General features: G+C 66.2%; 52 protein-coding genes and 2 pseudogenes (1 of these 54 only partly in view). 33 read left to right on the plus strand and 21 right to left on the minus strand.

Annotation, left to right across the window (positions count from 1 at the left end; all coding sequences use genetic code 11):
- The 7 genes from ABLE91_RS20280 to ABLE91_RS20310 form a co-directional block, all read left to right on the plus strand.
- Nucleotides 1–473 (plus strand): TetR/AcrR family transcriptional regulator (locus tag ABLE91_RS20280; RefSeq protein WP_348933763.1); only part of this gene is annotated, 473 nt, incomplete at its 5' end.
- A 189-nt stretch (nt 474–662) separates the two neighbouring features.
- The gene (locus ABLE91_RS20285; RefSeq protein WP_348933765.1) at nt 663–983 is read left to right on the plus strand and encodes an ArsR/SmtB family transcription factor; all 321 of its coding nucleotides are present in this window, start codon (nt 663–665) and stop codon (nt 981–983) included.
- 7 nt (nt 984–990) lie between these two features.
- Nucleotides 991–2,229 carry an MFS transporter gene (locus ABLE91_RS20290; RefSeq protein WP_348933767.1) on the plus strand — a complete coding sequence of 413 codons (1,239 nt, stop codon included), beginning with the start codon at nt 991–993 and terminating at the stop codon, nt 2,227–2,229.
- Between the two features lie 17 nt (nt 2,230–2,246).
- Complete coding sequence (gene arsH, locus ABLE91_RS20295; RefSeq protein ID WP_348933769.1) at nt 2,247–2,993, plus strand: arsenical resistance protein ArsH; 747 nt, start codon at nt 2,247–2,249, stop codon at nt 2,991–2,993.
- A 185-nt stretch (nt 2,994–3,178) separates the two neighbouring features.
- The gene (locus tag ABLE91_RS20300) at nt 3,179–4,057 is read left to right on the plus strand and encodes a substrate-binding domain-containing protein (RefSeq protein ID WP_348933771.1); all 879 of its coding nucleotides are present in this window, start codon (nt 3,179–3,181) and stop codon (nt 4,055–4,057) included.
- Between the two features lie 5 nt (nt 4,058–4,062).
- Entirely contained in the window at nt 4,063–5,511 is a 1,449-nt protein-coding gene (locus ABLE91_RS20305; protein WP_348933773.1) for an ATP-binding protein, read from the plus strand.
- Entirely contained in the window at nt 5,501–6,820 is a 1,320-nt protein-coding gene (locus ABLE91_RS20310) for a sigma-54-dependent transcriptional regulator (protein ID WP_348933774.1), read from the plus strand. Before ABLE91_RS20305 ends, ABLE91_RS20310 begins: the two co-directional genes overlap by 11 nt.
- Nucleotides 6,821–6,828: 8 nt before the next feature.
- Here the strand turns inward: ABLE91_RS20310 and dapE are convergent, their stop codons facing one another.
- Entirely contained in the window at nt 6,829–8,007 is a 1,179-nt protein-coding gene (gene dapE, locus ABLE91_RS20315) for a succinyl-diaminopimelate desuccinylase (RefSeq protein ID WP_348933775.1), read from the minus strand.
- A gap of 268 nt (nt 8,008–8,275) precedes the next feature.
- Here dapE and ABLE91_RS20320 point away from each other — a divergent pair, with 268 nt between their 5' ends.
- The 9 genes from ABLE91_RS20320 (at nt 8,276) to arsC (ending at nt 17,942) form a co-directional block, all read left to right on the plus strand.
- Nucleotides 8,276–8,797, plus strand: coding sequence for an arsenate reductase (azurin) small subunit (locus ABLE91_RS20320; RefSeq protein WP_348933777.1), 522 nt, complete (start codon nt 8,276–8,278; stop codon nt 8,795–8,797).
- A gap of 11 nt (nt 8,798–8,808) precedes the next feature.
- The gene (locus tag ABLE91_RS20325) at nt 8,809–11,397 is read left to right on the plus strand and encodes an arsenate reductase (azurin) large subunit (RefSeq protein WP_348933779.1); all 2,589 of its coding nucleotides are present in this window, start codon (nt 8,809–8,811) and stop codon (nt 11,395–11,397) included.
- Between the two features lie 84 nt (nt 11,398–11,481).
- A complete protein-coding gene (locus tag ABLE91_RS20330; protein ID WP_348933780.1) occupies nt 11,482–11,868 on the plus strand; it encodes a c-type cytochrome in 387 nt (128 codons plus the stop codon).
- A gap of 213 nt (nt 11,869–12,081) precedes the next feature.
- Nucleotides 12,082–13,107 carry a phosphate ABC transporter substrate-binding protein PstS gene (gene pstS, locus ABLE91_RS20335; protein WP_348933782.1) on the plus strand — a complete coding sequence of 342 codons (1,026 nt, stop codon included), beginning with the start codon at nt 12,082–12,084 and terminating at the stop codon, nt 13,105–13,107.
- A gap of 41 nt (nt 13,108–13,148) precedes the next feature.
- Nucleotides 13,149–14,036: a metalloregulator ArsR/SmtB family transcription factor gene (locus ABLE91_RS20340; protein WP_348933783.1), complete on the plus strand. Its 888-nt coding sequence runs from the start codon at nt 13,149–13,151 to the stop codon at nt 14,034–14,036.
- A 13-nt stretch (nt 14,037–14,049) separates the two neighbouring features.
- Complete coding sequence (arsB, locus tag ABLE91_RS20345; protein ID WP_348933785.1) at nt 14,050–15,099, plus strand: ACR3 family arsenite efflux transporter; 1,050 nt, start codon at nt 14,050–14,052, stop codon at nt 15,097–15,099.
- 45 nt (nt 15,100–15,144) lie between these two features.
- Nucleotides 15,145–16,188 (plus strand): ArsJ-associated glyceraldehyde-3-phosphate dehydrogenase, encoded by a 1,044-nt coding sequence (locus ABLE91_RS20350; RefSeq protein WP_348933786.1) that lies wholly within the window; start codon nt 15,145–15,147, stop codon nt 16,186–16,188.
- Nucleotide 16,189: 1 nt separating this feature from the next.
- The gene (arsJ, locus tag ABLE91_RS20355) at nt 16,190–17,455 is read left to right on the plus strand and encodes an organoarsenical effux MFS transporter ArsJ (protein ID WP_348933788.1); all 1,266 of its coding nucleotides are present in this window, start codon (nt 16,190–16,192) and stop codon (nt 17,453–17,455) included.
- Between the two features lie 52 nt (nt 17,456–17,507).
- Nucleotides 17,508–17,942, plus strand: coding sequence for an arsenate reductase (glutaredoxin) (arsC, locus tag ABLE91_RS20360; RefSeq protein ID WP_348933790.1), 435 nt, complete (start codon nt 17,508–17,510; stop codon nt 17,940–17,942).
- 9 nt (nt 17,943–17,951) lie between these two features.
- Here the strand turns inward: arsC and ABLE91_RS20365 are convergent, their stop codons facing one another.
- From ABLE91_RS20365 to ABLE91_RS20380, 4 genes and pseudogenes are all read right to left on the minus strand, one after another.
- Nucleotides 17,952–18,335 (minus strand): hypothetical protein, encoded by a 384-nt coding sequence (locus tag ABLE91_RS20365; protein WP_348933792.1) that lies wholly within the window; start codon nt 18,333–18,335, stop codon nt 17,952–17,954.
- 401 nt (nt 18,336–18,736) lie between these two features.
- Nucleotides 18,737–19,533, minus strand: a pseudogene (gene scpB / locus ABLE91_RS20370) (SMC-Scp complex subunit ScpB).
- Between the two features lies 1 nt (nt 19,534).
- A pseudogene (locus ABLE91_RS20375) lies at nt 19,535–20,358 on the minus strand (DUF1403 family protein).
- Between the two features lie 786 nt (nt 20,359–21,144).
- On the minus strand, nt 21,145–22,059 hold the full coding sequence (locus ABLE91_RS20380; RefSeq protein WP_348933795.1) for a LysR family transcriptional regulator: 915 nt from the start codon (nt 22,057–22,059) through the stop codon (nt 21,145–21,147).
- Between the two features lie 98 nt (nt 22,060–22,157).
- On the opposite strand from ABLE91_RS20380, the gene ABLE91_RS20385 reads away from it, so the two are divergent.
- The 8 genes from ABLE91_RS20385 to ABLE91_RS20420 are packed head-to-tail and all read left to right on the plus strand — an operon-like array spanning nt 22,158 to nt 30,850.
- Nucleotides 22,158–24,047, plus strand: a complete 1,890-nt coding sequence (locus ABLE91_RS20385) for an AMP-binding protein (RefSeq protein ID WP_348933797.1) — start codon at nt 22,158–22,160, stop codon at nt 24,045–24,047.
- Nucleotides 24,044–24,964 (plus strand): MaoC/PaaZ C-terminal domain-containing protein, encoded by a 921-nt coding sequence (locus ABLE91_RS20390; RefSeq protein WP_348933798.1) that lies wholly within the window; start codon nt 24,044–24,046, stop codon nt 24,962–24,964. Before ABLE91_RS20385 ends, ABLE91_RS20390 begins: the two co-directional genes overlap by 4 nt.
- Before the next feature lie 12 nt (nt 24,965–24,976).
- Nucleotides 24,977–25,966, plus strand: a complete 990-nt coding sequence (locus ABLE91_RS20395; RefSeq protein ID WP_348933800.1) for a Bug family tripartite tricarboxylate transporter substrate binding protein — start codon at nt 24,977–24,979, stop codon at nt 25,964–25,966.
- A 35-nt stretch (nt 25,967–26,001) separates the two neighbouring features.
- Entirely contained in the window at nt 26,002–26,820 is an 819-nt protein-coding gene (locus ABLE91_RS20400; protein ID WP_348933801.1) for an enoyl-CoA hydratase-related protein, read from the plus strand.
- Nucleotides 26,817–27,926: a CaiB/BaiF CoA transferase family protein gene (locus tag ABLE91_RS20405; RefSeq protein WP_348933803.1), complete on the plus strand. Its 1,110-nt coding sequence runs from the start codon at nt 26,817–26,819 to the stop codon at nt 27,924–27,926. The genes ABLE91_RS20400 and ABLE91_RS20405 overlap by 4 nt, the downstream gene beginning before the upstream one ends.
- The gene (locus ABLE91_RS20410; protein ID WP_348933804.1) at nt 27,919–29,175 is read left to right on the plus strand and encodes a CaiB/BaiF CoA transferase family protein; all 1,257 of its coding nucleotides are present in this window, start codon (nt 27,919–27,921) and stop codon (nt 29,173–29,175) included. Before ABLE91_RS20405 ends, ABLE91_RS20410 begins: the two co-directional genes overlap by 8 nt.
- Nucleotides 29,172–29,954 (plus strand): enoyl-CoA hydratase/isomerase family protein, encoded by a 783-nt coding sequence (locus ABLE91_RS20415; protein WP_348933805.1) that lies wholly within the window; start codon nt 29,172–29,174, stop codon nt 29,952–29,954. The genes ABLE91_RS20410 and ABLE91_RS20415 overlap by 4 nt, the downstream gene beginning before the upstream one ends.
- 26 nt (nt 29,955–29,980) lie before the next feature.
- The gene (locus tag ABLE91_RS20420) at nt 29,981–30,850 is read left to right on the plus strand and encodes an HpcH/HpaI aldolase/citrate lyase family protein (RefSeq protein WP_348933807.1); all 870 of its coding nucleotides are present in this window, start codon (nt 29,981–29,983) and stop codon (nt 30,848–30,850) included.
- A gap of 117 nt (nt 30,851–30,967) precedes the next feature.
- On the opposite strand, the gene ABLE91_RS20425 is transcribed toward ABLE91_RS20420, so the two are convergent.
- From ABLE91_RS20425 to ABLE91_RS20440, 4 genes are all read right to left on the minus strand, one after another.
- Nucleotides 30,968–31,888, minus strand: a complete 921-nt coding sequence (locus ABLE91_RS20425) for a helix-turn-helix domain-containing protein (RefSeq protein WP_348933808.1) — start codon at nt 31,886–31,888, stop codon at nt 30,968–30,970.
- A gap of 23 nt (nt 31,889–31,911) precedes the next feature.
- Nucleotides 31,912–33,504, minus strand: coding sequence for a gamma-glutamyltransferase family protein (locus tag ABLE91_RS20430; protein WP_348933810.1), 1,593 nt, complete (start codon nt 33,502–33,504; stop codon nt 31,912–31,914).
- Between the two features lie 82 nt (nt 33,505–33,586).
- Nucleotides 33,587–34,648 carry an ABC transporter substrate-binding protein gene (locus ABLE91_RS20435; protein WP_348933812.1) on the minus strand — a complete coding sequence of 354 codons (1,062 nt, stop codon included), beginning with the start codon at nt 34,646–34,648 and terminating at the stop codon, nt 33,587–33,589.
- A gap of 65 nt (nt 34,649–34,713) precedes the next feature.
- On the minus strand, nt 34,714–36,309 hold the full coding sequence (locus ABLE91_RS20440) for a class I adenylate-forming enzyme family protein (RefSeq protein WP_348933813.1): 1,596 nt from the start codon (nt 36,307–36,309) through the stop codon (nt 34,714–34,716).
- A 31-nt stretch (nt 36,310–36,340) separates the two neighbouring features.
- Between ABLE91_RS20440 and ABLE91_RS20445 the strand changes: the two genes are divergently transcribed.
- The gene (locus tag ABLE91_RS20445) at nt 36,341–36,769 is read left to right on the plus strand and encodes a PaaI family thioesterase (RefSeq protein ID WP_348933814.1); all 429 of its coding nucleotides are present in this window, start codon (nt 36,341–36,343) and stop codon (nt 36,767–36,769) included.
- A 17-nt stretch (nt 36,770–36,786) separates the two neighbouring features.
- Here ABLE91_RS20445 and ABLE91_RS20450 read toward each other — a convergent pair whose 3' ends face one another.
- The 3 genes from ABLE91_RS20450 to ABLE91_RS20460 are packed head-to-tail and all read right to left on the minus strand — an operon-like array spanning nt 36,787 to nt 39,628.
- On the minus strand, nt 36,787–38,025 hold the full coding sequence (locus tag ABLE91_RS20450) for a M20 family metallopeptidase (RefSeq protein ID WP_348933816.1): 1,239 nt from the start codon (nt 38,023–38,025) through the stop codon (nt 36,787–36,789).
- Nucleotides 38,022–38,792: an ABC transporter permease gene (locus tag ABLE91_RS20455; protein ID WP_348933818.1), complete on the minus strand. Its 771-nt coding sequence runs from the start codon at nt 38,790–38,792 to the stop codon at nt 38,022–38,024. The genes ABLE91_RS20450 and ABLE91_RS20455 overlap by 4 nt, the downstream gene beginning before the upstream one ends.
- Complete coding sequence (locus ABLE91_RS20460; protein WP_510181982.1) at nt 38,789–39,628, minus strand: ABC transporter ATP-binding protein; 840 nt, start codon at nt 39,626–39,628, stop codon at nt 38,789–38,791. The genes ABLE91_RS20455 and ABLE91_RS20460 overlap by 4 nt, the downstream gene beginning before the upstream one ends.
- A 212-nt stretch (nt 39,629–39,840) precedes the next feature.
- On the opposite strand from ABLE91_RS20460, the gene ABLE91_RS20465 reads away from it, so the two are divergent.
- Nucleotides 39,841–40,818, plus strand: a complete 978-nt coding sequence (locus ABLE91_RS20465; RefSeq protein WP_348933819.1) for a zinc-binding dehydrogenase — start codon at nt 39,841–39,843, stop codon at nt 40,816–40,818.
- 39 nt (nt 40,819–40,857) lie between these two features.
- On the opposite strand, the gene ABLE91_RS20470 is transcribed toward ABLE91_RS20465, so the two are convergent.
- Nucleotides 40,858–41,613: an SDR family NAD(P)-dependent oxidoreductase gene (locus tag ABLE91_RS20470; RefSeq protein ID WP_348933821.1), complete on the minus strand. Its 756-nt coding sequence runs from the start codon at nt 41,611–41,613 to the stop codon at nt 40,858–40,860.
- 161 nt (nt 41,614–41,774) lie between these two features.
- Nucleotides 41,775–42,986, minus strand: a complete 1,212-nt coding sequence (locus tag ABLE91_RS20475) for an ABC transporter substrate-binding protein (RefSeq protein ID WP_348933822.1) — start codon at nt 42,984–42,986, stop codon at nt 41,775–41,777.
- A gap of 411 nt (nt 42,987–43,397) precedes the next feature.
- Between ABLE91_RS20475 and ABLE91_RS20480 the strand changes: the two genes are divergently transcribed.
- Entirely contained in the window at nt 43,398–44,150 is a 753-nt protein-coding gene (locus tag ABLE91_RS20480) for an SDR family NAD(P)-dependent oxidoreductase (RefSeq protein ID WP_348933824.1), read from the plus strand.
- Between the two features lie 110 nt (nt 44,151–44,260).
- On the opposite strand, the gene ABLE91_RS20485 is transcribed toward ABLE91_RS20480, so the two are convergent.
- The 3 genes from ABLE91_RS20485 to ABLE91_RS20495 are packed head-to-tail and all read right to left on the minus strand — an operon-like array spanning nt 44,261 to nt 46,358.
- Entirely contained in the window at nt 44,261–45,235 is a 975-nt protein-coding gene (locus tag ABLE91_RS20485; RefSeq protein ID WP_348933826.1) for a glutathione S-transferase family protein, read from the minus strand.
- Between the two features lie 51 nt (nt 45,236–45,286).
- The gene (locus ABLE91_RS20490) at nt 45,287–45,694 is read right to left on the minus strand and encodes a DoxX family protein (RefSeq protein ID WP_348933828.1); all 408 of its coding nucleotides are present in this window, start codon (nt 45,692–45,694) and stop codon (nt 45,287–45,289) included.
- Between the two features lie 55 nt (nt 45,695–45,749).
- Entirely contained in the window at nt 45,750–46,358 is a 609-nt protein-coding gene (locus ABLE91_RS20495; RefSeq protein ID WP_348933830.1) for an FMN-dependent NADH-azoreductase, read from the minus strand.
- 165 nt (nt 46,359–46,523) lie between these two features.
- Between ABLE91_RS20495 and ABLE91_RS20500 the strand changes: the two genes are divergently transcribed.
- Complete coding sequence (locus ABLE91_RS20500) at nt 46,524–47,462, plus strand: LysR family transcriptional regulator (RefSeq protein ID WP_348933832.1); 939 nt, start codon at nt 46,524–46,526, stop codon at nt 47,460–47,462.
- An 89-nt stretch (nt 47,463–47,551) separates the two neighbouring features.
- On the opposite strand, the gene ABLE91_RS20505 is transcribed toward ABLE91_RS20500, so the two are convergent.
- A complete protein-coding gene (locus tag ABLE91_RS20505) occupies nt 47,552–48,358 on the minus strand; it encodes an N-acyl homoserine lactonase family protein (RefSeq protein WP_348933834.1) in 807 nt (268 codons plus the stop codon).
- A gap of 140 nt (nt 48,359–48,498) precedes the next feature.
- Here ABLE91_RS20505 and ABLE91_RS20510 point away from each other — a divergent pair, with 140 nt between their 5' ends.
- From ABLE91_RS20510 to trxB, 4 genes are read left to right on the plus strand one after another with little or no spacing between them, the layout of a single operon-like run.
- Nucleotides 48,499–49,971: an aldehyde dehydrogenase gene (locus ABLE91_RS20510; RefSeq protein WP_348933835.1), complete on the plus strand. Its 1,473-nt coding sequence runs from the start codon at nt 48,499–48,501 to the stop codon at nt 49,969–49,971.
- A 14-nt stretch (nt 49,972–49,985) separates the two neighbouring features.
- The gene (locus ABLE91_RS20515) at nt 49,986–50,888 is read left to right on the plus strand and encodes an NAD(P)-dependent oxidoreductase (protein WP_348933836.1); all 903 of its coding nucleotides are present in this window, start codon (nt 49,986–49,988) and stop codon (nt 50,886–50,888) included.
- A gap of 2 nt (nt 50,889–50,890) precedes the next feature.
- Nucleotides 50,891–51,604, plus strand: coding sequence for an IclR family transcriptional regulator (locus tag ABLE91_RS20520; protein WP_348933837.1), 714 nt, complete (start codon nt 50,891–50,893; stop codon nt 51,602–51,604).
- A gap of 29 nt (nt 51,605–51,633) precedes the next feature.
- Nucleotides 51,634–52,662 carry a thioredoxin-disulfide reductase gene (gene trxB / locus ABLE91_RS20525; RefSeq protein WP_348933839.1) on the plus strand — a complete coding sequence of 343 codons (1,029 nt, stop codon included), beginning with the start codon at nt 51,634–51,636 and terminating at the stop codon, nt 52,660–52,662.
- A 35-nt stretch (nt 52,663–52,697) separates the two neighbouring features.
- Here the strand turns inward: trxB and ABLE91_RS20530 are convergent, their stop codons facing one another.
- The 3 genes from ABLE91_RS20530 to ABLE91_RS20540 form a co-directional block, all read right to left on the minus strand.
- Nucleotides 52,698–53,690, minus strand: coding sequence for a Bug family tripartite tricarboxylate transporter substrate binding protein (locus ABLE91_RS20530; RefSeq protein ID WP_348933840.1), 993 nt, complete (start codon nt 53,688–53,690; stop codon nt 52,698–52,700).
- Between the two features lie 35 nt (nt 53,691–53,725).
- On the minus strand, nt 53,726–55,093 hold the full coding sequence (locus ABLE91_RS20535) for an MmgE/PrpD family protein (protein WP_348933842.1): 1,368 nt from the start codon (nt 55,091–55,093) through the stop codon (nt 53,726–53,728).
- 175 nt (nt 55,094–55,268) lie between these two features.
- Complete coding sequence (locus tag ABLE91_RS20540) at nt 55,269–56,219, minus strand: IclR family transcriptional regulator (RefSeq protein WP_348933844.1); 951 nt, start codon at nt 56,217–56,219, stop codon at nt 55,269–55,271.
- Between the two features lie 71 nt (nt 56,220–56,290).
- On the opposite strand from ABLE91_RS20540, the gene ABLE91_RS20545 reads away from it, so the two are divergent.
- On the plus strand, nt 56,291–56,337 hold the 5' portion of the coding sequence (locus ABLE91_RS20545) for a UGSC family (seleno)protein (protein WP_348933845.1). The gene runs 1,630 nt beyond the window's last position; 47 of the gene's 1,677 nt are visible here — the first part of the coding sequence; its start codon is at nt 56,291–56,293; its stop codon lies beyond the right edge, outside the window.

A 56,337-nucleotide genomic window follows, 5' to 3' on the forward strand; every position in this document is an offset into this window, starting at 1 on the left:
CCGGTATCGCCGAAGCGAGCCTGTCAGACATCATGGCAGGTGCTGGCCTCACCCATGGCGGCTTCTACAAACACTTCCGAAACCGGGAGCAGCTCATCGCCGAGGCGCTCGTCGCTGCGGGCGAGGCCGCCGCCGAACCGCTTAGCAAGATCCGGAAGGAGAAGAATCTGAACGCCGTCGTGGACAGCTACCTATCAGCAGACCATCGCGACGCGGCCACACCCACCTGTCCGATGGCAGCTCTCGGAAGCGAGGCAGCACGGGCAACAGGCGAGAGCCGCGCGGCAGCGGTGGCCGTGATCGACGAGATGGTCGAGGTATTGGCCCAGGGCCCGTGCTCTATGGATGGGCGTGGCGAAGCCTTGGTCGACTACGCCACCATGATCGGCACAATCACCTTGGCGCGGATCCTATCGGGGACCCCTCTCTCGGACGAGATTCTGGACCGCGCGAGAAGGCGCCTGCGCCGCTAGATCGGCCGGACTGCGTCAACGGCGGAATTGGTGAGATGCCAGAAACCGGACTTTTTCTTTTTTAAAGGTGGAGGGACTCGAACCTGAGACCTCCTCAATCGCAAGCCGAAGCAGCTTGTTTGGTCATCTATTTCGAAGATTGTGGAATTAGGACTTGACGCTCCGCCTCCGCGGCGCCAATCTAATTCCATGAATCTCGAAATAGCATCCCGGCAGCTCGAGGCCCTGGGCAACCCCACCCGCCTCGGCCTCTACCGCACCCTCGTCCGCGCAGGCGAGGCGGGCCTGAGTGTTGGCACCCTTCAGGAGAAGCATGGGATCCCGGCATCCACGCTTTCCCATCACCTTCGCAGGTTGATTGACATGGGCCTCGTCACCCAGGAACGCCAGGCGACGACCCTCATCTGCCGGGCGCACTATCCCAGCATGAACGCGCTCGTCGGCTACCTCGTCGATGAATGCTGCGCCGACGTCGGATGCGCCGTTCCATCCGCCGAAACTACTTCCTGACCGCCTCATGGGCGGACAAGCAGAAGCGGCCGCTTATAAGCCCCTCAGCGGTCGCAGCCTCTTCATCACCGGCCTTGGCATCGGCCAGGTCTGCTCCTGGGGGTCGCTCTACTATTCCTTCCCGCTCATCGCCGAGGCGATGGGTCGGGATCTCGGCTGGTCGAAGCCGGAGATGTACGGCGCGGCAACGCTCGGCCTCGTTCTGGCGGGGATCGCGAGCTACCCGATCGGGAACGCCATCGACCGCGGCCATGGCCGCCTCGTGATGGCCGCCGGCTCGGTGATGGCGGGCTTCCTTCTCCTGGTCTGGTCCCAGGTCGAGGGACTTCTCGCCTTCTATGTCTGCGTCGCCGGGGTCGGCATCCTCCAGGCGGCCACCCTCTACGAACCTGCGTTCGCGGTGGTGGCGCGACGGAGCGGAACGCTCGGCGCACGGTCGGGCATCACGGCCCTGACCCTGTGGGGCGGCTTCGCCTCCACCGTGTTCATTCCCCTGGTCCAGTTCCTCCTGGACGGGTACGGATGGCGCGGAACGCTGATGGTCCTGGCGGCGATCAACCTTGTCCTCTGCGCCGGGGTCTACGCCGCGGTGATCGATCCTGGGGCGGACCATCCCGAGCATGTGCATGCCAAGGGCGGGCCGTCGGCGGGATGGTCGGTCGTCCGCATGGTAATGCGCCAACCGGCATTCTGGGCGCTCGCCGTCGCGTTCACCGCCTACTCCGGGACATTTTCGGCCTTCACCTTCCACCTGTACCCGCTGCTCGTCGAGCGAGGCTTCGATACCGGAAGCGTCGTGTCGACCATGGCGATCATCGGTCCCGCTCAGGTGGCGGGACGGATCGCCATCTGGGCGTTCGCTCCCAAGGCCTCCGTGCGCCTTATCGGATGCTGCGTGGTGCTGGCGTTTCCCCTGGCCCTCATCGCCTTGGAGGCAGCTCCGCCGAGTTTCGCCCTCGTAGCGTGCGTCGCGGCCCTGTACGGGGGTGCGAACGGCATCATGACCATCGTCCGGGGCCTTGCCGTGCCGGAGATGGTGACGCGGGAGGCCTATGGTGCCGTCAACGGTGTCTTGGCCGCTCCTGCGACCGTCTCCAGGGCGATTGCGCCGGTGGGAGCAGCCGCGCTCTGGGCGTGGGGCGGCTCCTACGATCCGGTCCTCCTGGCTGCCATCGCAGGCGCCCTCATCCTCGTCGCCGGTTTCTGGACGGCGGCGATCCTGTCGACCCGCACCAATCCCTCTTGAGTTCCACGGACACCATTATGCACGACGCTCCTTTCGATCCGGACCTCCCTGCTCTTGAAGGGCACCACCTGGACCTGCCGGATCTTCCCAAGCTTGAGCCCCGCACCGTCTCCACCCATCGGCCGCGCATCCTGCTTCTCTTCGGCTCCCTGCGCGAACGTTCCTACAGCCGGCTCCTGACCGAGGAAGCCGCCCGCCTTCTCGACCGCATGGGCGCCGAAACGCGGATCTTCGATCCGCGCGGCCTGCCGCTTCCGGATAGCGTTCCGGCCGATCATCCGAAGGTGCAGGAACTGCGGTCCCTGTCCGCATGGTCCGAGGGACAGGTGTGGTGCAGCCCGGAGCGGCACGGCACGATCAGCGGCGTGTTCAAGAGCCAGATCGACTGGATCCCGCTCGAGATCGGCGGAATCCGTCCGACCCAGGGCCGCACGCTGGCGGTGATGCAGGTGTCCGGCGGGTCGCAGTCCTTCAACGCCGTCAACGCCCTCCGGGTACTCGGGCGCTGGATGCGCATGGTCACGATCCCGAACCAGTCATCAGTGGCGAAGGCCTATCAGGAATTCGACGAGGCGGGCCGGATGAAGCCTTCTCCCTATTACGACCGGATCGTGGACGTCATGGAGGAGCTCATGAAGTTCACCCTCCTGGTCCGCGACCGGTCGGACTACCTGGTGGATCGCTACTCCGAACGGAGGGTGCAGGCGGAGGAGCATCGGAAATCCGTCGCGGCCAGCCTGGCGGATGCCACCGGCCGGACCTGATCCGGAATGTCCGCTGTCATGAGTCGATAGGTTCCGATATATTGAAATGATGCCAAGGTGCCGTCCGTTCGCGGCAGCGAAGCCAACAATTTCCGTGCGACCGACACGGAAGGTGTAGCGCAATCCGGCACCGACTTCCGGAGTTCGAATGCGCTGCATCGAGAACTAGAGTGGGAAGGATGCGGATGGGCACGGGAGCGCTCAATCGGCGTTCCGCCATGATCGCGACGGCGGGATTGTTCCTGTCCTGCTCAGGCCTCGCGCGCGCCCATGAGATCGTTCCGGAACGAGGTCTGCGCTTCGGACTGACCCCGGTGTTCCTCACGTCGGACCTGGAACTGCTCGGACGGCTTCAGGCCTATCTCCAGCGTGCGACGGGCACGCAGGTCTCACTCATCACGCGCCGCACCTACCAGGAAATCACGGCTCTCCTCATCTCCCGCCAGCTCGATGCCGCCTGGATCTGTGGCTATCCGTTCGTCGTCCATCGCCGGGACCTCCAGCTCGTGGCGGTTCCCGTGTGGCGCGGAAAGCCTCTCTACCAGTCATATCTGATCGTCGATCGGGACCGTCCGGCGGAAGGCTTGATGGACCTGCGTGGTGACATCCACGCCTTTTCGGACCCCGACTCCAATTCCGGCTTCCTGGTCACCCGCGCCGCCCTGGCTGAACACGGTCTCAAGCCCGACACCTTCTTCAGCCGGACCTTCTACACCTATGGCCACCGCAACGTGATCCGCGCCGTGGCTTCGGGGCTCGCCGCATCCGGTTCGGTGGACGGCTATGTCTACGACGTGGTCGCGGAGCTGGAGCCGAGCCTCACGGTGTCGACCCGTATCCTTCACGCTTCGGAGCCGCTCGGATTCCCGCCGATCGCGGCGCCCCGCGTCCCCGTGGACGCCGGCCGGCTCACGGCCCTGACGGATGCCCTCCTGCGGATGGGAGAGGACCCGGAAGGGCGCGCCGCTCTCCGGATGCTTCGCCTCGACGGCTTCGCGGCCGAGGATGCTTCCCTGTTCGACGGCATCGCCGCGAAGGCGGCGCTGGTCGCGGCCTCGGGGTGACTACGATGCGCCTCGATCCGCGAACCTGGCCGATCGCCGCCAAGGTCCCGCTCGCGGTCGCGGTGCTGATGATGCTGGTCGGCCTCGTGCTGTCCGAGCGGGTCCTGGCGCGCCTCAACGAGACCCAGGAGATGCATGTCCGGGATCTGGCGCAGAGCTACCTGGACATCCTCTCCACCGGCATCACGGAATCGGTCCTTCGCGAAGACACCTGGGAGGTCTTCGACGCCATCACACGTGCCCAGGACCTCAGCAAGAGCCTTCGCGCGACGGAGGCGATCGTAACCAACGCGACAGGGCACGTCATTGCCGCGTCGAACCCCAGGCAGCACCCCGTCGGGTCCCTCGTCGAGGTTCCCAACGGCGGAAGTTCGGGCACGCAGCCCTTTCGCTTCGAAGCGGGCGCCGACGTCGCCAACGCAACCCGCGTCCTCGCCTATCCCGGGCGCGTGGTCGGGGTGATCCATGCCGCGTTCGATACCAGCCACCTGGCCGTGGAAAGGCGCGAGGTGCTCACCGCACTGATCGTGACGAACGGCATCCTGACATTGATCCTCGCCGCGGCCGGATGGATCCTGGTGACGCGGATGATGGCGCCGATCAGGGTCCTCTCCAGGCACCTCGGCGCGGCGAAGGAGGGATACGCGACGCCCGTCCCGGAAGCCACGATCGCGCGCAGCGGCGACGAGTTCAGGCACCTGTTCGGATCCTACAATGCACTCGTCAAGTCCATGCACGAGCGCGAGGACCTCGCGAGGAAGCTCTTCGACGAGCAGCGCCTCGGCAGCCTCGGCCGTCTCGCGTCGGCCCTGGCGCACGAGATCAACAATCCCCTGGGCGGCCTCTTCAACGCCATGGCCACCCTGAAGACGCACGGGCAGTATGCCGCCGTGCGCAACAACGCACTCGGGCTGCTGGAGAGAGGGCTCGTTGGCATCCGTGACGTCGTCCGGACCACCCTGGCGGTGCACCGCCAGGAAATAGCCGGGCGTTCGATCTCGGCCAAGGACATCGCCGACCTGCGCCTTCTCATCGTCGCGGAGGCACGGCGCAAGTCGGTCACTGTCGCGATCAGGAACAGCGTCGATCAGGATATCCCCCTGCCCAGCACCCAGATCCGGCAAGCCCTCCTGAACCTTCTCCTGAACGCGGTCGCGGCGGCGCCGCCCGGGTCCGAGGTCAAGCTGGAGGCCGTGCGGCACGCCGATGTCCTCGTCCTGGTGGTCACGGACCGCGGCGACGGCATTCCGGCGACAGGGATCGACATTCTCACCGGCGACGACGCTTCGCCTCCTTTGCGGGCCGGCGGCGGCCTTGGCCTTTGGACGACCCGCCGGATCGTGGACGAACTGCATGGGCGGATCGAGGTGTCGCAGCCGAGCCAGGGTGGGACCGTCATCAGGATCACCGTTCCCATCGAGAAGCCGATCGAGGAGCTGCCCCATGTCGCTTGAAAACTGCGTCGTCGGCATCGTTGAGGACGATCCCATCATGGGGGAGAGCCTCGTCCAGCGCCTCACGCTCGAAGGCATGACCGTGAAATGGTGGCAGAGCGGGGCAGAGGCGGTCCGTGACATCCAGGGCACCCGCTTCGGCGCCATCGTCTGCGATATCCGCCTGCCGGATGTGAGCGGCGAGGCGGTGTTCCGCGAGGCCGCCAAGGGCCCCGATGCGCCGCCCTTCCTGTTCGTGACCGCGTTCGGGGACATCGATCAGGCCGTGAGCCTCATGCGGGCGGGGGCAGGGGACTACGTGACGAAGCCGTTCGAGATGGACGATTTCCTGATGCGGCTGTCCGATCTCGTCCGTCACCGAAGGGACGAAGCGGCCGGGGTCCTCGGCATCTCGCCGGCCATCAAGGAAGTGGAACGCATGCTCCGGCGGGTGGCCCGCCTCCCGTCGAGCCTCCTGATCACCGGCGAGACCGGAAGCGGCAAGGAAGTGGCCGCACGGTTCGTCCATGCGGCATCCGCTGCGGCGGTATCGCCCTTCATGGCCGTCAACTGCGCGGCCATCCCGGCGGACCTGCTCGAGAGCGAACTTTTCGGGCACGAGAAGGGCGCCTTCACGGGAGCTGCGATGCGCCATCTCGGCTATGCAGAGCGGACCGGCGACGGAACCTTGTTCCTCGATGAGATCGGGGAGATGCGTCCCGAGCTCCAGACCAAGCTCCTCCGCTTAATTGAGGAGCGGGCCTTCCACCGCGTTGGCGGGGAGAAGCCGATCCCATTCCGCGGGCGCCTGCTAACCGCGACCAACGGCGATCTGGAGAAGCTGGTAGCGTCGGGACGTTTCCGGCAGGACCTACTCTATCGCATCAACGTCGTCTCGGTCCGGATGCCTGCGCTGCGGGAGCGGCCGGAGGACATTCCCTGGTTGATGGAGCGGTTCTTCGAGGAGTTCTCCGATCGCGGTGAAGGATCGTTGAAGGGGATCGGCGCGCTCGCGGAGGAAGCCGCCCTCGCGCATTCCTGGCCCGGCAACGTCCGTGAGCTTCGAAACAGAATGGAACGCGGTATGGGCCTCGCCCTCGGGGATTGGTTGATGCCGGGCGACCTCTTCCCCGAGATGCTCCATGTGTCGGGCACGGCGGAACGTCTCGGATCTCTGGAGGACGCGCGTCTCGACGCGGAAAGGCGTCATATTCTACGCGCGCTGGCAGCGACAAATGGTGAAATCAACGCCGCGGCAAAGCTTCTCGAGGTGGGCCGTACGACGCTGTGGGAGAAAATGCGCCGCCTAGGGTTGAATCTCGGGCACTAGCGGAGCACTCACGCGAACCGCTCGAAATACAGCGCAATGATCCGCCCATAGATCCGGGCGAGGTCTTCGATGTCGGAAATCGGCGTCGCCTCGTTCACCGCGTGCAGGGTCCGGCTGACAAGGCCGAATTCCACCACGGGACAGATGTCCTTGATGAAACGCGCGTCCGAAGTGCCGCCGGATGTGGACGTCTCCGGCTGACGCCCGGTTTCCTCGGCGACCGCCGCCCGCACGAGATCCACGAACGGGCCCGGAGCGGTCAGGAAGCTCTCGCTCGCGTCGTTCCGGAAAGCGAGCGTGTAGGGGACACCTGCGCCATCCAGGCGGCTGGTGATCTCGGCCTTGAGGCCTGCAAGGGTGAAGCGGTCGTTGAAGCGCACGTTGAATAAGGCGCGTGCCTGAGCGGGAATGACGTTGGAGGCGGAATTGCCCACGTCGATGGAAACGACCTCCAGGTTGGACGGTTGGAAAAACTCGGATCCCTGGTCGAGGGGTGCCGTCGTCAGGGCGCCGAGCAGGTTCAGGAGAAGGGGGATGGGGTTGTCGGCAAGCTCGGGGTAGGCGACATGGCCCTGCTTGCCGTTGACGGTCAGCAGCCCGGAGAGGGAGCCGCGACGGCCAATCTTGATCGCATCACCAAGTGCTTGAGGGTTGGTGGGCTCGCCGAGCACGCAGTGGTCGACCTGTTCACCACGCGCCTTCAGCCATTCAACCACTTTCACCGTACCGTCGACGTTCAGGCCCTCCTCATCGCCGGTAATCAGGAAGGAGATGCTGCCCTTCCGCGGCGCACCGTGCCGAATGGCTGCGGCGAGGGCGGCAGCCAACCCGCCTTTCATGTCGACCGCCCCGCGCCCGTAGAGCACGCCGTCGGCGATTTCTCCCGCGAACGGCCCGTAGTTCCACAATGCAACGTCGCCGGGAGGCACCACATCCAAATGCCCGGCGAAGCAAAGGTTGGGATGCGACGTGCCAATGCGGGCATAGAGGTTGGGGATGGCGGGCCCGCCGGTGTCGAAAACCAAACGCTCCACCTGATAGCCGGCGCCTTCGAGAACGTGGGCTACGAGGTCGACGGCGCCGTGCGCGTGCGGTGTTACGGACGGCTCGCGGATGAGGGCTTGGGCCAGCGCGACGGGTTCGCGCGGATCGGGAAAGGTGGGTAATGCGTCCGGGGCTATGGTCATGACGTTGACGTCTCGCAAAAGCTCTTCCTAGAGCAAAATCACCTTAGATGAAGTCATAGGTTCCATCGAAGGCGACCGCCCGTTTCGTAGTGTTTGGAGTTCCGAACCATGGCGGTCCAGCGCGTTCGGATTTTCGAACATCGCGCTGTTGCCGTCCCCATAACGCATCATGTAAGTCACTGGAAAATAACGGGATTATCGTCTGGCCCGCCTCCTGCATCGCCCATCTCACCCACGAAGATGGGCCGACGTTTGGGAGGGAGCCAGCATGAAGAGCTTCAGGACCGTCATCGATACGAGCCGCCGCAGGTTCCTGACGGGCGCGGGCATGATGACCGCGGGCATGGCGGCGGCCAGCGTCATCCCGAAGGAGGCGAAGGCCGCCCCGGCGGCCGCCCTCGTCGACTATCCCTCCAACCGCCTCGCCAACGTCGGCGACCTAAAGGTCAACGAGCCGCTCGACGTCACCTATCCCGATCCTGATGCCCCAGGCGTCCTGATCAAGCTCGGAAAGCGAGTCCCCGACGGAGCGGGCCCGGATGGCGACATCGTCGGATTCACCACCGTCTGCCCGCACAAGGGATTCCCGCTCACCTACAACGCCGCGGACAGGACCATGAACTGCCCTGGCCACTACTCGCGGTTCGACTGCGAGAAGGGCGGGCAGCAGGTCTGGGGACAGGCCACGCAGAACCTGCCGCAGTACGCGCTCCGCATCGACGCCAAGGGAGACATCTACGCTAACGGCGTCGACGAGCTCCTTTACGGCCGCCTGTCGAACGTTCTCTGAGGGAGGGAAAGATGGCCTACAAACGCCAGATCGGACGCCTTCCGATCATCCCGGCCGACGCCACCGTGCACAATGTCGTCTGCCACTATTGCATCGTCGGCTGCGGCTACAAGGCCTACACCTGGGACGCCCGCTACGAGGGCGGCACCGCCCCCGGGGACAATGCGTTCGGCGTCGACCTGTCCAAGCAGCAGGAGGCGGAGACTGGCGCCTGGTACGCACCCGCCATGTACAACCTGGTCAAGCAGAACGGGAAGGACGTCCATCTCGTCCTCAAGCCCGACAAGGACTGCGTGGTGAACTCCGGCCTCGGATCCGTGCGCGGCGCGCGAATGGCCGAGATGAGCTACTCGCGCCAGCGCAACACCGAGCTTCAGCGTCTGACCAATCCGCTCGTATGGCGCTACGGCCAGCTCCAGCCGACGAGCTGGGACGATGCCCTCGACCTCGTCGCGCGCGTGACCGCGAACGTCATCGCCGCGCAGGGAGAGGATGCCTTGTTCGTCTCCGCCTATGACCACGGTGGTGCCGGCGGCGGCTACGAGAACACGTGGGGCACGGGCAAGCTCTATTTCGGTGCGATGAAGATCAAGAACATCCGCATTCACAACCGCCCGGCCTACAATTCCGAGGTCCACGGCACCCGTGACATGGGCGTCGGCGAACTCAACAACTGCTACGAGGATGCCGAGCTCGCCGACACGATCGTCGCCGTCGGCACCAACGCGCTCGAGACCCAGACCAACTATTTCCTCAACCACTGGGTCCCCAACCTGCGCGGGACGTCGGTGGATAAGAAGAAGAAGGAATTCGGGAACGAGGCCGTGGACCGGGCCCGCGTGGTGATCGTCGATCCACGGCGGACCGTCACCGTCAACGCCTGCGAGATCGAGGCCGGGAAGGAGAACGTCCTGCACCTAGCCATCAACTCCGGGACCGACCTGATCCTGTTCAACGCCTGGCTCACCTACGCCGCCGAGAAGGGCTGGGTAGACCGACCGTTCATCGCGGCCTCCACCAAGGACTTCGACAAGGCGATCGCGGCCAACAAGGTCAGCGTCACGGATGCGGCGAAGATCACCGGTGTCAGCGAAGCCGACATCGTGAAGGCCATCACATGGATCGCCGAGCCGAAGGCGGGCAACGCCCGGCGCCGGACCATGTTCGCCTACGAGAAGGGGTTGATCTGGGGCAACGACAACTACCGTACCAACCAGTCCCTCGTGAACCTCGCGCTCGCCACCGGCAACGTCGGACGCCCGGGCGGCGGTTGCGTGCGCATGGGCGGCCACCAGGAGGGATACTGCCGCCCCTCCGACGCCCATGTGGGGCGCCCGGCCGCCTACGTCGACAAGCTGCTCATCGAGGGCAAGGGCGCGGTCCACCACGTCTGGGGATGCGACCACTACAAGACCACCCTGAACGCAATGGAGTTCAAGCGGGTCTACAAGAAGCGGAGCGACATGGTGAAGGACGCCATGAACTCCGTGCCCTACGGCGACCGGGACGCCATGGTGAAGGCGATCACCGACGCCATCCGCCAGGGAGGCCTGTTCTCGGTGGACGTCGACATCGTCCCCACCAAGATCGGCGAGGCCGCGCACGTCATCCTCCCGGCCGCGACCTCCGGCGAAATGAACCTCACCTCCATGAACGGCGAGCGGCGCATGCGCCTGACCGAGCGCTACATGGACCCGCCGGGACAGGCGATGCCGGATTGCCTGATCGCGGCACGGCTCGCCAACCACATGGAGCGCGCGTTCCGCGCCCTCGGCAAGCCGGACATCGCAGGCAAGTTCACGGGCTTCGACTGGAAGACCGAGGAAGACGCCTTCATGGATGGGTATCACCAGCATGAGAAGGGCGGCGAGTTCGTCACCTACGCGCGGCTGCGGGCCATGGGAACGAACGGCTTCCAGGAGCCGGCGGTGGGGCTCGAGAACACCGGCGCGGTGGCGGCGGGGACATCCACGGGTGCTCCCGGCGAGGTCCTGAAGGGCCCCGCCATCGAGGGTGCACGCGGGAAAGAGCCCGTGCAGAAGGACGCGCCCACGCCACCTGCCGACACCCAGCGGATCATCGGCACCAAGCGCCTTTATTCGGACGGGAAGTTCAACGCACCGGACGGGAAGGCGACCTTCATGCCCACCCAGTGGCGTGGCCTCCAGGCGCCGGGGAAACAGGCGGAGAAAGACAAGTTCCCCTACCTGATCAACAACGGGCGGGCTAACCTCGTCTGGCAGAGCGCCTATCTCGATGTCGAGAACGAGTTGGTGATGGACAGGTGGCCCTTCCCGTTCATCGAGATGAACCCGCAGGATATGGCCGAGCTGAACCTGAAGGAGGGCGACCTCGTCGAGGTCTACAACGACAACGGCTCGACCCAGGCCATGGCGTATCCGACGCCCACCGCGAAACGGAAGCAGGCTTTCATGCTGTTCGGCTATCCCACGGGCGTGCAGGGCAACGTGGTCTCGGCGGGGGTGAACGAGTTCATCATCCCGAACTACAAGCAGACCTGGGGCAGCATCCGGAAGATCTCCGATGCCCCGTCCGGTGTCGCCCACCTCACCTTCAAATCGAAGGAATATACGGCATAGGTCCCGTGGCCCCGCGTTTCGGCGCGGGGCCCTCCTCACCGATGCCGCACCGCCTTTCCCGCCCGAGCCCATCAGGAAGCATCAATGAAGCGTCTCGCATTCTGCGCGGCAGCGCTCGTCATCGCCTGCCAGTCCCCAGTCTTCGGACAGGATGCCGAAGCTGGAAAGCGTATTTTCGCGCGCTGCTCCCCATGCCATGCCGTCGGCCCCAATGCGCCCAACAAGGTTGGCCCGGAGCTGAACGGCCTGTTGGGCCGGAAGGCGGGATCCGTGCCCGGCTACGCCTATTCCCCGGCCAACTTGCAGTCCGGCATCACCTGGACCGAGGAGGAGTTCACCGCCTACATCAAGGACCCCAAGGGCGTCATCAAGGGGACCAAGATGAGCTTCGCTGGGGTGAAGAACGAGCAGGAGGTCAAGGACCTCGTCGCATTCCTGAAGGCGTTCGGCGCCGACGGCCAGCCCAAATAAGGGTCGACGCCCGTTCGATCCTCTTCCGGCACCAAGCCTCATAGCCGCCCGAGCCACTTCACGAACAACGAAGCCGTCGCCATCACGGTCGGCCGGTGGCCAGCCTCGTCACATCAACGTCACTCCCGGCACTTATTCGATCTGTCGACGATCATGGACATATCGTGCTATACGAGTCCGTGGACGGAAACGCCAATATGCCGGGAGGCACCCGTGACACGCATCTTCAGTCTGGCCATCGCTGCATTGACCGCCGCCGCCGTGCTCGCGCCCGCCGCGCGCGCCGACGAGGTCCGAGGAGCGGGGTCGACATTCGCCTACCCGATCATCTGGAAGTGGTCGCAGGCCTTCCGGGAGAAGACGGGCCAGACGGTCAGCTACCAGTCCGTCGGCTCGTCGGCGGGCGTCATTGCGATCAAGGATCGGACCGCCGACTTCGGGGCTTCGGATAAGCCGCTGCAACCGGCGGAACTGGCAAAACTCGGCCTCGGTCAGTTTCCCATCGTGTTCGGCGGGGTCGTCCCCGTCCTCAACGTCGACGGGATCGGTCCCGGCCAGATGAAGTTCACGGGGGCGCTGCTGGCGGACATCTTCCTGGGGAAGATTACCAACTGGAACGATCCGGCGATCAAGGCCGTCAATCCGGACCTGACCTTCCCCGATGCGAAGATCGCGGTGGTTCACCGGTCCGACGGCTCCGGCACGACCTTCAACTGGGTCTCTTACCTGTCGAAGGCGAGCCCTGAATGGAAGCAGCGGGTCGGCGAGGGAAATGCGGTGGACTGGCCGGTCGGCTCCGGGGCACGGGGCAACGAGGGCGTGGCAACCGACGTAAAGCGCATCAAGAACGCGATCGGCTATGTCGAATTCACGTATGTCGTCCAGGTGAAGTTGACCTACGGCCTCGTCCAGAACCGGGCCGGCAAGTTCATCGCCCCGAGCGCGGCCTCGTTCCAGGCAGCGGCCGCAAGCTTCGACTGGACGAAGGCGGATGACTTCGCGGTCATCATCAACGATTCCCCCGCCGAGGATGCCTATCCGATCGCCGCTTCCACGTTCGTGCTGATGTACAAGGACCCCAAGGCTGCCGGCGCGAGCCGGGCGGCATTCGACTTCTGGAAATTCTCGCTCGGCGAAGGCGAGAAGTACGCTTCGCAACTGGGCTACGTTCCCTTGCCCCCCGCACTGGTGGAGCAGGTCAAGGCGTACTGGGCCCGAACCTTCAAGGGCGGCGCATAGGGCTGCGCCGCCATCAGGCATTCCCAACGAGCGAGATTTTCATGGGCACGGCGACATTCAACGCGGACGACGCAATCAAGGTCTTCGATGCGCTGGCGCAGCCGACGCGGCTGGAGACCTACCGTCTGCTGCTGCGATACATGCCTTATGGCCTGCCCGCGGGTGACATCGCCCGGCTGCTTGCCGTGCCCCACAACACCATGTCCACGCACCTCTCCTTGCTCGAGAGGGCGGGCCTCCTCACCGCGCGTCGCGAGGGACGATCGATCATCTATGCGGCGAACGTCGCGCCCGCCCTTCCACCGCTCGCGTCCCTGATGGGGGAGATGGGCTTCACGGCAACGCCTCGCCGGGGTGGGCTCGTCTCGTCCTTCCCCCAGGTGCGCACCGCCGCCGCCAACGACCGCGTCTACAACGTCCTCCTCGTGTGTTCCGCCAACTCCGCTCGTTCCGTGATCGCCGAGGCGATCCTGAATCGCGAGGGACGGGGGCGCTTCCGCGCCTTCTCCGCGGGGAGCCGGCCGAAGGGGAAGCCGCATCCTGCCGTGATCTCCCTCCTCCAATCCCTCGGCTACGGGACCGACGGGCTGTCCTCGAAGAGCTGGAGCGGGTTCGCGACGAAGGATGCGCCGGAGATGGACTTCGTCATCACCACCTGCGACACGGCGGCGGGCGAACAATGTCCGGCCTTCCCGGGACACCCGCTCCAGGCGCATTGGGGACTGCCGGATCCCGCCCTCGTGAAGGGCTCGGAGGCGGAGCAGCGGGCCGCGTTCGTCGCGACCTACCGGCGCCTCGCATCCCGCATGTCCGCGTTCGTGAACCTGCCTTTCGCCGAACTCGACCTTGCGACCCTCAAGGATCGCATCGCCGAGATCGGCCGGATGGAAGGGGCGACCGAGCTGACGCTCTCCGGCATCGCCGCATAAGGAATCGATCCTCGTGTCCGTATTCGAGCGCTACCTGACCGTTTGGGTCTTTCTCTGCATCGTCGTCGGCATCGCGCTGGGCGCCGCCGCGCCCTCGGCGTTCCAGGTGATCGGAAGCCTCGAGGTCGCGCAGGTGAACCTGCCCGTCGCGGTCCTGATCTGGCTCATGATCGTCCCCATGCTGCTGAAGATCGACTTCGGGGCGCTCGCCCAGGTCGGCCGGCACTGGCGCGGGATCTCCGTCACCCTTCTCGTGAACTGGGGCGTGAAGCCCTTCTCCATGGCGGTGCTCGGCTGGCTCTTCGTAGGCTACCTGTTCCGGCCCTACCTGCCTGCGGATCAGATCGACAGCTACATCGCCGGGCTCATCCTGCTGGCGTCGGCTCCCTGCACCGCCATGGTGTTCGTCTGGTCGAACCTGACGAAGGGCGAGCCGCATTTCACCCTGTCCCAGGTGGCGCTGAACGACGCCATCATGATCGTGGCCTTCGCGCCGGTGGTCGGCCTTCTTCTCGGACTGTCGTCGATCACGGTGCCGTGGAACACGCTGCTCCTCTCCGTCGTGCTCTACATCGTCGTCCCGGTCATCGCCGCCCAGTTGATCCGTGGGCGCATCCTCGCCGGCGGTGGGCAGGCGGCGCTGGATAGGGTCCTCGGCGTCCTCCAGCCCGCCTCCCTGGTGGCCCTGCTGGCCACCCTGGTCCTGCTGTTCGCCTTCCAGGGCGAGCAGATCCTCGCCCAGCCCCTGGTCATCGCTCTCCTTGCGGTGCCGATCCTGATCCAGGTCTACTTCAACTCCGGGCTTGCCTATCTGCTGAACCGGATGTCCGGCGAAGCCCACTGCGTCGCGGGCCCGTCCGCCCTGATCGGCGCGTCCAACTTCTTCGAGCTCGCTGTCGCCGCCGCCATCAGCCTCTTCGGCTTCCAGTCCGGCGCGGCGCTCGCCACCGTGGTCGGCGTGCTCATCGAGGTGCCGGTCATGCTGTCGGTCGTGTGGATCGTGAACCGCTCGAAGGATTGGTACGAGGCCGGAGGCGTGAAGGTTCCGGATGCCTCCCATTGATCAAGCGCGCCGACGCGAACGCGGCGCGAGCACGGGGATGAGAAGATGAGAGTGGGAATCAATGGCCTCGGCCGGATCGGACGCCTCGCCCTGCGGGCCTCCATGGGCGGCGCCGAACGTCCCGTCGACGATCCGCGCGGCAACAATCGCCTCGACGTGGTCCATCTCAATGAGATCAAGGGCGGTTCGACAGCGATCGCCCATCTCCTCGAGTTCGACAGCGTCCAGGGCCGCTGGCGGATGCCCATATCGGCGGAGGGCGCCGAGGACATCCGGATTGACGGGAAGAACCTGTCCTTCTCCTCCCATGCCGCGCCCGGCGATATCCCGTGGGGCGACCTGGGCGTGGACGTGGTGCTTGAGGCCACCGGCAAGTTCCTGACCCCCGAGACGCTGGAGGGCCATCTCAAGCGCGGCGCGAAGCGGGTGATCGTGGCTGCGCCGGTGAAGGACCCTTCCGTCCTGAACGTCGTCGTGGGCGTCAACGAGCACCTCTACGAGCGGTCGAAGCACCCCATCGTGACGGCCGCCTCCTGCACCACCAATTGCCTCGCCCCCGTGGTGAAGGTGGTGCACGAGAAGATCGGCATCCGGCACGGGCAGATCACCACCATCCACGATCCCACGAATACGAACGTTGTGGTGGACGCCCCCCACAAGGACCTGCGGCGCGCCCGGTCGGCCATGCTTTCGCTCCAGCCCACCACCACCGGGAGCGCCACGGCCATCGCCCTGATCTATCCCGAGCTCAAGGGCAGGCTGAACGGCCATGCGGTGCGCGCGCCCGTGCTGAACGCGTCCCTCACCGATTGCGTGTTCGAGCTGAACCGGGAGACCACGGCCGAGGAAGTGAACGACCTGTTCCGGGAGGCCGCCGATGGCGCGTTGCGCGGCATCCTCGGATTCGAGCCGCGTCCCCTGGTCTCGGCGGACTATGCGCGCGACACGCGGTCCTCGATCGTCGACGGCCTGTCCACGCTGGTGACCGACGGCACCCTCCTGAAGGTCTACGCCTGGTACGACAACGAGATGGGCTATGCATGCCGGATGGTGGACCTTGCCTGCCATCTCGAGCGGGAGGGCCTCTGACGTGGCAAGCGCGCCGGCGACCTCCGGGGTCCGCAACTACGCCATCGTGACGGCCGCCTACTGGGGCTTCACGCTGACGGACGGCGCGCTCCGGATGATCGTGCTCTTCACCTTCTTCAAGCTCGGCTACTCGCCGTTCACCCTGGCCTTCCTGTTCGTGCTCTACGAGGCCGCGGGCATCGGCGCCAACTTCATCGGAGGCTGGCTCGCGGGCCGCTACGGCATCACCCGCATGCTCACGGTGGGCCTCACGACGCAGATCTCCGGCTTCCTGATCCTCTCGGCGGTCTCCCCGTCTTGGGAGACGGCCCTGCTGGTCCCGTGGGTCGTCGCCGCCCAGGGCATCTGCGGCGTCGCCAAGGACCTGACCAAGACCGCGTCCAAGTCCGCCATCAAGGTGACCGAGGCCGACGCCAAGGGCGCCAACGCGAACACCCGCCTGTTCCGCTGGGTGGCCTGGTTCACCGGCTCGAAGAACGCCATGAAGGGCTTCGGCTTCCTCCTCGGCGGCGCGCTCCTCGAGCTGATCGGCTTCCGTCCCGCGCTGTGGCTGATGGCCGGCGCTCTCGCCCTCGTCCTCGTCGGTGTCGTCGCTTCCCTCCCGCCTATGCTGGGGAAGGCGAAGTCGAGCAAGAGCATGAAGGAGCTCTTCGCCAAGAACCGCGGCGTGAACCTACTGGCCCTGGCCCGCGTCGCCCTGTTCGGCGCGCGCGACGTCTGGTTCGTGGTCGGTGTTCCGGTCTTCCTCTACGCCTCGGGCTGGACCTTCATCATGGTGGGTGGCTTCCTGGCCCTGTGGACCATCGGCTACGGCGTGGTCCAGGCGGCCGCTCCCGCCGTCGTCACCCGCAGCCCGGACGGCCTCTCCCGGGAGGTCCCCGCGGCGCGGTGGTGGGCCCTCGCTCTCGCCTTGGTCCCGGTCGCCATGGCGGGTTGGCTTGCCCTCGCGCCGCCGCATGCCGACTTCGTGCTGGTGGCGGGGCTGTCCATCTTCGGCTTCGCGTTCGCCGTGAACTCCTCCCTGCATTCCTACCTGATCCTGGCCTATGCGGGATCGGAGAAGGCCGCCGAGGACGTGGGCTTCTACTACGCCGCCAATGCCGCCGGGCGCTTCATCGGCACCCTCTCGTCCGGCCTGCTTTATCAGGTGGGCGGCATCTACGCCTGCCTCGGCGGCTCCGCCCTGATGCTCGCCGTCTGCTTCGGAACCACCCTCCTGCTGCCGCTCCATGCCCAGCCGATGGGAGCGCCCGCACCGAGCCGGTGAGGACGAGACCCTGCGGACATTCACGATCGGAAATTCAAGCGAGCCTTGGACAATGACCGAGCATTCCCCCGTCACCATCTGGCACAATCCCGATTGCGGCACGTCGCGCAACACGCTGGCGATGATCCGCAACGCGGGCATCGAGCCGACCCTGATCGAGTACCTGGAGGATACGCCTTCGAAGGAGAAGGTGGCGGCCGCTATCAAGGCCGCGGGGCTGACGGTGCGCGAGGCGACCCGGCAGAAGGGAACGCCCTATGCGGAACTGGGGCTCGACGATCCAGCCGTCACCGACAACCAGTTGCTCGACGCCATGATGGCACACCCGATCCTCATCAATCGCCCGTTCGTCTTCACGGACCGGGGCGTTCGGCTCTGCCGCCCTTCCGAGTTGGTCCTCGACATCCTTCCGGCGCCGCAGAAGGGACCCTTCACCAAGGAGGACGGAGAAGTCGTCATCGATGCCGAAGGCCATCGGGTCCGGTAGCCCGCATGGTCAGCGTATAAGGTAGCGCTTCCCGTTGATCTGCATCGACGAAGAGCTTCGTTGCGGGAATGGGGCGATCCCCGCCCGATTCCTCGGATTGTCATTTGCGGGATGCCGTACCGCATTCCTCGATCCCCACCAGGCGATCAGGGCGGCTCCGGACACGAGCAAACCGACGATCGTGAATCCGATCATGAGGATGTAGTGCCACAGAACCGCTTGGTTGGTCCGATGGATGCCGGGTATCGCCTGCGCGAGTTCATTGACGGGCACGGCATTCAGGCGCTCGGACGCCACGATCGTCATCTCGCGAAGCTCCAACCCCACCCAGATGGCGACGGTGAAGCAGGCTACGCCGACGATGAGGCCGATCATGAAGTGGCGGCGCCTCATCATTGCCTCCATATTGCGGGAGATATCGACATATTATCTACCGATGGCGTTTGAACGGTTTGTGACTACACGCCAGTGGCGTGACTAAATGACGCCGCCACGAAAAACTCCCAAAAAAAGAGATTCCAGCGACGCAAACGGGCGTGGCAAATTCGATAGGCGTGCGTGCGGTGGCTGTGCAGGTGGCTAGCCAATGTCGTGGGATCGGATCGCATGCAACGGCTGCGCTCCGACAGCCGGTGCGCGATTTCTTCACAGCTACGGCTCGTCGTGGCGCCTGCGCCAAGCTGGTATGATACCGGATGTGATGGACGGGCGAAACTTGGTTCAATCACACTACGGATCGCGGACCATGGAATCCCTCAATGTCCGCATCTTCTCCGCACCGTGCAACCGAAGGGCTAGTCGTTCGCCATCGGAAGCGTGGATCCACGTACACCGTGGTGGCCAATGCCACGCTTCAAACGAACAGGCCCGCCGAGCGCCTCTTGGTCCATGCCGTCGGCGCCGTTGCCATCATCTATCGTGTTCGGGAAATCCCCCGCCAGCAGCCGCTCCTTGCTCAGCAATCCGGCATCCTCGAGCGCCTCCATGTCCGGCAGGTCGCGCAACGTGTCGAAGTCGAAGAAGCTCAAAAACTCCTTCGTCGTCACGTAGGTGTATGGCGCGCCGGGCACCGGGCTGCGCGGCCCGGCGGCGATAAAGTCGAGGCCACGGAGGTGGCCGATGGTGTCGCGGGAAATCTCCTTGCCGAAGAACTGGCCGAGCTCGCCGCGGGTGATCGGCTGGAAGTAGGCGATCGCCAGCAGCACCAGTTGCTCGGACTTGGACAGCGGCTTGGGATCGGCGGTGCCAAGCCCCGTCGCCACCTGGATCGCTTCCGCAAACCCTTTCCTGGTGCGGTGCTGCCAACCGCCGGCCACCGCCACCAATTCGTAGGGGCGGCCGCGCAACTCGGCGCGGATGTCGTCAATCAAGAGGTCGAGGCTGCAGTCGCGGCCGACGACCCGGGCGAGCACCTCGCGGGTCACGGGCGCGGGGGCGGGGGCGGGGGCGCGGGCGCGGGGGCGGGGGCGGGGGCGGGGGCGGCGAAGATCACCGCTTCCACCCGGCCCATCCATTCGCGCCAGCGCAGCTCCGGCGGCAGGTGCGCCAGCTCGGTGTCGAAGGGTTCGGGCGCGCGCGGGCGGCGGGCCATGTCAGAGCCCGTAGAGCTTGAAGCTGGGGCGGCCGGAGAGCTCGCGCACGGCGCCGAGCGCGACCAGCCGCTCGAACAGTCGCCGCGCGGCCCAGCGCGATAGCCCGTCGGTCTGCAAGGTGCCGGACACGACGTCATCTTCCAGCAGCCGGCGCACCGCGTCGCCGGCGCCCTTGGCGCGCAGCTTCGGCACGACGGCCTCCAGGCGGGCGGCGCGCGGGGCGATCTCGGCCGCCAGCCGGCAGGCACGCGCAGCGCCCAGCGCGATAGCGACACAGACGGCGGCGTCGAGGCCGTCTGTGTCCGGAGAGAGCCCCCCTCCCCTGCCCGTCCGCCGCAGCCCGCTGGTCTCGGCCATCAGCAGCGGCACCGGCAACGGCCAGCGCAGCCGCTGGGTCGACATCTGGTCGGCCAACCACCAGCCGAGCAGCCGGGCGTCAGGCTGCGCGGCGGCGACGGTGCGAATGACCGCGGCGGCCGCCAGCGGCGCCGGCCGGCCGCTCGCCAGCTTCCGGTCGATGTCGTCCGGAAGAGAGGCCAACCTCGCGCTCCAGCTGATGCCCAGCAACGCGCATATCGATTGGAGCACCGCGGTGTCCAGGCTAGGCGGGCGGCCGCGGCGGCGCAGCTCAGCGCCAGCCGGGCGCGCCAGGCGCCGGCCCACGCAGGATCCGCGCGGACCAGATTGTCCAAGGAATTCAAAGCTGCGCCGGCCAGGAACGCCGCCTCGGTCGGGTCCGTCACCGGGCCGCGCGGCACCGCCCATCCCGGCACGGTTGGCACAGGCCAGGACGCTGCGGGCGGGGGAATCGGTGCGAGATCCATGCGCGGAGCCTAACCGCGATGTGCGCTTTTAGCTACCATTATCAGCCTTATCCGCACGCCTTGTATAAGGATAAGAATGTCCGACAATCTTGCATTATCGGACGTTAATCTCATTAATGAAAAAATATCACATAAGTTAAACTATTTTATACTCATATATTCATAATAATACTTATATATTTTGAATATACGGGTTCGTTATGGTACTTTCTTGGAATTATAGGCCGTCTATTCTCGATCTATACCTCGTGCATGGACACGTCTAAAGGCGTTAACGTTAGGCGCCAAGGCGGCTTGCCGCCGTATCAGATCTAGCCGAATGCCTACCGGTGGGTTGGCCTTGGCGGTGGCAAGCAGCTATCCACACATGTGCTGACCTACGGCAGCGAAGCGGATGCATATTCAGTCATCCGCGAGGCGCCTGTAATTCCGATTGCCCCTTCTGATGGCAGTCACCTCGTAGGTTAATCTCAGAATGCCGGTGCCAGTGGCCGAGGACGCGCAAAGCGCATTGGCGAGGCTTCAGTCCCTCTGAAGGACCGATATCCCAATCATTGACAAGGCACACTAAGGTGGTACACCTTGATAAGCTCGGACTCGAAAAATCCTATATTTTCAAGGCATTATGGGCGATCCGCGAGAGTTCAATCCTCTCTCGCAGCACCAGCCCAAAAGCCTTATGATCGCTGAAACCATTGCACCCCAGGGGGTTGCGTATCTGCCGCTTGGACACTCGAACCAGCTGACCCCGCACACCCGGCGTCGGCCAAGTCTCCATGAATGCTCTCAGGGAAGCGTCTGCCACCGTGAATCTTTGGGGATGCGGGCGACGAGGAAATCCACCAGCGCGCTCACCCGTGGGGAGCGGTAGCGGCGGCTGGGATAGAGCATGGAAATGGCTGGGCCCTGCGTGACATGGTCGGCAAGCACGAGGCGCAGCAGGCCGCTGCGGACCGCATCGAAGGCAACGAGGCTGGCCACGCTGACGATGCCCTGCCCATCTATGGCGGCGTCCACAAGCACCTGCGCGTTGTTGATGTTGAGATGGGCTGACGGGGATTCCCGCGTCCCTGTGCCGGTGAACTGCCAGTCGCGGTAGCGGCGTATATCGGGCAGGAAGTATCCAAGGCACCGGTGGGCCGCAAGATCCGCGGGGACCTTGGGAACACCGTGGCGCTCCAGATAGGCGGGCGAGGCCACTGTCACGAACTGCATGTGGCCGAGCTTGCGGGCGGCCAGCCCGCTGTCCGCCAGTTCGCCGAGCCGGAAGGCTAGGTCGATCCCCTCCTCCGTCAGGTTCACGATGCGGTCGCTCAGGTCGACGTCGATGGTCAGCTCCGGATGGCGCCGGTTCAGCTCGAACAGCAGCGGGACCAGCACGAGGCGCCCGAACGCCACGCTCGACTGGATGCGCACGCGCCCGCGCGGCACCGTGCGCTCGCGGGTCAGCTTCGCTTCCACCTCCTCGATCTCACTGAGGATGTGGCGGCAGGTCTCGAGCAGCGCCTCGCCTTCCTCGGTCAGCCGCAGCGAGCGCGTGGTGCGCAGCACCAGGGGCACGCCGAGCTTCTCCTCCAGCCGTGCCACCGCCTTGCTGGCTGCGGAGGGTGAGATTTCCAGGCGCCGCGCCGCAAGCGTGAAACTTTCCGCCTCGGCAACGCGGGCGAAGACCAGCATCAGGTGGATGGAGTCCAGGGCCATTGCGGACAATTTTATCATAAATGGAGTGCAGTCCAGCCCACTTATTTCCGCGATGGGTACCGCTACCATCCCGGCCGTTGGATCTTTTTGCGGGCGCCATGGCAGACGACCTCTATCCCCCCTACCGATCCCTCGCCGATGTGGAGGCGTTGGAGGACATTCCCCTGGAGGCCCGGATCACGCAATGGGACTTCGCCGAGGTCCTGCGCGCGGCCTGCCTGCGTGCGCCCGAAAAGCCGGCTCTGCACTATGTGGAAAATGGCGATGCTGAAGCGCCGGCCGTCTCCATAAGCTATGGCATGCTGCTGCGGCAGGCGACGCAGGTGGCCAATCTGCTCCGGGCCAACGGCGTCGGGCCGGACGATGCGGTCGCTCTGGTGCTCCCCACGCTCCCCGCCACTTTCGCGGCGCTGCTCGGCGCGCTGTTCGGCGCCAAGGCTTTCCCGCTGAACTGGATGCTTCAGCCGGCGGCCCTGGGACAGCTCATCGCCGCCTCGGGCGCCAGAGCCATCATCGCACTGGGCCCGACGCCTGGCTTCGGCATCTGGGAAGCCGTCTGCGGTTATCCCGCTCTTCAAGGCATCCCGCTATTTTCGGTTGGCGGCCCCGGCGGCGAAATGCTGCCGGAAACCGATCTGCTGCTGCGGGCACGCGTCCATCGGGACGACGGCCTCGAATTCGAGCGCCGGCCGGCAAAGCCTGACGACATCGCGGCCTATGTGCACTCCGGCGGCACCACCGGGACGCCGAAGATCGTGCAGCTGACCAACCGGGGCCTCGTCTATCGCGTCTGGGCCACCAATATGGTGCTCGCCCACACCTCCGACGAAGTGATGCTCGCCGACACGCCGCTGTTTCACATCGGCGGCTTCACCGTGCGTGGCCTCGTCCCCATCGCGGATGGCATGACGCTGGTGATCCCGAGCGTGCTCGGCGCGCGGGACAAGGCGTACATGGCCAATTACTGGCGCTTCGTGGAGCGTTTCCGCATCACCCGCTTGTCGGGCGTGCCCACCACCCTCGCCGTGCTCACCCGCAACCCGCCGCAGGGCGAGGACATCTCCTCGCTGCGCGCCACGTTCGGAACCGGCTCCACGGCGGTGCCGCCGGCGGTGCAGCGCCGCATCGAGGATCTGGCGGGGGTGCGGGCGCTGATCATGTACGGCATCACCGAGAATTGCAGCCTAGTCTCCATCGACCCACGGGACGGCCCGGCCAAGGCCGGCTGCTCGGGCATCCGCCTGCCCTATACGGACATCCGCGTCGTCGAACTGGACGGCAACGGCGCCATCCGGCGCGCGTGCGCCGTGAACGAGGTGGGCGCCATCCTGGTGCGCAGCCCCGGCGTGTCGCCGGGCTATCTCGACCCCGCGCTGGACGCCGGCACCTTCCTCGATGGCTGGCTCGTCACCGGCGACCTTGGCCGCATCGATGAGGACGGCTACGTCTGCGTCACCGGCCGGGCGAAGGACATCATCATCCGGGGCGGGCACAATATCGATCCGCGGCAGATCGAGGAGGCCCTCATCGAGCATCCGGCGGTCGCCCACGCCGCCGCCGTGGCGAAGCCGGACCTCCATGCGGGGGAGCTGCCCATCGCCTATGTGCAACTCCACGATGGCGCCTCGGCGACGCCGGAGGAGCTGGCCGCCTTCGCCTCCACCCACATCTCGGAGCGCGTGGCGCTGCCGAAGGAGATCATCCTCCTCGACCGCATCCCCTTGTCGGATGTGGGCAAGCCGCTGAAGGCCGTGCTGCGCGAGGATGCCGCCATGCGCGCCTTCAGCGCAGCGCTGGCGGACCTCACCGTGCCCATCACCGTGGACGTCGCCATGGGCAAGGAAGCGATGCGCGCGACCATCACCGTCTGTGCACCTGCCCGGGCGCATGAGACCTTGCTGCGCGCCATCGATGCGCGCCTTGCCGGCTTCACCGCTACCTTCGATGTGGCCTGGAAGCTGCCGGTGGAAACGGGAGCGCAGGCATGATCGATCGTGCCCGCCTGCTCGCCCATCCTGCCGTGGTCGTGCCCTTCGCCTATTCGAAGCGGGACGTGATGCTGCATGGTCTTGGGACCTGTCTCGGCATGGACCCCATGGATGAGCGGCAGCTTCCTTTCGTCTATGAGGACGGCGCGCCGGGCCTCCTCGTGCCGCCGACGTTCGCCTGCGTGCTCGGCTGGGTGGACATGGTCCGCGACGAGCGCTCCCGCGACACCTCCCTCGGCATCGACCCGAACGCGGTGGTGGTGGGCCAGACCGTGCTGCGCACCTTCGCTCCACTGCCGCCGGAGGGCTATGGCACCTCGCGCACCTATTATTCGGGCGCCGTGGACAAGGGCGCCGGTCGCGGCGCTCTGATCTGCGTGCGCCGCGACGTGGAAGGGGAGGACGGCACGGTCCTCGCCACCATGGACACGTGGCTCTATGTGCGCGGCGCCGGGGGCTTCGGCGGACCCGCGGAAGGCGGCCCTGCGCCCGTCACCTTGCCCGAGCGGCCGGCGGATGCAGTGCTGGAGCAGCCGACACCCGGCAACCTCGCTTTGCTCTACCGCCTCTCCCTCGGCGACCACAATGCACTGCACGCAAGCCCGGCGCACGCCCGGAAGGTTGGGTTCGAGCGGCCGATCCTGCATGGGCTCGCCACCTTCTCCATCGCCCTGCACGGCGTGCTCAACGCCCGTGGCGCGATGGATGAAGCATGCCGGCATTTTCGCGGTGGCCAGGCGACCATGACCCGACCGGTCTTCCCTGGCGAGAGCCTGCGCGTCGAGGCCTGGAATCCCACCGAGCCAGACGCCCCGATCCACTTCCGTGTCACGGCGGCGGAGCGGAACGTGATCGTGCTCGACGGCGGACGTGCCGACTTTTCTGCCCAAGCATCAGGAGCTGCACAAGCAGCCTAAGGAGGAGGAACCATGCCCAACGGACCAGCTTTCCCGCCAGTCCTTACCCGGCTCGCCGCCGCCGCCCTCATGGGTGCCTGCGCGGCGATGCCGGCCGCCGCCGAGACAGGCTATCCCTCGCGCGCCATCCAGGTGATTTCCTCGCAGGCCGCGGGCGGCGGGGTGGACGCGCTGCTGCGCACCATCGCGAACGTTTTCCAGCAGCGCACCAACCAGGCCATGGTCATTGATCCTCGCCCGGGCGCCAACGGGCTTCTGGCGGTGAACGCCTGCGCCAATGCGCGGCCCGACGGTTACACCGTGTGCCTCGTGAACACGCAGTTCGTCATCATCCCCTCCATCGAGGCGAAGCCGCCCTACAATGTGAAGGACTTCGCGCCGGTCACCCACATCTCCACCGCCTCGCTGGCCTTCGAGGTCAACAATTCGGTCGCGGCCAAGACCATTCCGGAGCTGGTCGCCTACTCGAAGGCCAATCCGGGCAAGCTCAACTATGTCGCCCTCGGCCAGGCCAATCCCGTGGACATGGGCATGGTCGCCCTCATGAAGCAGTTCGAGGTGGATTGGACCGCCATCCAGTATCGCGGCGCCAACGATTCCATGCTCGCCATGGCGCGGAACGAGGTGCAGATCATGTTCATCACCTCGCCGAACGTGATCGCCTCGGTGAAGGCCGGCGCCGGACATGTGCTGTTCGTGACGGGCGAGAAGCGGGTGACGGAGATGCCTGACGTGCCGACCCTGTCGGAGCTCGGCTACGCGAACCCGAACGTCACCGGCATCTGGTTCGGCCTCATTGCCCCCGCCGGCACGCCGAAAGAGATACGCGACAAGCTCGCCAAGGAGATTTCCGAGATCCTCAAAGCCCCGGAGATCCGCAACCGCGCGGCGGAGATCGGCGCTGAGCTGGTGGGCAACACGCCGGAGGAATTCGGCCGCTTCATCGCCGCAGAGCAGGTGCGCGGCGTCGCGCTGTTCAAGGATCAGCAGAAGTCCAACTAGCCGCGCATCCCATCGGGGGCGAAGGAACAGGACCCATGAGCCAGTACACGTTCGACACGCTTGCAGTTGAGCTGGCGGAGGGCATTGCCCGCGTCACGCTGAACCGCCCGGAGAAGCGCAACGCCATGAACCCGCGCATGCACGAGGAGATGCATCGCCTCCTCGCCGGGCTCAACGCCGACCCTGAGGTGCACGTCATCGTCATCACCGGCGCGGGAAAGAGCTTCTGCGCCGGGGCGGACATCAAGGAGTTCTTCAACGACCTCGAAGGGCAGCCGGAGGCCCGCGCCGTCATCATGGAGGTAGCGCGGCAATGGATGTGGGAGGGCATCGCCGGCTCTCCCAAGGCCACCATCGCCATGATCAACGGCCATTGCTTCGGCGGTGGCCTCCTGGTGGCGCTGGCCTGCGATATCGCGGTGGCGGGCTCTGCCGCCTTGTTCGGCCTGCCGGAGATCAATTGGGGGCATGTGCCGGGCGGGGCGGCCAGCAAGAAGACAATCGAGGCCATGGGCGCGCGCCAGGCGCTTTACTACGCCCTGACGGGCGAGAATTTTGACGCCGAGACCGCAGCCCGGACCGGCCTCATCACCAAGACCGTGTCGCAGGAACGCCTCGCGGAGGAAGTCGATGCGCTGGCAAAGACGCTTGCCGCGAAAAGCCCGTTCGCGGTCCGGACCGTGAAGGAGATCTATCGCGCCGCGCCGGACCTCGACATGACCATCCTGCATGACTTCGTCGCGGCGAAGATCGACCAGCTGCGCATTCGCGATACGGCGGGCAACCGCAGCAAGGGCATGCAGGACTTCATCGGCAAACGGTTGCGCACCACCGCGCCCATGGGGGAGCAATGAGCAGCGTGTCACGGCAGATCCTGGACGGCCTTCTCGTCCTCGACCTCAGCGCCGGCGTTGCCGGCCAGTTCGCGGGCCGTGTGCTGGCGGAGCATGGGGCCGAGGTGCTGCTGGTGGAGCCGCCGGAGGGATCGCCGCTTCGCCATGTGAGCGACCCTGACGACCGGCATCTGTTCTGGCACCTCAACACGGCGAAGCGCTCGGTGGCCATCGACCGCGCCACGGCCCCGGGCCGGGCCGTCTTCCATCGCCTGCTGCAGCATGCGGACGTGATCCTTGCCGACGGGGATGAGGATCCCCGTCCACTTCGCGTCGGCCGGCCCCGGCTCATCACCTGCCGCGTGCGCGATTTCGCGGAAGGCGGACCTTACGCGAACTGGCGCGGCAGCGAGATGATCCACCAGGCCCTGTCCGGCCTCATGCACACCACGGGGCGGGCCGAAGACGAGCCGCTCTACGGGTTCGGGCACCGCGCGTCCTACTCGGCCGGCGCTGCCGCGGTGACCGCCATCCTCGGTGCGCTGATGCTACGCGAGGAGACGGACGCCGGGCGCGACCTCGACATCAGCATCCACGAGACCGCCGTCGCCATGTCGCAGAACCTCGTGGCGCAATATTCCTACAACGGCAGCGCGCCCACACGCGGTCCCTATCCCGGCGCCTGCGATATCTTCCAGTGCAGCGACGGCTGGGTGTCCATCTATTGCCGCGGGGACCGCTGGGGTGCTCTGTGCACCCATCTCGGCGCGCCCGACGTGGGAACGGACCCGCTTTTCGCCTCCAGCGATCTTCTGGTGAAGAACTGGAAGGAGGCATACGAACGGCTCTCCGCCGTTATCGCCCACATGGCCTGCGCGGACTTCATCTCCCGCGTCACGGCTGCACGGGCCCTGGCGGCGAAGGTCAGCACCATGGCGGATGCCCTCGCCTGCCCGCACCTCGCCGCGCGCGGGTTCTGGGAGCGCGCGAATGACGGGACACGGGAACGGATCGTGCTTGGCCCTCTTTTCCGCTTCAGCCGCACGCCCCGCACGGTGATGCACGGTGCCCCGGCCTTGGGCGAAGCCAATGCGGCGCTTGTGTCCTGCGAGGCCGCCGATGCCTGACCGCCCCCTTCCACTCTCAGGTGTCCGCGCGCTTGAAATCTCCACCGCCTGGGCCGGCCCCATGGCCGGACGCATCCTGGCTGATCTTGGCGCGGAAGTGATCAAGGTCGAGCATCTGGACGCCATCGATAATTGGCGCGGCGCGGTGACGGGTGACGACCGCAACCGCTATCCCGATTTCCAGCCCGGCCTCCGCCCTTACGACCGCAGCGCATGGTTCAACACCCAGAACCTGGGCAAGCGCTCCCTCGGCCTCGACCTAAAGGCGCCCTCGACGCGTCCGGCCATCGAGGCGCTGGTGCGGCAATGCGATGTGGTGGTGAGCAATTTCGCCGCCGGCGCCCTGGGGCGGCTGGGGCTCGCCTATGAGAACCTGGTGGCGCTCCGGCCCGACGTCATCCTGCTGGAGATGGTGGTGACGGGGGAAGGCGGCCCCATGTCCGACATGCGCGGCGTCGGCCCCACCATGGAAGCCCTCGCCTCCATGACCGGCCTCACCGGATACGGCGATGGCATTCCCCAGCGCACCGGCCCCGCTTATGTGGACCCCATCGGCGCGCTCAATGGCGCCATGGCGGTCATGCTGGCGCTCTATCACCGCCGGCGCACCGGCGAAGGCCAGAGGATCGAGCTCGCCCAGAGGGAGAGCCTGATGCACTGGTACGGCGAGCGCTTCCTCGCCCAGGCGGAAGATGGCCGCGAGACCGCCCCGACCGGCAACCGAACGCCCCGCGCGGCGCCCCACGATGCCTACCGCACGCTCGGCGAGGATCAGTGGGTCGCCATCGCCGCCTTCGAGGAGGCGCAATGGACAGCGCTCTGCGCGGCCATGGAGCGCCCGGCTTTGGCACAAGACCCGCGCTTCCAGGATCTTGAGACACGCCAGAAGAACCATGCGGCGCTGCGCCTGGAGATCGAGGCCTGGACGGGAACCCGGGACAAGCGCGCGGTGGCCGAGCTGCTCCAGCGGGAAGGTGTGCCGGCGGCGCCGGTCTCCTCCGGCCGGGATGTGCATGACGATCCCCAGCTCGCCGCCACCGGCTTCATCTCCATTCTGGACCATCCCGCCGCCGGCCGGCATCGCTATCAGGGTCTGCCGTTCCGATTCGACAACCGACCGCCAACACCGGCGCCGCTGCTCGGCCAGGACACGCGGCACGTTCTGGCGGAGGTCGCGCGCCTTTCCGACCGCGAGATCGCAGCCCTTCTCGAATCCGGCGCGGCCTTGGAACCAGGGGAGCCCACGTGACCTTTGAGACCATCCTGTTCGAGACGCGCGGCGCCGTCGGCGTCATCACGCTGAACCGTCCCGAGGTCCACAATGCCCTCAATACCCGGCTCCGCGACGATCTGGAGGCGGCGCTTGCCGCCGCGCGGCGCGACCCCACCATCTCCGCCATCATCCTTACAGGGGCAGGCGAGCGGGCATTCTCAGCGGGCCTCGACCTGAAGGAGTTCTCCGAGCAGGTGCGCAATATGAGCGCTGACGAGATCCGCCGCATGCGGCGCGGGCATCGCCCGCTGCTGGCCTTCCCGAAGCCTGCCATTGCCGCAGTGAACGGCCTTGCCATCGGCGGCGGCGTCGAGCTGGCGCTTCAATGCGACATCATCGTCGCGGCGGACACGGCCTCCTTCGCCTGCGCCGAGATCAAACGGGGCATCATTCCCGGCAATGGCGGAACCCAGCTTCTGCCGCGCCGGATCGGCCGTTCCAAGGCGCTGGAGATCATTCTCACCGGCCGCACCGTGGATGCGGCAGAGGCCGAGCGCATCGGTCTTGCCGATCACGTGGTGCGCCGTGCGGACGTGCTCGCCAAGGCCGAGGAGATCGCCGGGGCCATCGCGGCCAACGCGCCGGTGGCGCTCATGGCCGCGAAGGAAGCGGTTTCGCGCGGCCTCGACATGGACCTCGGCGAGGGCCTCAACCTTGAGGGCGACCTCGCCTCCCTCGTCTACGCCACGGACGACGCCAAGGAAGGCCCCCGCGCCTTCATGGAGAAGCGTCCGCCGAACTGGACCGGACGATAGACGCCAAGAACGATCGAGCCCACGAAATGCCCCTCCACCGCAGCCTGCTCTTTGCCCCCGCCGCCCGACCCGAGCTCATGGAAAAGGCGGGGCACAGCGGCGCCGATGCGCTGATCTTCGACCTTGAGGATTCCGTGCCGCCCGCAGGCAAGCCCGGCGCACGCATCAATCTTCAGACCGCGCTCGCCAAGCCCGGCGAGCCGCCAATCTTCGTGCGGGTGAATCACCCGAGCGAGAATGACACCGCCGCGGACATCGGCGCCCTCGTCGGCTCCCGTCTCGCCGGCATCCTGCTGCCCAAGGCAGAGCGCACCGACGAGATCCACCTTGTGGACCGCCTGCTGAAGGAGACGGAGGAGCGGCTCGGCCTCGCCAAGGATACCCTTCTCCTTATCCCGATGATCGAGACCTGCCTCGGCCTCAGGAATGCCTTTGAGCTGGCCTCGGCGGTCCCGCGCATCGGCGGCATGTGCCTTGCCAGCGCTGAGGAAGGCGATTTCATGCTGGACCTCGGCGGCCGCTGGACCCCGGAGGGCGAGGCCCTGCTCTATGCGCGCGGCCGGCTCGTCTGCGAGGGCCGCGCGGCGGGGGTTGAATGGTTGATCGACGGCGTCTTCATGAACCTGAAAGACGACGACGCGCTGCGGCGCGAGAGCATCCTGGCCCGCAACATGGGCTATCTCGGCAAGATGGCGATCCACCCGCGCCAGCTCCCCGTGCTGCACGAGGTGTTCAGCCCGACGGCCGAGGAGGTGGACTATGCGATCGGGCTTGTGGAAGCCATGCGAACGGCGGAGGCCGAAGGGCGGGGTGCCACGCAGTATCGCGGCATGATGGTCGACTACGCCAACCTCAAGCGCGCGAAGAAGGTGTTGGAGCGCATGAAAGCGGGTTGAGCAGCCAAACAGCTTTTTTGGTGCCTTCGGCCTCGCCCATCAGCCGCCAGCCCGTGCTCACACGTGCCGGCGTTCTCGGTCGCTTTCGGCATCCTCCTAAGGCAACCGAAATTCTCGCTATTTGCTGAGCGACCGCAGCGGAACACGCACCCCGAAGGAGCCGCTCTCGGCGATCAGGCGGCGCAGGAACTGGGCGCCGCGCTCGCCCTTATAGGCGCGGGACCAGAGATCGCTCGCCAGCTGCTCGTAAAGGGTCACCGCATCGGGCGCCGCCGTGATGGAGGCGACGCCGGCGCGGATGTTGGGAAACTCGCCCAACCGGAACGGGCTCACCGCCACCCAGGTCTTCTCGCGCTCCCGGAAGATCTGGAAGGTCTGGTTCGGCATGGTGTCCTCTATCACGCCGATCTGCACGCCGATGGGCTCGCTTTCCATCAGCGCCGCCATCCGCTCCACTTCAACGCGCGCCAGATGGCGCCGCTCCTCCACCTCGCGCTTCGACAAATTGTAGCTGCCGACCAGGCCGGTGCGCAGCACGCGCTGCACTTGGATGGCGCTCACCAGGCTGATGATGCTCTTGCGCTGGTGCCAGGCCTGATCGTGCCGGTTCTGGAGGATCTCCATGACACGGTCGATCTGCGTGAGGGCCGCCTCGCGGTCGGGAAAGCCGTCGGGGATGGTCTCGGTCAGCATCCTGCGCAGATGGCTGACATAGTCGCCCGACATCAGCACGAAGGACAAAGGCTCGAAATAGACGATGACCTGGTCCGCCCGCTCCTCCAGCTGCCGCTTGCGCTCGTAATAGGCGACCGGATTGGCGAAGTACTCGACCCCGACGCCAAGGAGCGAGGGAACGGAAACCTTGAGGAGCTGCGCCAGCTTCTCGATGGTCTCCAGCTTGATGACCCCGCCCTTCTCGTACTTGTAGAGGGCGGCGCGCGAGATTTCGAGCTGCTGCGCCACGTCCTCCGGCGTCAGGCCCGCGCCCATCCGATAGGCCCGCAGGCGCTCCCCGATTTCGACGAAGTCGATTGCCACGTTTGTCCCGTTCGTTCTCGGCGTCAGAACCCGGCCACCTGGCCATCCTTGCGAGGGTCCGAGCCACCGATAAAGCCATCCTCGGCCGCGCACACTAGCTGCGCGCCGCCAAATCCGAAACTCTCCTCCGGGGCTTCCGAGGTTACGTGATGGCCGCGCTGCTCCAGCGCGGCCAGGACGTCTGCGCCCGCTTCCGGCTCGATGGCGACGTTGAGCCCATCCATGAACCGCCACCGCGGCGCTTCCGCCGCGGTCTGCGGATCCTGGTCCCACAGGTTCAGGCGCAGGAACATCTGGACGTGCGCCTGTGCCTGGATCGGGCCGCCCATCACGCCGAATGCGGTCTGCGGTCGGCCATTCCGGGTGATGAAGCCGGGAATGATGGTGTGGAAGGGGCGCTTGCCGCCGCCCACCTCGTTGGGATGGCCCGCTTCCAGCGAAAAGCCGTTGCCGCGGTTCTGCAGGCTGATGCCCGTCTCCGGCACCACCACGCCCGAACCGAAGCCCGAATAATTGGACTGAATGTAGGACACCATCATCCCGCTCTCGTCGGCGGCCGCGAGGCACACGGTGCCGCCCCGGCGGGGCGCGCCGGCGCCGAAAACCCGGGCGTGCCTGGGGTCGATCAGCTTAGCCCGCCCGGCGAGGTAGGCGGGATCGAGAAGGGCGGACGGCGGGACCGCGCCCATGTGAGTGAGATCAGCCACATAGGCATAGGCATCCGCGAAGGCGAGCTTGACGGCCTCGATCTGCAGATGGAGCGCATCGACGCTGTCCACCGCGCAGTCCTCGATCCCGAGATGCCGCAGGATGCCCAGCGCCATCAGCGCGACGATGCCCTGGCCGTTCGGCGGAATTTCGTGCAGTTCCGCCGGGCCGAAGCCTTGCGCGAGGGTGCCGCACCAGTCGTTACGGTGGGCGGCGAGATCATCGCCAGTGAGCGCCGCTCCGTGCGCCGCCGCATAGGCCGCGATCCGGTCCGCAAGCTCTCCCCGATAGAGGCTTTCGCCCTTGGTTTCCGCGATCAGGCGCAGGGAGCGCCCAAGCGGCGCATTGCGGAACAATTGCCCTGGCTGTGGCGCCCGCCCGCCGGGCATGAACGCCTCGGCATAGCCGGGCTGGACCTTCAGCTCCTCCGCCGCGCGCCCCCAGGTCTCCGCGATGACCGGCGACACGAGATAGCCCCGCTCCGCATAGTCGATGGCGGGCTCGAACAGGGTCGCGAACGGCAGCCTCCCGAAGCGCTCGGACAGCTCCACCCAGGCCGACACGGCGCCGGGCACGGTCACGGCATCCCACCCCCGCAAGGGCATTGCCTTGCGCCCGGCGAAGCGCTCCGGCGTCCAGGCGGCAGGCGAGCGGCCCGACGCGTTGAGCCCATGCAGTTCCTGCCCGTCCCACAGGATGCAGAAGGCATCCGAGCCGAGGCCGTTGCCGGTGGGCTCCACCACCACCAGCGCCATTGCCGCGGCCAGGGCGGCATCCATGGCGTTTCCGCCCCGCTGGAGCATGCGCAGGCCTGCCTGCGTCGCCAGCGGCTGGGAGGCCGCCACCATGTTGCGCGCCAGAACCGGCGACCGGCGGGAGGCATAGGTGCTTTGGTAGGAGAGCTTCATGATGCAGGCACGATCGCGAATATCCCGGTGGCTGAACCCCGCCCGCCGAGGGAGATGGCGGGCGGGGTGGGTCTGAAGCCGCCTACTTGGCGGGGATCGTCCGGTCGCTCAAAGGCGGCAGGAAGCGGTCATCATAGAGGTCGGCAATGGTCGGAACCTTCTCCATCGCGAAGCCCTCGGCCAGGATCTTGAGTCCGTCTTCCATCTTCTTCTTGTCCATGTATCCGAGGCCGTTGGCGCGGGTGGCCGGGGTCACGACGTTCTTGTTCAGGATCCACTGCAGGCGCTTGACCTCAAGCGCCTCATCGGTGACCGGGTCCCGCTCGGCGAGGGCGGAGATGGTGGCCTTCGGGTCCTTGATGGTGGCGATCCAGGCCTTGGCGACGGCAGCGGTCAGCCGCTTCACCAGATCGGGATTCTTCTCGATCAGCGCCTTCGAGACCAGCAGGCCGTTGCCGTAGAAGTTGAAGCCGTTGTCCGCATAGTAGATCACGTTGGTGTCGTCCACTGCGATGTTCTGGGTGGCAAGGTTGAAAAGGATGGTCGAATCGAAGCCGATGACCGCGTCCACGTCGCCGCGGATCAGCATCGAGTCGCGCAGCCGCTGCTCCACACGCTTGAGGTCGATCTTGTCGATGGGAATGTTGTTGATCTTGAGAATGGCGGGGAACATGCGCGAGGAGGCATCCGCCTGGCCCGTTCCAACCGTGCGTCCCACGAGATCCTTCAGCCCGGTGATGTTCGCCTTCTTCAGGCTGACGACCGATTGCGCGGAGCGGTCGAGGATCACCATTACCAGCTTCGGCGCCGGTTCCGGGTTGCGCACCCAGAATTCCGCCAGCGTGCCGATATCCCCGTATGCCACATCGTAGGCACCACTCGCGACCCGGTTGATCGCCTCGCCGGACCCCGACGAGCCATCCACCACGGCATTGATGCCGGCCTCGCGGAACAGGCCGCTGGCCTGGGCGTACCAGAACGGCGCGTTCGGGCCGTACAGGCGATAATCGACGGTGATCTTGACGTTGGTGAGCTGCTGGGCCTCGGCCGCGCCGGCAAGGCCGGTGGCGGCGAATATCCCCAATGCCACGGCCGCATTGCGCGCGGACCTCAGGTAATTCCACCTTTCACGGAAGATAGACATCGTTGTTTCTCCGTTCCTGATCTCTGGATTTGATTTATTTTTTGTACGCACAACTCTACTGCCCTCTACGGGGCGGTTTCTGAGGCGAGGTAATCGGCCGCCAGGGCCGCCTGCGCGATGGCCCGGTCTATCTTTCCCGCCCCGTTGAGCGGGAGGGCGTCGACCAGCTGGACGTAGCGCGGGTGCGCATATGCGGGCCCGCGTTCGAGGCAAAAGGCTTTCAGGTCGGCCGGCTGCAGCGCCGACCCTGCGCGCGGCACCACCATGGCCGCGGGCACGAAGCCCTTCACGCGGTGGGGCACGGGGGTGACCACAGCGTTCACCACGTCGGGATGGCCGAAGAGGAGGTTCTCCACTTCCTTGGGGTAGACGTTCTCCCCCCCGCAACTGAACATGTCGTCGACGCGGCTGCGGAAGTAATAGAAGCCGTCCTTGCTCCTCTCGAAAATGTCGCCCGTCCGGAGCCAGCCGTCCGTGATCTTCTGGCGGGTGACCTCCGGCTGGTTGTGATAGCCGAGGCAAACATAGGGGCTGCGGATCAGAAGCTCGCCGAAATCAGGGCTTTCCTTCCCGTCGGCGTCGACCAGCTTGATCTCCACCTCCGGCCCCTTCACGCCCACGCTGCCCCGCGGCACCGGGCGGCCGTCGATGGGCGCGCGGAAGGGGCTTCCCCCTTCGGTCAGCCCGTAGCTTTCGGATGTCTTCACTCCGGGCAGGGCCGCCTCCACCGCGTCGAGCAGTTCCGGGGTCACCACCGCCGAGCCGATGGACATGCTGCGCAGCGCGCTGAGGTCGAGCTTCTCGATCTCGTCGCGGTGCTGGAGGAACATGGTGAAGACCGCCGCGACGCCGCGCGAATAAGTGCAGCGGTAGTTCGCCAGCGCGTTGAGATAGGCGCGGGGCTCGTAAGCCGGCATGAGCACGAAGGAGCCGCCGGCGAACAGCATGGGCTTCACCGTGCCCCTGAGGGCGTTCTTGTGGAACAGCGGCAGCGCGATGAGCCCGCGATCCTCCTGCGAGGCCGGCCAGTAGCGCTGGTTGTAGCGCACGTACCAGAGCATGCCGCTATGGGTCATGATCGCCCCCTTGGGGCGGCCCGTAGAGCCGGACGTGTAGGGCTGGAACGCCTGGGCGTCGTCGGCGATGGGGGGAGGGGGAGGCGCCGCGCCCGGCTTCGCCAGCTCCGCTTCGTAGGACAGGAAGCCCGGGTGGCACTCATCGAGCACCAGCACATGCCGTAGGCCCATGCCGGCTGTGAGCGTCATGGCATCGCGGTGGCAGCTGGGCTCGATCAGGGCGCAGGTGCAGCCGGCATCCGCGAAGATCAAGGCCAGCGTGTCGCGCGCGAGCCGCGTGTTCAGCGGCACCGGGATGGCGCCCATCCGCATCGCGCCGAAGAAGAATTCGATGAACTCGACCCGGTTGCCCACCAGCATCGCCACGCGCTCGCCGGGCTGGACGCCCAGGCGGTGCAGCGCGCCCGCCACGCGGTCCATCCGTTCATCCAGCTCGCGATACGTGACTTCCCGCACGCGACCGCCGTAGAGATCGATGATGCAAACCTTGTCTGCGACCCGAGACAGGGCGTCGTCAAAAAAATACCCGAGATTTTTTTGGCGATTTGCATTTATTTCTTGCTCATAATGCATGTCATCTTCCATGAAGAAGCTCTTGTTCTTTAAGGATCAGTAGATGCCGGGAAATATGGAGATCGATGACGCGGCCTTCATCAGCGCATTGCTGGCGCGGCCGCCGCTGCACCAATGGCTTTCGCCGGAGATCATCGCGCTGGATGCCGAGAAGGGGACGATCGCCGTCAAGCTGCCCTACCGGAGCGAGCTCAGCCGCTCGCCGGATCAGCGCGACTATCATGGCGGCATCATCGCCACGCTGGTGGACATCGCCGGGCACACCTGCCTCGCGGCGCGCCTCAAGCGGCGGGTGCCAACCATCGACATGCGGGTGGATTACCTGCGGGGGGCCCTCGATACCGACCTCATCGCCGAGGCCCGCATCATCCGCGCCGGCCGGACGGTGGGCGTCTGCGACGTGGACATACGGGATGATCAGGGGCGGGCCATCGCCGCCGGCCGCTGCGTGTACAGTACCCGCGAGGATTAGGGGCGCGGCGGGCGGCATCATGGCCGCCCGTCCCCCTCGCCGAGATGATCGGCGACGAGGAATGCGAACACCCGCGCCGCGCCGAACACTTTGTCCAGCGACGCGATGTCGTTGTCGGTATGGGCGAAGGATTGCTCGCCCGGCCCGAAATTCACGGTCGAGATGCCGGCGTGGTTCAGGTAGCCCTGGTCGAATGCGGACTGCCCGTACATGGGCTCGGGCTCGTATCCGAGCATGGCCCGGCACGCCGCGGCGAGCGTGCGAACGGCGGGCGAATCCTGCGTCACCAGGCTCGGATGCATGTAGGCACCGCGGACGACCTCCACCGTCCAGGGCTTGCCGCTCACGGGGTCCGGCATGCCGTCCACCGCCATGGCAACCCGCTCGATCTCCGCGGCCGCCACATCGGGGTCATCGCCCGGGAGCAGGCGGCGGTCGACCGATATCTCGCAGCGTGCCTGGACGGTGTGGGTCGAGTCGGGATAGCTGCGCAGGCCATTGATGGTGAGCGAGGCTTCGCCCAGCTGGGGATGGCTGCGGGCGGGGCCGATCTCGCTTGTCAGCCGCCGTATGACCTCGATGGCGCCGGTGATCGCGTTGCAGCCCTCCTTGGGGCGGCTGCTGTGGCTCGGCTTGCCGTGGACGATGATCCGCATGTCGATGCGGCCGCGATTTCCCAGCTGGAGCTTCAGGCTGTTGCCGTAGACATAGGCGATGCCTGCCCGGACCTTCTCCGTCTCCACCACATTGCGGATGGCATCGACGCATCCGGTCTCGCCCGAGACGCAGCAGATGAAGGAGAGGCGCCCGCGCAGCGGAATGCCGGCCTTGAAGACGGCCTCGACCCCATGGAGCATGGCCGCCAGGGTGCCCTTCTGCTCGCTGGCGCCGCGGCCCCGCGCGACCTCGCCTTCAAAGCCGAAAGGGGCGCCGTCGAGGATCTCCCCCGCATACGGGTTCGGCATGGTGTTGGGCGGCTGGTTCATGGCGTGGCTGATGAGCATCAGCGAGGGACCGCCAGAGGGCCCGATCTCGGCGATCAGATTGCCCATGGCGTCATAGCGGCAATCCGCAAAGCCCATCTCGCGCAGGCGCGGCTCCACCGCGGCCTCGATGAAGCGCGTGAGCGCCGGCTCCCGCTCCAGAAGGGCGGTCTGCGGGCTCGGCACCCGCAGGAGGTCGATCAGTTCCCGCGTGGACCGCTCGCGCGACAGATGGGGTTCGAGGCGCGCGCGCAGGGACGGGGCGCCGGTCACGACACGATCCCGTTGTCGCGTGAGGCCCAGAAGGTTACGCGCCGCTCCAGGAAGGCGAAGCACTCATAGAGGGAGATGCCCATGGCGGCGATCACCACGAGGCCGGCGAACACGAGCGCCACGTCGAACCGCGCGCTTGCGGCGATCATCAGGTAGCCGATGCCGTGGTTCGACGCCGCGGTCTCGGCCACCACCGAGCCGACGAAGGCCAACGTGATGGAGACCTTCAGGGAGGCGAAGAAGTAGGGCATGGCGCGCGGGAGCCCGATCTTCATGAGGATCTGCCGCTTGCGCGCGCCGAGCACCCGGAGCACGTCCAGGATCTCCGGTTCGATGGTCGCGAGCCCCGTCGCGATGTTGACCACGATGGGAAAGAACGAGAGCGCGAATGCCGTGATGACCGCCGGGATGGTGCCGATGCCGAACCAGATCACCAGCACCGGGACGATCGCCACCTTGGGGATGGAGTTGAAGGCGATCATGATCGGATAGAGCGCGTCGTAAACGACCCGGGAGGACCCGACGACCACCCCGAGCGCGACCCCGAAAACCACCGCTATGGCGAAGCCCATCAGGGTGGTGAACAGCGTGTAGCCCGCGTTCACGAACACCGCCTTGGGGTATTTCATGAGGGCGCCGGCGACCTCGATGGGCCCGGGCAGGACGAAGCTCGGAATCCTGAAGGCCCAGCACACCAGTCCCCACAGGACGACGGTTGCCAGCACGATCAGCCAGGGCAGAGCGCGCGTGATGAGGGTCTTCTTCATGTGCGGGGCCTCGACGCGATCTGCTCGCGAAGCGCGTGGGTCATCTCGATGAAGCGGGGAGTGTAGGTGTCGGCGAGGGTGCGCGGGCGCGGCAGGTCCACCTCGGTGCGGGACATGATCCTGCCGGGGCGCGGGCTGAACAGGTAGATCGTGTCCGCCAGATAGACCGCCTCGCGCAGATCGTGCGTGACGAGGATCACGGTGGGCCGGCGGTTCAGCCACAGCTCCTGCACCACGTCCCACAGCTCTTCCCGCGTGAACGGGTCCAGCGCGCCGAAGGGCTCGTCCAGCAGCAGCATCTCGGGGGAATGGATCAGCGCGCGGCACAACGAGCTGCGCTGCTGCATGCCGCCCGAGAGCTGCCAGGGATAATTGTTCTCGAAGCCGGACAGGCCCACGGTCGCGATCAGGTCCCGCGCCCGGGCGTGATACTCCTCCTTGTGGGCGCGGAACCGCTGGGCGTGGGGCTCCACGATCTCCAGCGGCAGCAGGACGTTGTCCAGCGTGGTCCGCCACGGCAGCAGCGTGGAGTTCTGGAACGCCATGCCGCAGATCTTCAGCGGCCCGGTCACCTTCTGGCCGGAGACCTTCACCGCGCCGCGCAGCGCCGGATGCAGGCCGGATATAAGCTTGAGCATCGAGGACTTGCCGCAGCCCGACGGTCCGACGAGGGCGACGAACTCGCCCTTGCGGATCTTCATGCTGGTTTCGGTGAGCGCGAGGACGCCGTTCTCGCCGCCATAGCCGATGCTGACATCATCCAGCTCGATGAAGGCGGAGCCCTCCGCGGCCTCAATCGCAGCCCGAGGCTTCACGGCGTCGCTGGTCAGCGTCATCTCCCCTCCAGCCGGTTCTGGCCCCGGCGCCGTGCGCCGTCTCCCCTCACCGATGGATCTATGTTACGAGTACAAAAAAAAAGATTTCAATGATTTTTTGTATGAAAACTGCCTATATCTATATATGTGGATGCCCATATTTCAGGCCCTCAAGGCCGCTCGGGTACTTGGCGGGACGCTTGGTCGAAGCTCGCCATCTGTGGAGTTCACCAATGAAGGCAGTGGTTTTTGAGGCCCATGGCGGGGTGGAAGTGCTCTCCTGTCGCGACTGGCCGGACCCCGAACCGCGTGCCCAAGATGTCATTGTCCGCGTGCGGGCCGTGGGGCTGAACTATCTCGACATCTTCGCGCGTCGCGGCATGCCCAATGTCACCATCCCGCTGCCGTTCATCTCGGGCGGCGACATTGCAGGCGAGATCGAGAGCCTCGGCGCGGCCGTCACCGGCTGGCGCGTAGGTGAGCGCGTCGTGGTCAATCCGAAGACGGCCGACGGGCTCATCGGAGAAGAGATCCAGGGCGGGCTCGCCGAGCGCGTGCGCGTCCCCGCATCAAACCTCGTGCGACTGCCGGATGCGGTGGACGACGACACCGCCGCCGCCGTTCCGATCAATTTCGGCACGGCGCTGCGCATGCTGACCACCATCGGCAATCTTCGGGCTGGCGAAACCATCCTCGTGCTCGGGGCGAGCGGCGGCGTCGGCACCGCCTGCGTGCAGGTGGCGAAGATGATCGGCGCCGAAGTGCTGGCCGCCGCCGGGTCCGCCGCCAAGCTGGAGCAATTGCGCGCCATCGGCGCCGACCACGCCATCGACTACGCGGCCGAGGATTTCAGCCGACGCGCATGGGACCTGAGCGGCAAGCGCGGCGTAGACGTGGTGGTCAATTTCACCGGCGGCGACACCTTCGTCCCCTCCATGCGCGCCCTTGCACGCCATGGCCGCCTTCTCGTCTGCGGCGCGACGGCGGGCTACGCGCCGCCCATCGATCTGCGCTACCTGTGGCGGCGCGAGCTGCAGGTGCTTGGTTCCACCGGCTATGCCCAGGCCGACATCGAGGCCGCCATTGCCCTGGTGGCCGAGGGGCGGCTCAAGCCGGCCATCGGACACCGCTTCCCGCTCGCCGAGACGGCTGCCGCGCAGCAGCTTTTGGAAGACCGGGCGTTCTTTGGAAAGATCGTGATCAATCCTTAGGGCGACGAGCACTGCCGGGTTCGTCAGCGACCATGAGCATCAGCTCATTCGCCCGCCGTCGACAAGATAGGTCGCGCCGGTGCAATAGCTGCTTTCATCGCTTGCCAGGAAAAGCATAAGGGAGACGATCTCCGAAGGATCGGCATAGCGGCCCATGGGAATCGCAGCTGCCGGGTCGCCCGTCCTTCCGGCAACGCGCATCATTTCGTCAATCGATTCCATCAGCCGCGTGCGCGTCTGCCCCGGATTGATGGCGTTGATCCGGATATGGTCCGGAATGCATTCCAGGGCTGCGGATTTCATCATGCCCACAACCGCATGCTTGCTCGTGCTGTAGGCAGCGAGCTTCGGCGAGCCCTTCACCCCCGCGACCGAGGACGTGATGACGATGCTGCCGCCGCCTGCCTTCCGCATCACCGGAATCAGCGCCGCCAAGCCAAGCCAGACGCTGCGGACATTGACGGCCATGACCCGATCGAACATGGCGAGGGACGCATCTTCGATCCGGCCCACTTCGCCTTCGATACCGGCATTCAGCAGCGCCACGTCCACGTGGCCAAACCGCTGCGTCGCATCCGCAACGAACGCCTGCGTCACGGCTTCGTCGGTGACGTCTCCGGCGAAATAGGCCGCCTGCCCGGATGGAAGCTCATCCGTCACGCGCTTGAGCGCATCGGCTTCCCGATCCACCAGAAGCACATTGGCGCCTTCCGACACGAATCTTCTTGCGGCTGTGGACCCGATACCGCCGGCAGCTCCAGTAATAATGGCGACTTTTCCTTCAAGGCGTCCCATTATCATTTCTCTCCCTTGCTTAGGCACTGATTATCTTCGTGTCGAAACGGCCTGTTCCGACAGCTCCAAAGCATTTTGAAAGTAGAGTCCCAGTTCATCGATGGCTCGCCCGGCACGAGACGGTCACCCGCCTCGCGCCGAGACACCCTGACAATACGAACCTAGTGCTTGGGCCAGATTGGCGCCCGGGTGGCGGCGTTTGCCGGCCAGATCAGATACGGATAGCCGTCCTGCCACTGGACCAGACCGACCGCTCCGCCGACGCGCCGGCCGTCGGCATCGAAGGCAAGGCGCTCGCCGAGATAATATTGCCCGGGCCCGTTTGATGTATTGATGGACTTGAGTGCGTCCATGACCTTGTCGTGGTCGGTCGATCCGGCGCGCTCGAGCGCGTCCTTGATGAGCATGATGTCGCCATAGGTGGCGATGGTGTCCTGGCCAATCCAGGGCTCGCCACTGCGCTTCACGAGGTCGGGCAGGATCTTCTCCTGGGGCTTCGACGACCAGTTCGCGGTGAAGTTGATCAAGCCCTCGAGCTTCTTGGGCCCGAGCGCGGCAAGCATCTCCGGGCTGACAAGCTGCACGCCGACGCTGACCACGGGAAGCCGGCCCGTCAGCCCGAACTCGCTCATCGCACTCAGCACGAGCTTCGAATCCGGAAATCCGGTGGCGTAGAACAGCAGCATGTCGGGCTTCGTCGCGCGCAGCTTCTGGACGATCGATGTGGCGTCGGCGAGCGGCGGCGTGAAGACTTCATCAGCCACGATTTTCAGGCCGAGCTTTTCGGCGCCGCCTTCGCGCAGCGGCTTCACGAAGGCCTGGGACGCGGCCGTGCTGTCCGACACCATCGCGAGGGTGGCGGGGCGCTTGCCGGTCACCGATTCCGCCATCGCGACGGCGGTGGGCATGGCATCGAGAGAAAGAACGCTCGCGATCGGCGACGTCTGCACCAGATACTTGAACCCGCGTGCCGTCAGCTGGTCGGCATACGACACGGTGATCCACGGCAGGTGGGCCCGCTCCGTCACTTCCGTCACGCCGAGCGTCAGCGAGGAGCTCCACGCGCCGGTCCCCGCCACCGCATCCGGATAATTGGCCACGAAGCGCTGTGCGGCGTTCTTGGCGGTTTCCACCTTGTCACCGGCATCCTCGATGACGAGCTTCAGCTTGGCACCGTTCAGAGCCTTGATGCCGCCACTGGCATTCACGTCGTCGATCGCCATCTGGGCGCCGAGCTTCATCAAGTCGCCCTGCCGCGCCATTGCCCCGCTCATGGGGGCAATCATTCCGACCTTCAGTTCCGCGGGCTGGGCGCTGGCCGGCGCGGTCGCGAGCACCGCGATGGCGATACCGAGCAGGCCGGCCGCGAACATGCAGCGGCCTGCCTTCGAAGCAACATTTCCACTCACAGGCGTTCCTCCCAATCCTCTCGCCTGCGAGGGGTCGCCGACCCCTATCCGCAGGCGCAAGCAAGGTTTCGGACCCGGCTGTTGATCGCCGGTCAGTCCGAGGGGGAAGCTAGGCGTTGCGGCTCTCGGGAGATAATAATGTATGACGCTCTAGTATTTACGAACGGCATACTTCTCCAGTATTTAGAAACGGCATAGTTCTATCGCATATTGTGTTGCGTATACGCGCATCCAGGCGTTGACGGCGGCCCCGCTGCGGGACCACCTTTGAACGGGCGGGTTCCTCGCCCGAAATCCCTTCTTCACCATCAGATTGCGCCCGCCGGCGGCACGGGAATGCGGGATGCTCCCCTCTGAATTCCAAGGACATGGAACATGACGATGGATGTATCCTGCTGTCTTCAAGGCAAGGTCGCGCTGGTGACCGGAGCCGCCGGCGATATCGGTCGCAGGACGGTCGAGCTTCTGTCCGCCCAGGGCGCCGTGGTGGTGGCGGAGGATCGCAAGCCGGACGTCGCGGAACTGGCCGTCGAGGGGCGTATCATCACCCTGGTCGGAGACCTGGCCGACGAGGCCACCGCGGCGCGGGCCACGGCGCTCGCCATGGAGCGGTTCGGCCAACTGGACATTCTGGTCAACAATGCGGGCCGCCATCTGAGCCGGTCGGCCCTGGAGACCACCGCCGCGGACTGGGACGCGGTGCTGAACGTCAATGCCCGCGGAACCTTCTTCCATAGCCGCGAAGCCCTGCGGGTGATGGCACCGCGCGGCGAGGGCGCCATCGTCAACGTCGCCTCGATCTCCGGCGTGGTCGGCATCGCAGACCAGGTCTGCTACGCGGCCTCGAAAGGCGCCATCGTGCAGATGACGAAGGCGCTGGCGGTCGAATTCGGACGGCGCGGCATCCGGATCAACGCTGTTGCGCCGGGCGTGGTGATGACGGGCTTTCTCGACGACCAGATACCCGACGGCCGCGCGCGGCTGGCCCGCCGTGCGGACAGCCATGCGCTGGGGCGCATCGGCACCCCTGAAGAAATCGCCGGCGTCATCGCCTTCCTCGCCTCGCCGGCGGCAAGCTTCATGACCGGGGCCATCGTGATGGCCGACGGAGGCTACACGGCAATGTAGCGCCGGGCGCCGATGTGGAGGATGAGAATTTCAGACATCGCAGCTTTGGCGGCGTTGACGAAGAGCCGGCCGAGCAAGGGGGACCCGTGTGACCCTGAGGAATGGCACCCTCACAGACGGCCGCGGTCCACATGGGCGTCGAAATCCCGGTCGGGGCCAATGGGAACGATGCCGGAGGGATTCAGCCAGGGATGGCTGCCGTAATAGTGGCTCTTGATGTGCGCGAAGTTCACTGTCGGGCGGAAGGCCGGAAGCTGGTAGAGGTCGCGCACATAGGCCCAGAGCGCGGGATACTCGACCAAAGCGCGGCGGTTGCACTTGAAGTGGCCGAAATAGACCGGGTCGAACCGCACCAGGGTCGTGAACAGGCGGATGTCCGCCTCCGTGAGCCGGCCGCCGATAAGATAGCGCTGCGTGGCGAGGCGCGCCTCCAGCCAGTCCAGCGTCTCGAACAGGCCTGTGGCCGCCGCCTCATAGGCGGGCTGGCGAGTGGCGAAGCCCGCCTTGTAGACCCCGTTATTGAGGGTGTCGTAGATGCGCGTATTCACCGCATCAATCTCGGCCCGATGCTCCGCCGGATAATAGTCGCCGGCCTGCGCCCCCACGGCGTCGAAGGCCGTGCTGAACATGCGGATGATCTCGGCGGATTCGTTCGAGACGATGGTGCGCTCACGCTTGTCCCACAGCACCGGCACGGTGACGCGTGAGGTGCAATGCGGGTCTGCGAGGAGATAGATCTCATACAGCTTTGAGGCGCCGTTCACGGTGTCGGGCACGACGCCGGGACCGTCCTGGAACGTCCATCCCTCCTCCCCCATATGCCAGTGGACGACGGAGAGGCCGATCATGTCGCCAAGCCCCTTGAGGCTGCGCATGATCAGGGTGCGGTGCGCCCAGGGGCAGGCGAGCGAGACGTAGAGGTGATAGCGGCCCGGCTCCGCCGTAAAGCCGCGCGCGCCTTCCGGGGCGGAACCGTCCGCCGTCACCCAGTTGCGGAAGACCGAGGGCTTGCGCTTCAAGGTCCCCTCGGCAAGCGTGGTCTCGAAGCCGGTGCGATGCCATTGCCCGTCGATCAGTTCGCCCATGACGCTCCCCTCCCCTTGCCGGACGCGGAGTGGGGCCGGCGACGGCGCCTGTCAAGCCGTGCGCAGCCGGCGGGCGTCGAGGCTCAGCGCACCCGCGCCGAACGCCACCACCTGGAGCAGCCCGCCGGTGATGGCGATGTTCTTCACGAAGTGGATGAAGGTGTTCTGGTCGGCAAGGTTGCTGTGGAACAGCACGGCCGCCGCCAGGGTGAAGACGGCGAGGCCGGCCGCCGCCACCCGGGCCTGAAAGCCCACGAGCAGCGCGGCGCCGAAGCCCACTTCGACCACCACCGCGATGCCGTAGACGACCCACGGAAGCGGGAGGCCAACGGCGGCGATATAGGCCTGCGTTGCGCCCGGCGCCGCGATCTTGCCGAGGCCGGAAAGGACGAACAGGAGCGCGAGGAGAAGGCGGCCCAGGGCCGCGAAACCGGACGTCTGCACGGGAGGATCCTTCATGCACGGATGGGGGCACGGCTCCCGCCCCGACAGGAGCGGAAGCCGCGGACCGGGATCAGGCGGCGATGGCCGAGATTTCCGCACGCGCCTTGGCGAGGGCCGCCTCGCGCGCCTCGGGGCCGAAGGCGATGCCCTCGGCACGAACGATGGTCACGTCCGTAATGCCCATGAACGCCAGCACGCCGGTGAGGTAGGTCTCCTGATGCTCCAGCGCGATGGTGGGGGAGCCGGGCTGGTAGATGCCACCGCGTGCGGATGCGATGAACGCCTTGCGCCCCTTCAGCAGCCCCTCGGCGCCGGCCTCGGAGTAGCGGAACGTCTTTCCGACCACAGCGACCCGGTCGATCCAGGCCTTGAGCTGGCTGGGAACGGTGAAGTTGTACATGGGCGCGCCGATCACCAGGATATCGGCGGCAAGAAGCTCGTCGAGATAGGCGCCGCCATGGGCAAGGTCCTGGCCGAGCACCGTGTCCTCCACGGGCCCGCCCTGCCAGGCCGCCAGATGTGCACCCGACAGATGGAGCGTCTTGTCTGCCGCGAGGTCGCGATAGACCACTTCAAGGCCGGGATGAAGCGCAGCTTCCCGTGCGACGATCTCCGCCGACAAGGCACGACTGACGGAATTCGGCCCGAGAATACTGGAATCAAGATGAAGGAGTTTCATGGGAATACCCTCCGGTTCGCATCAAGGTGCGGCCGATCACTTCGGGTCTTGCGTTTTCCCGAAGCGACGGTCTCATGGCGTCTTGTGTGCCACGCTTGCGACCCATGTGAATAGCCGTTATATTTCGATCCATTCCATCGGATATTCCGATAGATGGGGTTGGCCATGCTGGACGGAATTTCCCTCGACCAATTGAGAACCTTCATCGCCGCCGCCGAGGAAGGCAGCTTCTCGGCTGCCGCCCGCAAGCTCAGCCGCGCGCAATCCGTTGTCAGCGACCTCGTCGGCAATCTCGAAGGGCAGATCGGCGTCCAGCTGTTCGACAGGTCCGGCCGCTATCCCCGCCTCACGCCGCAGGGCGAGGTGCTGCTCACCGATGCGCGCTGCGTGGTGGCAGGCGTCGATGGGCTGAAGGCACGCGCCAAGGGCATGGCCACCGGGCTTGAGCCTGAACTGTCCGCCGTGATCGAGGTGTTCTTCCCCATCGGCGCCATCACCGAAGCGGCGAAGGAGTTCCGCGAGAAATATCCCGGCACGCCGCTGCGCCTCTATGTGGAGGCTCTGGGCGGCGCCTTCCAGCCGGTGATCGACGGGCGCGCCAGCCTCGCCGTGGTGGGCTCGCTCCCGCTGATGCCGCCCGGCTTCACGGCCGAACGTTTGGGCAGCATCGTGTTCGTGATGGTGGCGGCCCGTGAACACCCGCTGGCGGCCCATTCCGGCGTCATCCCGAAGGAGGAATTGGCGCGCCATGTCCAACTGGTGCTGACCGACCGGTCGGACCTCTCCGCCGGCCGCGAGTTCGGCGTGATGTCACCCTCCACCTGGCGGCTCGCCGACCTCTACGCCAAGCACGCCTTCCTTATCGGCGGCCTCGGCTGGGGCGGCATGCCGCTGCATGCGGTGGAGCGGGACATCGCCGAGGGGAGGCTGGTGGCCCTGTCCATCGAGGACGTGCCGCCCGAAGGGCTGCTCATGCCCATGTCGGCGGTCTACCCCGCATCCACGCCCCCCGGCCCTGCCGGACGCTGGCTCATCGAGCGCCTCAAGATGTGCCCCAGCCAGATCCCGCCAGGAGCGGTCTCGCTGGATTGCACCACGTTGTGACAGGCCGGAGACGTGGCCTCGACCCGGACTATTCCCTCGGCCCGCCGTGTTCCAGCCGCCGGCCTCATTGATCCCCTCCCCTTAGAGGGTCACTTGCAAGGGTCTGCATCCAGCCGCACGACGATGCCCTCGAGCCCCGCTGCGGAAGCAGGATAGCGGACGGCCACGAGGGGATCGTGGCCGGGGATCACGTTCGCCGGATCGCTCGCCAATTCATAAAGTGCCCGATAGCCTTCGAGCGTGTCCTCCACGCTGTGGAGCAGGTGATAGGGTCGGCCCTGCTCCATGTTCGCGTAGAAATGGCTGGCGTCCGACGCGATGACCGTCCAGCCACGCCGGGTCCAGACGCGGACCACCTGCAACCCCTTGGAATGGCCGCCGAGCCTGTGCACGGTAATGCCGGGCGCAAGCTCCCGGTCACCGTCGTGGAACACCACGCGCCCCTCAAAGACCTTCCGCACCATCGCCAGCACGTCGTCCTTCTCGAAGGGAATGCGCAGTGGCGCATGGCACATGCAGCGGCCCGTGCAATAGGCCATCTCCGTATCCTGAACATGGTAGCGGGCGCGCGGAAACAGGTCGTGGTTGCCGGCGTGATCGTAATGCATGTGACTGATAATAACGTCTTCCACATGGTCCGGATCGATGCCAATGCATTTCAACCCTTCTCCCGGCGAGCGCAGGAGCTGGCGGTTTCGCTTTAGCGCCATGGCCGCGTCGAAGCCGGTATCGACGATGAAGGTCCGCCCGTTCCCCCGGATAGCCCACACGAAATAGTCCATGGGCATCGGGCTCGCGTCGTGCCCGTCGGCGTCGAGGAAATTATCCCGGCGCACGGCCAGTGGGTTGTGGGCGTAGCGGACCGCATGGATCTCGTAAGGGCTCAGTTCCGGCATGCGCGCCTCCCCGTGAACGCTTCTTTTCCCGACCGCGCATTGGTGGCGACCGCTCTTGCAAAAGCGTATGCGGCGAGGCTTAATAAGACAATAGAATGATTGTTCTGTCAGATAGAACATCAAGATTTCAGGCCGCCGCCATGCTCCAGACCGCATCCATCGCCCCTGCTCCCATTCCCTTCCTGATCGGAGGCGAACCTGTGCGGGGCGAGGCTGTCTTCCAATCGGTCAACCCCGCGACCGGCCAAGTGAATTACGAGGTGAGCGTCGCCAGCTCCGCTGATGTGGACCGCTGCGTGGCCGTTGCGCAGGAAGCAGCGCGGGCGCCGAAGTGGCGGAACATGAAGCCCCATGAGCGAGCGCGCATCCTTTACGCCATCGCAGAAGGCATGATGGCGCGGGCGGACGTGCTGGCACAGATCCAGATGCGGGAGAACGGCAAGGTCATGGCGGAATGCCGCGCACAGGTTGCGAGCGCGTCATCGACCTTCCGCTATTACGCCGCCGTCTGCGAGACATTGGGTGCGGAGGTGACGCCGTCGCGCGGCGACTATCTCTCCATGACCCTCCACCAACCCTACGGGGTCGTCGCGGCCATCACGCCCTGGAATTCGCCTCTCACCATGGAGGCACAGAAGGTTGCGCCGGCACTGGCGGCAGGGAATGCGGTGATCGTGAAGCCGTCCGAGGTGACACCGACGGCCGCGCTGGAAGTGGCGGATATCGCGCTGGCTGCGGGCCTGCCGCCGGGCATCCTGAATGTCCTGACGGGCACCGGCCGCGACACCGGCTTGCCCCTGGTCCGCCACCCCGGTGTGCGGATGATCTCCTTCACCGGTGGCACCGAGACCGGCCGCACCATCGGCCGCATCGCCGCCGAGCGGCTGGTTCCGGTGGCACTGGAGCTCGGCGGCAAGTCGCCGAACATCCTGTTCGCCGATGCGGACCTGGAGGCTGCGGTGGCCGGGGTCGTCACCGGCATCTTCGAGGGGAGCGGGCAGTCCTGCATCGCCGGCTCGCGGCTGTTCGTGCAGCGCGCCGTGCTCGACGAGGTGGTAGGCCGGCTGAAGGCGCGCACACAGGCCCTGCGCGTGGGCCAGCCCGATGTGGCGGGCATGTCCATGGGTCCCCTCTCCTCCTTCGGCCATCGCGAACGGGTGGAGGGCTTCGTCGCCGACGCCCGCGCCGCGGGTGGAGAAATCCTGGCCGGCGGCGCGCGCCCGGAAGACCCTGCGCTCGACGCCGGCGCCTTTTACATGCCGACCCTGGTTGCCGGCCTCACGAGCGCGGCGCGGGTATGCCGGGAGGAGATTTTCGGCCCGGTCCTGTGCATTCTCCCGTTCGACGACGAGGACGACCTCGTCGCCCAGGCCAACGACACCGCCTATGGCCTCGCCTGCGGTATCTGGACGGCTGACTATAAGCGGGCGCTGCGGGTGGCACGGGCCATCGACGCCGGCACCGTGTGGGTCAACACCTACAAACAGCTCAGCATTTCGACGCCTTTCGGCGGGTTCAAGGATAGCGGCATCGGCCGCGAGAAGGGCATCGGCGGCATGCGGCTCTACCAGCAGGCCAAGAGCATCTATCTCGGCCTGGACGCCACCGCTTAAAGAGAGGCAGGACAATGAACGAGGGAACAGCGATCGGCTTTATCGGGCTCGGGGTCATGGGCGAGCCCATGTGTCGCAACCTCGCCCGCAAGATCGGGAGGCCGGTGGTCGGCTTCGACCGGGCGCAGGAACCGCTCACCCGGCTCGCTGCGTTCGGCGTCTCCGCTGCAGGCAGCCTCAAGGACCTCGCCACGCAGTGCGACACCATCCTCATGGCACTGCCCAGCGGAAAGCATGTGGAAGCGGTCTGCGCTGGTCCCGAAGGGCTGCTCGCGGCTGTCCGGCCCGGCACCATCGTCGTGGACCTCGGCACCTCGCCGGTAGACCTTACACGCGATATTGCCGCCCGCTTTGAAACGGTCCGCGCGCGCTACGCCGACGCCCCCATCGCCCGTACCCGCCAGGCTGCGGAAGACGGCACGCTCAGCATCATGGTCGGCGCAGATGAGACGACCTTCGCGGCCCTCTCCCCGCTCCTCGCCGTAATGGCCAGCGACGTCACCCATTGCGGGCCGGTGGGCTCAGGCCAGATCGTCAAGATCATGAACAACATGGTGCTGGTGGAGACCGTGGTGGCGCTCTCCGAGGCCATCGCCATCGCCCGCCATTCCGGCCTCGACGACCGCATCCTGTTCGAGACCCTGATGAAGGGCTCCGCCGACAGCTTCGCGCTGCGCAACCATGGCATGAAGGCAGTATTGCCAGGGACTTTCCCCGAGCGTGCCTTCTCCACGGAATATGCCCTCAAGGACCTCTCCTACGCCCTCGCCCTCGCGGCCGATCTCGGTGTGCGGGCGGACGGCGCACGGACCGCGGACCGCCTCCTCAAGGAGGCCGCGGAAAGCGGCTATGGTGACCTTTATTGGCCCGTGGTGAGTCGGATCGTCGACCCGCAGCCGCCGTCGAAGGAGAGCTAGACTTGGCAGCCACAGAAGCGCCGGGCGGTGTCGCGGCAGTCGACCGTGCGCTCGCCATCCTCGCGGCGGTCGAGGCGAGGAATGAGCCCTCGACGCTTGCCGAGATCGCGCAGGTGACGGGCTTCTACAAGAGCACCATCCTCCGCCTGCTCGGCTCGCTGGAAGGGTCGGGTTACGTGATGCGGCTGCGGGACGGACGCTATGGCCTCGGGGCCTCCGCCTTCCGCCTCGGGCTCGCCTATGAGCGGCAGAACCCGCTGCGCTGGCACGTGCTGCCGGTCCTCAACGACCTTGTGGAGAACGGCACGGAGAGCTCCTCCTTTCACGTGCTCCACGGTCCCGGCACCCGCATGTGCCTGTTCCGCGTGAATTCGCGTCACTCCACCCTCGACCGGGTGGAGGCGGGCAGCATCCTGCCGTTGGACCGCGGCGCGGCGGGGCGCGTGCTGCTGGCTTATTCCGGCGACGCCGGTTCAACCCACGCATCGCTGCGCGAGGCCGGCTATGCCCTCTCCCGCGGCGAGCGCGACCCGCTATGCGCCGCGCTGGCAGCCCCGGTGTTCGGTCCCTCCGGCGCGATTACCGGCGCACTTTCGCTGTCCGGCCCCAGCGAGCGCTTCACGCCGTCGAACGTGGAGCACATGCGCACGCTCCTCATCGCCGCAGCCGCACAGCTCACCCAATCGCTCGGTGGCGCCTCGCGCAAGGCCGGGTAACCCCGCTCACGAAGACCAACAGGCCAACGATGACAGAGAGAAACGAAACGGAAGGCGCCGCGACCGAGACGCGCGTGCTCATCATCGGCGCTGGCCCCGCGGGCTATACGGCGGCCATCTATGCGGCACGGGCGAGCCTTGCCCCCATCCTCCTGACCGGCCTCCAGCCCGGCGGGCAGCTCACCATCACCACGGACGTGGAGAATTATCCCGGCTTTGCCACCGGCGTGCAGGGGCCGGAACTGATGGAGCAGATGCGCGACCAGGCGCTGCATGTGGGCTCCGACATCCGGGACGAGACTGTCGTGACCCTGGACCTCTCCATGCGCCCATTCCGTGCCACCTGCGATTCAGGAAACGCGTTCCTGGCCGAGACGGTCATCATCGCCACGGGGGCTCAGGCGCGCTGGCTCGGGCTTCCCAGCGAACGGGAGTTCGGCGGTTATGGCGTGTCGGCCTGCGCGACCTGCGACGGCTTCTTCTTCCGCAACAAGGATGTGGCCGTGATCGGGGGCGGCAATACCGCCGTGGAGGAAGCGCTCTACCTCACCAACCATGCCTCCACCGTCACCCTCGTCCACCGTCGTGACCGGCTGCGGGCGGAGAAGATCCTCCAGGACCGCCTGATGGCGAACCCCAAGGTGAGGGTCATCTGGAACGCGATCCCCGAGGAGATCGTCGGCATCGAGGAGCCCGTGCGGCGCGTCACCGGCCTGCGCGTGCGCGACCAGGGGACGGGCGAGCCCACCACCGTGGACGTGAACGGCGTGTTCGTCGCCATCGGCCACGACCCGGCCTCAAGCCTCGTGAAGGGCCAGCTCGAACTCGATCCCTCGGGCTATATCCGCATCGATGCCTGGTCCACCCGCACCTCCGTGGACGGTGTGTTTGCGGCGGGTGATGTGGCGGACCCGAAATTCCGCCAGGCGGTCACCGCCGCGGGCATGGGCTGCATGGCGGCGCTGGAAGCCGAGAAGTTTCTCGCCGAGCATTCCCCCGTCGCCGGCATCCGCATCGAGGAGCTCGGCCGGCAGGACATGATCGGCGCGCAAGATTGAAAGACGGCTCCGCCCTTGGGGCGGAGCCTGAATGCTCAGTCACCTGCCTTCACGTTCGCGGCCTTCGCCACCTTCCCCCATTTCTCATATTCGGAGACGAGGAAGGTCTGGAAATCGGCAGAATCCTTGCTGAGCTGGACCTCGACGCCGGCCTGCGCGAGGGCCTCCTTAACCGACGGCAATTTCATAACGTCGAAGAGGGCACTGCGCAGCTTGTCCACCACCGGCGTCGGCGTCTTCGCCGGCGCAACGAGGGCGATCCAGTTGACCGCGATGAAGGAGGGTAGCCCTTCCTCGCCCGAGGTGGGCAGGTCCGGTAGAAATTCCGAGCGCCGGTCATTGGCCGTCGCGATGCCGCGCAGGCGGCCGGTCTTGATGAAGGTCTGCACCGCCGGAAGGTCCACCACCACGCCGTCCACATGGCCGGCGACCACGTCAGTGACGGCAGGCGCTGCGCCCTTGTAGGGCACATGAACGATGCGCGCGCCGGGCGCGGCGCTCTTAAACAGCTCGATGGCGAGATGGGGCAGGCCGCCGCTACCGGACGAGGCAAGGTTGATGTCGCGCGTCTTCGCGAGCGCCACCAACTCCTTCAGGTTCTTGGCGGGAACGCCGGGGTAGAGCGCAAGCACTTCCGGTGTGATGCCGATAAGGCTGATGCCGATGAAATCCTTCAGCGCATCATAGGGAATACTGTCGTTCGTGTGCGGTGAAAGCACCAGCGGCGACGCGCTGGCCACCAACAACGTGTAGCCATCCGGGTTGGACTTTCCCACATAGCTCGTGGCGATGGTACCGGCGGCCCCGACCCTATTCTCCACCACCACCGGCACCTTGAGGAGCTTGGACAATTCGGGCGCGACGACCCGCGCGGTCACGTCATTGGAGCCGCCAGGGGAGAAGCCCACCACGAGGGTGATCGGCCGGTCCGGGAAGGCGCCCTGGGCCAGCGCGGGCAGCGAGAGCACCATGGCTCCACATGCGAACACCGCAGCCTTCAAGGCACGCGTCAGTTTGGGCCGGCCCATGTGCGTTCTCCTCACGTTTTATGGTTATGCGCGGCCTAGCGAGACGCCGCGTTCAGCATCTGCGCGGCGTCGTCCAGCGCCGGCATGTTCAGGCACAGGTCCAGCAATCCATCGGCGCGCTGTGGCTCCAGGCTCAGCCGCACCAGATCGCGGAACTTCGTAGCGAGCTGCAGATCGCTCATCGGGTTGGTGATGCTGCCAATGGCATTCTTGGTGAAGCGCTCCACGGTCCGGCCGTCCCTGAGGCGCAGCGTAACCACCGCCTGGTTGTCCTTGAGGCTCTGGTCCGCCACAGCCTCAGACCGTTCCTGGAGGCCGCGCACCCTGGCGTCGCGGACGCAAGCGATCTCGCCCTGCTCGATTCCGGCCGCGCCGAAGACGAGCGCTGCGGCGACCCAGTGATAGAGGCTCACCTGGGCGTCCAGCACATTGTCCGGCAGCTTCCGCCAGCATAGGTTCAGCGCGTCGGGATGGACGCGCATGTCCACGCGTTCGATATCCGCCGAAACGACATTGTCCGCGTGCGCCAGCGCGAGGCAGGCATCGATGGCAGGATGGATGACGATGCCGCACGGATAGGGCTTGTAGGCGTTGTTCAGCACCTCGAAGCGGGTGCCCAGCCCGGTGCGGATAGCCTCGGCGTCATGGCCGCCGGTCAGCACCTGCAGCAGGCCATTCTTGCCGTCTATGGAGCCTGGCCCGCAGTCGAAATCCGCCGCCGCCAGATAGGCGGCCACCAACCCGTCGCGGGCGGCGACGGCCGGCACATAGGTGATGGCCATGCTGCCGTGGGTGGCCCGGGTCCCACAGGCCTGTGCGGCCGCGATGCCGATGGCGGACACCATCTGCCCATGATCGAGGGTCAGCAACCGGCCCACGGCGGCTGCGGCGCCGATACCGCCCGAAAGGCCGGTCATATACCAGCCGCGATTGCCGCCGCCCTGCGCGATGGCGCAGCTCACGCGGCATTCCAGCTCCATCCCGACCATCAGCGCAGCCAGGAGATCGGCGCCAGACACCGGCTTTCCCTTGGCAGCCAGGTCATGCGCCGCGCCCGCCAGCGCGGCAGCAACCGGCCCCGTAGGGTGGGTGATGGTTGCGAGATGCGTGTCGTCGAAAGTGTGGGCGGACGTGCTCAGGCTGTTGAGCAAGGCGGAATCCTGGAGGCTCACGCGCTCACTGCGGCCCAGCAGCGGGCTGGCGCCGGCAGACCCCATTGCGCAGACGCCACGCAGCGCCGCCTCCAGGGTCGGCGTCGAGGCCCCTCCGACCGCGCAGGCGACCCAGTTCACCCACGCCCGCACAGCTTCGCGGCGGACCTCGTCCGGCAGTGTGTTCCACCGCGCCTCGAGGGCGAAGTCGGCCATGAGATGAGCGACGGCGTCCTGTACGGTGCCGGTCATACCGTACCCATGACCGCGCAGATGCGTGCTTTCTCCATGAACTCCTCCCGTCGTTCTATTCTGCAGAACGATCATTTCATTTATTCAACCAAGGACCGAACCTCCCGTCAACCGGCGGCGACCGCCGGCAAGTGAATTCTCCGCATCGTGAGCCGCGAGCCGGCTTTTCCGGCGGCTAGTGGGAGGCGCGGGCCTTGGCCCCTCCCCGCGCCTTCAGCCCTTGCATGATGGGTTTTTCCGGATCCACCTTGATGAGCGCATAGGGCGAATTGGCGCTCTCCGCGTGCCAGCCCAACGCACGGGACAGCTTCTCGGCACCGTCGCACAGCAAGCTGAGGAGCTTGTGGTTGAGGGCATCGTCCATCCGGGATTCGGGATAGGTCACCGAGACGCTGCCCTTGACCAGGCCGTCCGCGCCGAACACGGGCACCGCGAGGCCGAGGGCCGTGGCGACGCCCTGCCCCACCGACCACGCATAGCCCTCCGCCCGGATACGGGCGATCTCGCGCCGCAGCTCCTTCTGGTTCGGCCGGTCACCGGAGACCGGCGAGGGGTCGCGCGCAGCCAGCGCCCGCTCGATCGTCTCCTGATCGAGATGGGCGAGGATGGCGTGGGCGGACGCGCCCCAGAGCAGCGAGGCGCGTACGTTCAACTCGATCACGTAGCGCATGGACCGGCTCGACTCGACCTGGGCCACGAACGCCTTCTGGAGCTGGCGCGGATAGTACAGCGAGAGCAGCGCCGTCTCGTCGGATTCCTGCATGATGTGGCGCAGGATCGGCGTCGCCAAAGGGATGATCGGCATACGCGCGGCGAGCACCGCGCCGACCCGGTAGAGTTCCGGCCCGGGCCGGTAGCGGCGGGTCTGCTCGTCGCTCTCCACGAAGCCGAGATTCTGCATGAGCTTGAGCAGGCGGTGGACCGTGCTGCGGGGCAGCTCGGTCTTCGCCGAAAGCTCGCTCAGGGACCATTCGCCCTGCACGTCGCCGAAACATTGAATCAGCTCGAGCGTGCGCTCGATGGTGCCTTTCGCATCCGCCACAGGCGCCTCGGCAACCGGCTCTTCCCGCACCTCATCGAACGTCGGCGCGCGCCCGGAACGCGAGCCCGCTTTCTTGACAGCCATTTTCAAACCACCTAGCGTTTGACCATTCAGTGGACTTATATTCCACTCAGTGGAACAATTGGAGAAGTATCTTGGCCAAGTTGAAGGTCTTCAACCCCGTTGCTGAATCCGTCCAGAC

Source organism: Aquabacter albus (assembly GCF_040049275.1).
Lineage (GTDB): Bacteria > Pseudomonadota > Alphaproteobacteria > Rhizobiales > Xanthobacteraceae > Aquabacter.

Excerpts from the sequence above, each read along its gene's own strand:
- ABLE91_RS20285 (WP_348933765.1), top strand. The coding sequence starts at position 663 with ATGAATCTCGAAATAGCATCCCGGCAGCTCGAGGCCCTGGGCAACCCC.
- ABLE91_RS20290 (WP_348933767.1), top strand. The coding sequence starts at position 991 with ATGGGCGGACAAGCAGAAGCGGCCGCTTATAAGCCCCTCAGCGGTCGC.
- arsH (WP_348933769.1), top strand. The coding sequence starts at position 2,247 with ATGCACGACGCTCCTTTCGATCCGGACCTCCCTGCTCTTGAAGGGCAC.
- ABLE91_RS20300 (WP_348933771.1), top strand. The coding sequence starts at position 3,179 with ATGGGCACGGGAGCGCTCAATCGGCGTTCCGCCATGATCGCGACGGCG.
- ABLE91_RS20305 (WP_348933773.1), top strand. The coding sequence starts at position 4,063 with ATGCGCCTCGATCCGCGAACCTGGCCGATCGCCGCCAAGGTCCCGCTC.
- ABLE91_RS20310 (WP_348933774.1), top strand. The coding sequence starts at position 5,501 with ATGTCGCTTGAAAACTGCGTCGTCGGCATCGTTGAGGACGATCCCATC.
- dapE (WP_348933775.1), bottom strand. The coding sequence starts at position 8,007 with ATGACCATAGCCCCGGACGCATTACCCACCTTTCCCGATCCGCGCGAA.
- ABLE91_RS20320 (WP_348933777.1), top strand. The coding sequence starts at position 8,276 with ATGAAGAGCTTCAGGACCGTCATCGATACGAGCCGCCGCAGGTTCCTG.
- ABLE91_RS20325 (WP_348933779.1), top strand. The coding sequence starts at position 8,809 with ATGGCCTACAAACGCCAGATCGGACGCCTTCCGATCATCCCGGCCGAC.
- ABLE91_RS20330 (WP_348933780.1), top strand. The coding sequence starts at position 11,482 with ATGAAGCGTCTCGCATTCTGCGCGGCAGCGCTCGTCATCGCCTGCCAG.
- ABLE91_RS20340 (WP_348933783.1), top strand. The coding sequence starts at position 13,149 with ATGGGCACGGCGACATTCAACGCGGACGACGCAATCAAGGTCTTCGAT.
- ABLE91_RS20350 (WP_348933786.1), top strand. The coding sequence starts at position 15,145 with ATGAGAGTGGGAATCAATGGCCTCGGCCGGATCGGACGCCTCGCCCTG.
- arsC (WP_348933790.1), top strand. The coding sequence starts at position 17,508 with ATGACCGAGCATTCCCCCGTCACCATCTGGCACAATCCCGATTGCGGC.
- ABLE91_RS20365 (WP_348933792.1), bottom strand. The coding sequence starts at position 18,335 with ATGAGGCGCCGCCACTTCATGATCGGCCTCATCGTCGGCGTAGCCTGC.
- ABLE91_RS20380 (WP_348933795.1), bottom strand. The coding sequence starts at position 22,059 with ATGGCCCTGGACTCCATCCACCTGATGCTGGTCTTCGCCCGCGTTGCC.
- ABLE91_RS20385 (WP_348933797.1), top strand. The coding sequence starts at position 22,158 with ATGGCAGACGACCTCTATCCCCCCTACCGATCCCTCGCCGATGTGGAG.
- ABLE91_RS20390 (WP_348933798.1), top strand. The coding sequence starts at position 24,044 with ATGATCGATCGTGCCCGCCTGCTCGCCCATCCTGCCGTGGTCGTGCCC.
- ABLE91_RS20395 (WP_348933800.1), top strand. The coding sequence starts at position 24,977 with ATGCCCAACGGACCAGCTTTCCCGCCAGTCCTTACCCGGCTCGCCGCC.
- ABLE91_RS20400 (WP_348933801.1), top strand. The coding sequence starts at position 26,002 with ATGAGCCAGTACACGTTCGACACGCTTGCAGTTGAGCTGGCGGAGGGC.
- ABLE91_RS20405 (WP_348933803.1), top strand. The coding sequence starts at position 26,817 with ATGAGCAGCGTGTCACGGCAGATCCTGGACGGCCTTCTCGTCCTCGAC.
- ABLE91_RS20410 (WP_348933804.1), top strand. The coding sequence starts at position 27,919 with ATGCCTGACCGCCCCCTTCCACTCTCAGGTGTCCGCGCGCTTGAAATC.
- ABLE91_RS20420 (WP_348933807.1), top strand. The coding sequence starts at position 29,981 with ATGCCCCTCCACCGCAGCCTGCTCTTTGCCCCCGCCGCCCGACCCGAG.
- ABLE91_RS20430 (WP_348933810.1), bottom strand. The coding sequence starts at position 33,504 with ATGAAGCTCTCCTACCAAAGCACCTATGCCTCCCGCCGGTCGCCGGTT.
- ABLE91_RS20435 (WP_348933812.1), bottom strand. The coding sequence starts at position 34,648 with ATGTCTATCTTCCGTGAAAGGTGGAATTACCTGAGGTCCGCGCGCAAT.
- ABLE91_RS20440 (WP_348933813.1), bottom strand. The coding sequence starts at position 36,309 with ATGGAAGATGACATGCATTATGAGCAAGAAATAAATGCAAATCGCCAA.
- ABLE91_RS20445 (WP_348933814.1), top strand. The coding sequence starts at position 36,341 with ATGCCGGGAAATATGGAGATCGATGACGCGGCCTTCATCAGCGCATTG.
- ABLE91_RS20455 (WP_348933818.1), bottom strand. The coding sequence starts at position 38,792 with ATGAAGAAGACCCTCATCACGCGCGCTCTGCCCTGGCTGATCGTGCTG.
- ABLE91_RS20460 (WP_510181982.1), bottom strand. The coding sequence starts at position 39,628 with ATGACGCTGACCAGCGACGCCGTGAAGCCTCGGGCTGCGATTGAGGCC.
- ABLE91_RS20465 (WP_348933819.1), top strand. The coding sequence starts at position 39,841 with ATGAAGGCAGTGGTTTTTGAGGCCCATGGCGGGGTGGAAGTGCTCTCC.
- ABLE91_RS20470 (WP_348933821.1), bottom strand. The coding sequence starts at position 41,613 with ATGGGACGCCTTGAAGGAAAAGTCGCCATTATTACTGGAGCTGCCGGC.
- ABLE91_RS20475 (WP_348933822.1), bottom strand. The coding sequence starts at position 42,986 with ATGTTCGCGGCCGGCCTGCTCGGTATCGCCATCGCGGTGCTCGCGACC.
- ABLE91_RS20480 (WP_348933824.1), top strand. The coding sequence starts at position 43,398 with ATGACGATGGATGTATCCTGCTGTCTTCAAGGCAAGGTCGCGCTGGTG.
- ABLE91_RS20485 (WP_348933826.1), bottom strand. The coding sequence starts at position 45,235 with ATGGGCGAACTGATCGACGGGCAATGGCATCGCACCGGCTTCGAGACC.
- ABLE91_RS20490 (WP_348933828.1), bottom strand. The coding sequence starts at position 45,694 with ATGAAGGATCCTCCCGTGCAGACGTCCGGTTTCGCGGCCCTGGGCCGC.
- ABLE91_RS20495 (WP_348933830.1), bottom strand. The coding sequence starts at position 46,358 with ATGAAACTCCTTCATCTTGATTCCAGTATTCTCGGGCCGAATTCCGTC.
- ABLE91_RS20500 (WP_348933832.1), top strand. The coding sequence starts at position 46,524 with ATGCTGGACGGAATTTCCCTCGACCAATTGAGAACCTTCATCGCCGCC.
- ABLE91_RS20505 (WP_348933834.1), bottom strand. The coding sequence starts at position 48,358 with ATGCCGGAACTGAGCCCTTACGAGATCCATGCGGTCCGCTACGCCCAC.
- ABLE91_RS20510 (WP_348933835.1), top strand. The coding sequence starts at position 48,499 with ATGCTCCAGACCGCATCCATCGCCCCTGCTCCCATTCCCTTCCTGATC.
- ABLE91_RS20515 (WP_348933836.1), top strand. The coding sequence starts at position 49,986 with ATGAACGAGGGAACAGCGATCGGCTTTATCGGGCTCGGGGTCATGGGC.
- trxB (WP_348933839.1), top strand. The coding sequence starts at position 51,634 with ATGACAGAGAGAAACGAAACGGAAGGCGCCGCGACCGAGACGCGCGTG.
- ABLE91_RS20530 (WP_348933840.1), bottom strand. The coding sequence starts at position 53,690 with ATGGGCCGGCCCAAACTGACGCGTGCCTTGAAGGCTGCGGTGTTCGCA.
- ABLE91_RS20535 (WP_348933842.1), bottom strand. The coding sequence starts at position 55,093 with ATGACCGGCACCGTACAGGACGCCGTCGCTCATCTCATGGCCGACTTC.
- ABLE91_RS20540 (WP_348933844.1), bottom strand. The coding sequence starts at position 56,219 with ATGGCTGTCAAGAAAGCGGGCTCGCGTTCCGGGCGCGCGCCGACGTTC.